53 protein-coding genes (1 of these 53 only partly in view) are annotated in these 55,947 nt (G+C 68.2%); 34 read left to right on the top strand and 19 right to left on the bottom strand.

Features of this window, described 5'->3' with window-relative positions; genetic code table 11:
• From ACSR87_RS17260 to ACSR87_RS17235, 6 genes are all read right to left on the bottom strand, one after another.
• On the bottom strand, window positions 1–417 hold the 5' portion of the coding sequence (locus tag ACSR87_RS17260; protein ID WP_498531447.1) for an ABC transporter ATP-binding protein. Its footprint begins 288 nt before the window's first position; 417 of the gene's 705 nt are visible here — the first part of the coding sequence; the start codon lies at window positions 415–417; the stop codon falls past the left edge of the window.
• Entirely contained in the window at window positions 410–1,252 is an 843-nt protein-coding gene (locus ACSR87_RS17255) for an ABC transporter ATP-binding protein (protein ID WP_498531446.1), read from the bottom strand. The genes ACSR87_RS17260 and ACSR87_RS17255 overlap by 8 nt, the downstream gene beginning before the upstream one ends.
• Window positions 1,252–2,328: a branched-chain amino acid ABC transporter permease gene (locus ACSR87_RS17250; RefSeq protein WP_405311818.1), complete on the bottom strand. Its 1,077-nt coding sequence runs from the start codon at window positions 2,326–2,328 to the stop codon at window positions 1,252–1,254. The genes ACSR87_RS17255 and ACSR87_RS17250 overlap by 1 nt, the downstream gene beginning before the upstream one ends.
• On the bottom strand, window positions 2,325–3,290 hold the full coding sequence (locus ACSR87_RS17245; RefSeq protein ID WP_498531445.1) for a branched-chain amino acid ABC transporter permease: 966 nt from the start codon (window positions 3,288–3,290) through the stop codon (window positions 2,325–2,327). Before ACSR87_RS17245 ends, ACSR87_RS17250 begins: the two co-directional genes overlap by 4 nt.
• A gap of 94 nt (window positions 3,291–3,384) precedes the next feature.
• A complete protein-coding gene (locus ACSR87_RS17240; RefSeq protein ID WP_498531444.1) occupies window positions 3,385–4,704 on the bottom strand; it encodes an ABC transporter substrate-binding protein in 1,320 nt (439 codons plus the stop codon).
• A gap of 204 nt (window positions 4,705–4,908) precedes the next feature.
• Window positions 4,909–6,342 (bottom strand): FAD-dependent oxidoreductase, encoded by a 1,434-nt coding sequence (locus ACSR87_RS17235; RefSeq protein ID WP_498531443.1) that lies wholly within the window; start codon window positions 6,340–6,342, stop codon window positions 4,909–4,911.
• A gap of 231 nt (window positions 6,343–6,573) precedes the next feature.
• On the opposite strand from ACSR87_RS17235, the gene ACSR87_RS17230 reads away from it, so the two are divergent.
• The 8 genes from ACSR87_RS17230 (at window position 6,574) to ACSR87_RS17195 (ending at window position 14,272) form a co-directional block, all read left to right on the top strand.
• Window positions 6,574–6,975, top strand: a complete 402-nt coding sequence (locus tag ACSR87_RS17230; protein ID WP_498531442.1) for a nuclear transport factor 2 family protein — start codon at window positions 6,574–6,576, stop codon at window positions 6,973–6,975.
• The gene (locus tag ACSR87_RS17225) at window positions 6,972–7,949 is read left to right on the top strand and encodes an LLM class flavin-dependent oxidoreductase (RefSeq protein ID WP_498531441.1); all 978 of its coding nucleotides are present in this window, start codon (window positions 6,972–6,974) and stop codon (window positions 7,947–7,949) included. Before ACSR87_RS17230 ends, ACSR87_RS17225 begins: the two co-directional genes overlap by 4 nt.
• A 66-nt stretch (window positions 7,950–8,015) precedes the next feature.
• On the top strand, window positions 8,016–8,675 hold the full coding sequence (locus ACSR87_RS17220) for an isochorismatase family protein (protein ID WP_498531440.1): 660 nt from the start codon (window positions 8,016–8,018) through the stop codon (window positions 8,673–8,675).
• Window positions 8,672–10,078 carry a dihydroorotase gene (locus ACSR87_RS17215; RefSeq protein ID WP_498531439.1) on the top strand — a complete coding sequence of 469 codons (1,407 nt, stop codon included), beginning with the start codon at window positions 8,672–8,674 and terminating at the stop codon, window positions 10,076–10,078. The genes ACSR87_RS17220 and ACSR87_RS17215 overlap by 4 nt, the downstream gene beginning before the upstream one ends.
• A 187-nt stretch (window positions 10,079–10,265) precedes the next feature.
• A complete protein-coding gene (locus ACSR87_RS17210; protein WP_498531438.1) occupies window positions 10,266–11,471 on the top strand; it encodes a CaiB/BaiF CoA transferase family protein in 1,206 nt (401 codons plus the stop codon).
• The gene (locus tag ACSR87_RS17205) at window positions 11,468–12,427 is read left to right on the top strand and encodes a hydroxymethylglutaryl-CoA lyase (protein ID WP_498531437.1); all 960 of its coding nucleotides are present in this window, start codon (window positions 11,468–11,470) and stop codon (window positions 12,425–12,427) included. Before ACSR87_RS17210 ends, ACSR87_RS17205 begins: the two co-directional genes overlap by 4 nt.
• A gap of 1 nt (window position 12,428) precedes the next feature.
• On the top strand, window positions 12,429–13,742 hold the full coding sequence (locus tag ACSR87_RS17200; protein ID WP_498531436.1) for a 3-isopropylmalate dehydratase large subunit: 1,314 nt from the start codon (window positions 12,429–12,431) through the stop codon (window positions 13,740–13,742).
• Window positions 13,739–14,272, top strand: coding sequence for a 3-isopropylmalate dehydratase small subunit (locus ACSR87_RS17195; protein WP_498531435.1), 534 nt, complete (start codon window positions 13,739–13,741; stop codon window positions 14,270–14,272). Before ACSR87_RS17200 ends, ACSR87_RS17195 begins: the two co-directional genes overlap by 4 nt.
• 113 nt (window positions 14,273–14,385) lie before the next feature.
• On the opposite strand, the gene ACSR87_RS17190 is transcribed toward ACSR87_RS17195, so the two are convergent.
• Window positions 14,386–15,519: an MFS transporter gene (locus tag ACSR87_RS17190; RefSeq protein WP_498531684.1), complete on the bottom strand. Its 1,134-nt coding sequence runs from the start codon at window positions 15,517–15,519 to the stop codon at window positions 14,386–14,388.
• Between the two features lie 368 nt (window positions 15,520–15,887).
• Here ACSR87_RS17190 and ACSR87_RS17185 point away from each other — a divergent pair, with 368 nt between their 5' ends.
• A complete protein-coding gene (locus tag ACSR87_RS17185; RefSeq protein ID WP_498531683.1) occupies window positions 15,888–16,289 on the top strand; it encodes a VOC family protein in 402 nt (133 codons plus the stop codon).
• Window positions 16,290–16,292: 3 nt separating this feature from the next.
• Here the strand turns inward: ACSR87_RS17185 and ACSR87_RS17180 are convergent, their stop codons facing one another.
• On the bottom strand, window positions 16,293–16,943 hold the full coding sequence (locus tag ACSR87_RS17180; protein ID WP_498531434.1) for a helix-turn-helix domain-containing protein: 651 nt from the start codon (window positions 16,941–16,943) through the stop codon (window positions 16,293–16,295).
• Window positions 16,944–17,031: 88 nt separating this feature from the next.
• On the opposite strand from ACSR87_RS17180, the gene hutU reads away from it, so the two are divergent.
• From hutU to hutH, 4 genes are read left to right on the top strand one after another with little or no spacing between them, the layout of a single operon-like run.
• On the top strand, window positions 17,032–18,828 hold the full coding sequence (gene hutU / locus ACSR87_RS17175; protein WP_498531433.1) for a urocanate hydratase: 1,797 nt from the start codon (window positions 17,032–17,034) through the stop codon (window positions 18,826–18,828).
• Window positions 18,825–19,775 carry a formimidoylglutamase gene (hutG, locus tag ACSR87_RS17170; protein WP_498531432.1) on the top strand — a complete coding sequence of 317 codons (951 nt, stop codon included), beginning with the start codon at window positions 18,825–18,827 and terminating at the stop codon, window positions 19,773–19,775. Before hutU ends, hutG begins: the two co-directional genes overlap by 4 nt.
• Window positions 19,768–21,006 (top strand): imidazolonepropionase, encoded by a 1,239-nt coding sequence (gene hutI / locus ACSR87_RS17165; RefSeq protein ID WP_498531431.1) that lies wholly within the window; start codon window positions 19,768–19,770, stop codon window positions 21,004–21,006. The genes hutG and hutI overlap by 8 nt, the downstream gene beginning before the upstream one ends.
• Entirely contained in the window at window positions 20,999–22,585 is a 1,587-nt protein-coding gene (hutH, locus tag ACSR87_RS17160; protein WP_498531430.1) for a histidine ammonia-lyase, read from the top strand. The genes hutI and hutH overlap by 8 nt, the downstream gene beginning before the upstream one ends.
• Before the next feature lie 63 nt (window positions 22,586–22,648).
• Here hutH and ACSR87_RS17155 read toward each other — a convergent pair whose 3' ends face one another.
• On the bottom strand, window positions 22,649–23,884 hold the full coding sequence (locus tag ACSR87_RS17155; protein ID WP_498531429.1) for an ABC transporter substrate-binding protein: 1,236 nt from the start codon (window positions 23,882–23,884) through the stop codon (window positions 22,649–22,651).
• Between the two features lie 94 nt (window positions 23,885–23,978).
• Between ACSR87_RS17155 and ACSR87_RS17150 the strand changes: the two genes are divergently transcribed.
• Window positions 23,979–25,226 carry an ABC transporter substrate-binding protein gene (locus ACSR87_RS17150; RefSeq protein WP_498531428.1) on the top strand — a complete coding sequence of 416 codons (1,248 nt, stop codon included), beginning with the start codon at window positions 23,979–23,981 and terminating at the stop codon, window positions 25,224–25,226.
• A 57-nt stretch (window positions 25,227–25,283) separates the two neighbouring features.
• Here the strand turns inward: ACSR87_RS17150 and ACSR87_RS17145 are convergent, their stop codons facing one another.
• From ACSR87_RS17145 to ACSR87_RS17135, 3 genes are all read right to left on the bottom strand, one after another.
• The gene (locus ACSR87_RS17145) at window positions 25,284–25,427 is read right to left on the bottom strand and encodes an HVO_A0556 family zinc finger protein (RefSeq protein WP_008572224.1); all 144 of its coding nucleotides are present in this window, start codon (window positions 25,425–25,427) and stop codon (window positions 25,284–25,286) included.
• Between the two features lie 316 nt (window positions 25,428–25,743).
• Window positions 25,744–26,400 carry a lactate utilization protein gene (locus tag ACSR87_RS17140; protein WP_498531427.1) on the bottom strand — a complete coding sequence of 219 codons (657 nt, stop codon included), beginning with the start codon at window positions 26,398–26,400 and terminating at the stop codon, window positions 25,744–25,746.
• A 128-nt stretch (window positions 26,401–26,528) separates the two neighbouring features.
• Window positions 26,529–28,079 carry a cobyric acid synthase gene (locus ACSR87_RS17135; RefSeq protein WP_498531426.1) on the bottom strand — a complete coding sequence of 517 codons (1,551 nt, stop codon included), beginning with the start codon at window positions 28,077–28,079 and terminating at the stop codon, window positions 26,529–26,531.
• A gap of 193 nt (window positions 28,080–28,272) precedes the next feature.
• Between ACSR87_RS17135 and ACSR87_RS17130 the strand changes: the two genes are divergently transcribed.
• The 7 genes from ACSR87_RS17130 (at window position 28,273) to ACSR87_RS17100 (ending at window position 36,483) form a co-directional block, all read left to right on the top strand.
• Window positions 28,273–29,889 (top strand): long-chain-fatty-acid--CoA ligase, encoded by a 1,617-nt coding sequence (locus ACSR87_RS17130; RefSeq protein ID WP_498531425.1) that lies wholly within the window; start codon window positions 28,273–28,275, stop codon window positions 29,887–29,889.
• 122 nt (window positions 29,890–30,011) lie between these two features.
• On the top strand, window positions 30,012–32,717 hold the full coding sequence (locus tag ACSR87_RS17125) for a PAS domain-containing sensor histidine kinase (RefSeq protein ID WP_498531424.1): 2,706 nt from the start codon (window positions 30,012–30,014) through the stop codon (window positions 32,715–32,717).
• A 168-nt stretch (window positions 32,718–32,885) separates the two neighbouring features.
• Window positions 32,886–33,473, top strand: a complete 588-nt coding sequence (locus tag ACSR87_RS17120; protein WP_498531423.1) for a nitrous oxide reductase accessory protein NosL — start codon at window positions 32,886–32,888, stop codon at window positions 33,471–33,473.
• Between the two features lie 144 nt (window positions 33,474–33,617).
• Window positions 33,618–34,106 carry a TQO small subunit DoxD gene (locus ACSR87_RS17115; protein ID WP_498531682.1) on the top strand — a complete coding sequence of 163 codons (489 nt, stop codon included), beginning with the start codon at window positions 33,618–33,620 and terminating at the stop codon, window positions 34,104–34,106.
• Window positions 34,107–34,371: 265 nt separating this feature from the next.
• Window positions 34,372–35,622, top strand: coding sequence for a hypothetical protein (locus ACSR87_RS17110; protein ID WP_498531422.1), 1,251 nt, complete (start codon window positions 34,372–34,374; stop codon window positions 35,620–35,622).
• A gap of 196 nt (window positions 35,623–35,818) precedes the next feature.
• On the top strand, window positions 35,819–36,160 hold the full coding sequence (locus ACSR87_RS17105; RefSeq protein ID WP_008572212.1) for a winged helix-turn-helix domain-containing protein: 342 nt from the start codon (window positions 35,819–35,821) through the stop codon (window positions 36,158–36,160).
• Entirely contained in the window at window positions 36,160–36,483 is a 324-nt protein-coding gene (locus ACSR87_RS17100) for a DUF7521 family protein (RefSeq protein ID WP_008572211.1), read from the top strand. Before ACSR87_RS17105 ends, ACSR87_RS17100 begins: the two co-directional genes overlap by 1 nt.
• Before the next feature lie 31 nt (window positions 36,484–36,514).
• On the opposite strand, the gene ACSR87_RS17095 is transcribed toward ACSR87_RS17100, so the two are convergent.
• Window positions 36,515–37,489, bottom strand: a complete 975-nt coding sequence (locus ACSR87_RS17095) for a DUF1028 domain-containing protein (RefSeq protein WP_498531421.1) — start codon at window positions 37,487–37,489, stop codon at window positions 36,515–36,517.
• Window positions 37,490–37,615: 126 nt separating this feature from the next.
• Here ACSR87_RS17095 and ACSR87_RS17090 point away from each other — a divergent pair, with 126 nt between their 5' ends.
• On the top strand, window positions 37,616–38,371 hold the full coding sequence (locus ACSR87_RS17090) for an SDR family NAD(P)-dependent oxidoreductase (protein ID WP_498531420.1): 756 nt from the start codon (window positions 37,616–37,618) through the stop codon (window positions 38,369–38,371).
• A gap of 40 nt (window positions 38,372–38,411) precedes the next feature.
• On the opposite strand, the gene ACSR87_RS17085 is transcribed toward ACSR87_RS17090, so the two are convergent.
• Together ACSR87_RS17085 and ACSR87_RS17080 are read right to left on the bottom strand one after the other, a co-directional pair.
• Window positions 38,412–39,011, bottom strand: a complete 600-nt coding sequence (locus ACSR87_RS17085) for a TetR/AcrR family transcriptional regulator (protein WP_498531419.1) — start codon at window positions 39,009–39,011, stop codon at window positions 38,412–38,414.
• A gap of 77 nt (window positions 39,012–39,088) precedes the next feature.
• Window positions 39,089–39,295 carry a hypothetical protein gene (locus ACSR87_RS17080; RefSeq protein WP_498531418.1) on the bottom strand — a complete coding sequence of 69 codons (207 nt, stop codon included), beginning with the start codon at window positions 39,293–39,295 and terminating at the stop codon, window positions 39,089–39,091.
• Between the two features lie 109 nt (window positions 39,296–39,404).
• On the opposite strand from ACSR87_RS17080, the gene ACSR87_RS17075 reads away from it, so the two are divergent.
• Window positions 39,405–39,836: a DUF7575 domain-containing protein gene (locus ACSR87_RS17075; protein ID WP_498531417.1), complete on the top strand. Its 432-nt coding sequence runs from the start codon at window positions 39,405–39,407 to the stop codon at window positions 39,834–39,836.
• Window positions 39,833–40,663 (top strand): hypothetical protein, encoded by an 831-nt coding sequence (locus ACSR87_RS17070; RefSeq protein WP_498531416.1) that lies wholly within the window; start codon window positions 39,833–39,835, stop codon window positions 40,661–40,663. Before ACSR87_RS17075 ends, ACSR87_RS17070 begins: the two co-directional genes overlap by 4 nt.
• A gap of 32 nt (window positions 40,664–40,695) precedes the next feature.
• On the opposite strand, the gene ACSR87_RS17065 is transcribed toward ACSR87_RS17070, so the two are convergent.
• Genes ACSR87_RS17065 through ACSR87_RS17055 form a run of 3 tightly spaced genes read right to left on the bottom strand, consistent with a single transcriptional unit; the run spans window position 40,696 to window position 43,881 of the window.
• Window positions 40,696–41,205: a DUF7519 family protein gene (locus tag ACSR87_RS17065; RefSeq protein ID WP_498531415.1), complete on the bottom strand. Its 510-nt coding sequence runs from the start codon at window positions 41,203–41,205 to the stop codon at window positions 40,696–40,698.
• Entirely contained in the window at window positions 41,174–43,162 is a 1,989-nt protein-coding gene (locus ACSR87_RS17060) for a DUF58 domain-containing protein (RefSeq protein WP_498531681.1), read from the bottom strand. The genes ACSR87_RS17065 and ACSR87_RS17060 overlap by 32 nt, the downstream gene beginning before the upstream one ends.
• Before the next feature lie 20 nt (window positions 43,163–43,182).
• Entirely contained in the window at window positions 43,183–43,881 is a 699-nt protein-coding gene (locus ACSR87_RS17055) for a DUF4129 domain-containing protein (protein WP_498531414.1), read from the bottom strand.
• Window positions 43,882–44,112: 231 nt separating this feature from the next.
• On the opposite strand from ACSR87_RS17055, the gene ACSR87_RS17050 reads away from it, so the two are divergent.
• The 6 genes from ACSR87_RS17050 (at window position 44,113) to ACSR87_RS17025 (ending at window position 52,333) form a co-directional block, all read left to right on the top strand.
• Entirely contained in the window at window positions 44,113–45,384 is a 1,272-nt protein-coding gene (locus ACSR87_RS17050; protein WP_498531413.1) for an ABC transporter substrate-binding protein, read from the top strand.
• A gap of 169 nt (window positions 45,385–45,553) precedes the next feature.
• A complete protein-coding gene (locus ACSR87_RS17045) occupies window positions 45,554–46,657 on the top strand; it encodes a PAS domain-containing protein (RefSeq protein ID WP_498531412.1) in 1,104 nt (367 codons plus the stop codon).
• Window positions 46,658–46,760: 103 nt separating this feature from the next.
• Window positions 46,761–47,306, top strand: a complete 546-nt coding sequence (locus tag ACSR87_RS17040; protein WP_498531411.1) for a ribbon-helix-helix protein, CopG family — start codon at window positions 46,761–46,763, stop codon at window positions 47,304–47,306.
• A 190-nt stretch (window positions 47,307–47,496) separates the two neighbouring features.
• Window positions 47,497–48,714 carry an Nramp family divalent metal transporter gene (locus ACSR87_RS17035; RefSeq protein ID WP_498531410.1) on the top strand — a complete coding sequence of 406 codons (1,218 nt, stop codon included), beginning with the start codon at window positions 47,497–47,499 and terminating at the stop codon, window positions 48,712–48,714.
• Window positions 48,714–50,729: a hydantoinase/oxoprolinase family protein gene (locus ACSR87_RS17030; protein WP_498531409.1), complete on the top strand. Its 2,016-nt coding sequence runs from the start codon at window positions 48,714–48,716 to the stop codon at window positions 50,727–50,729. The genes ACSR87_RS17035 and ACSR87_RS17030 overlap by 1 nt, the downstream gene beginning before the upstream one ends.
• Entirely contained in the window at window positions 50,726–52,333 is a 1,608-nt protein-coding gene (locus tag ACSR87_RS17025; RefSeq protein ID WP_498531408.1) for a hydantoinase B/oxoprolinase family protein, read from the top strand. The genes ACSR87_RS17030 and ACSR87_RS17025 overlap by 4 nt, the downstream gene beginning before the upstream one ends.
• A gap of 221 nt (window positions 52,334–52,554) precedes the next feature.
• On the opposite strand, the gene ACSR87_RS17020 is transcribed toward ACSR87_RS17025, so the two are convergent.
• On the bottom strand, window positions 52,555–53,805 hold the full coding sequence (locus ACSR87_RS17020; protein WP_498531680.1) for a M24 family metallopeptidase: 1,251 nt from the start codon (window positions 53,803–53,805) through the stop codon (window positions 52,555–52,557).
• A gap of 124 nt (window positions 53,806–53,929) precedes the next feature.
• On the opposite strand from ACSR87_RS17020, the gene ACSR87_RS17015 reads away from it, so the two are divergent.
• The 4 genes from ACSR87_RS17015 to ACSR87_RS17000 form a co-directional block, all read left to right on the top strand.
• Window positions 53,930–54,655, top strand: a complete 726-nt coding sequence (locus ACSR87_RS17015) for an EthD domain-containing protein (RefSeq protein ID WP_498531407.1) — start codon at window positions 53,930–53,932, stop codon at window positions 54,653–54,655.
• 3 nt (window positions 54,656–54,658) lie between these two features.
• A complete protein-coding gene (locus ACSR87_RS17010; protein WP_498531406.1) occupies window positions 54,659–55,249 on the top strand; it encodes an HD domain-containing protein in 591 nt (196 codons plus the stop codon).
• A 65-nt stretch (window positions 55,250–55,314) separates the two neighbouring features.
• Window positions 55,315–55,683, top strand: a complete 369-nt coding sequence (locus tag ACSR87_RS17005; RefSeq protein WP_498531405.1) for a cupin domain-containing protein — start codon at window positions 55,315–55,317, stop codon at window positions 55,681–55,683.
• Window positions 55,684–55,761: 78 nt separating this feature from the next.
• A partial coding sequence (locus tag ACSR87_RS17000) for a DUF8027 family protein (RefSeq protein ID WP_498531404.1) occupies window positions 55,762–55,947 on the top strand: 186 nt, incomplete at its 3' end.

The following is a 55,947-nucleotide window of genomic DNA, read 5'->3' as shown; positions in this document are numbered from 1 at the left end:
TTCTCCGCCGGACATCGTGCCGGCGCGCTGGTTTTTGCGCTCCGCGAGCCGGGGGAACAGCTCCAGCATCTCGTCGAGGTTCTCCTCGCGGTTCGCCTTCGCCTCCTCGGTCTGCGCGCCGAGAAGCAGGTTGTCGATGACGGTCATGTTGGTGAACAGGTCGCGGTTCTCCGGGACCTGCACGATGCCGCGCTCGACGATTTCGTGGGACGCCTTCGAGTGAATCGCCTCGTCGCGGTAGGTTATCTCGCCGCGGCTCGGCGAGAGGATGCCGCAGATGGTGCGCATCGTCGTGGTCTTGCCCGCGCCGTTCGAGCCGATGAGCGCGACGATTTCGCCCTCGTCGACGTGCATATCGACGCCGTGGAGCACCTCGATGTCGTCGTAGCCGGCGCGGACGCCGTTCAGTTCAAGCATCGACGTCGAACCCCCCGATGTAGGCCTCGATGACGCGGTCGTCTTCGACCACCGTCTCCGGCGCGCCGAAGGCGATTCCCTTCCCCTGGTCAAGCACTTTCACGTAGTCCGAGATGTTCATGATGGCTTTCATGTCGTGTTCGATGACGAGCAGGCTCGTCCCGCGCTCGCGCAGTTGGCGGAACAGGTCGAGCATCTGGTTCGACTCCGACGGGGTGAGCCCCGCCATAATCTCGTCGAGAAGCAGGATTTCCGGCCGCGTCGAGACGGCCCGGGCGAGTTCGAGGCGCTTCTGTGCGCCCACGGTGAGTTCGCCCGCCTCCTCGTCGGCCTTGTCCGCGAGCCCGACGAATTCGAGGTTCTCCATGGCGATTTCGCGCGCCTCGCTCCGGCGGCGCGTGTGGATGTGCGCGCCGACCATCGCGTTTTCGACGACGGTCAGCTCCTCCAGCGGGCGCGTGATTTGGAACGTCCGCGCCAGCCCCGCCCGCGCGATTTTGTGCGCCGGGAGGCCGGAGATGACCTCGCCGTCGAGTCTGACGGTCCCGCTCGTCGGCGGGAACGCCCCGCTGATGCAGTTGAACAGCGTTGTCTTGCCCGCGCCGTTCGGCCCGATGAGGCCGATAATCTCGCCGCGGTTGACGGTCATGTCCACGTCGTCGAGCGCTTGCAGGCCGGAGAAGCGCTTGCCGACGCCTTCGACCGACAGAATCCGCTCGCCGTCGCGGTCGATGTCGGCGTCGGCGTCGGGCGAGTCGCTCCGCGGCGCGTCGGCGTCCGGCACGTCCGCGGATTCCGCGTCGGCGTCGGGCGCGTTCGTCTCGTCTGCCGACATCACTCGCTCACCTCCTCGTCGCCGCGGACGCGGTTCCAGAGGGCGCGCGCCTGACTCGGCCAGCTCACGACGCCGCGCGGCGAGTAGATGACGATAGCCACGAGGAACGCGCCGTAGATGATGCGGTCGAGGCCGTTGATGTCGGAGAACGTCGTCCGCGCGATTTCGCTGACCGGCGTGACGATGAACGAGCCGACGATGGGCCCCAGAAGCGTCCCCGGCCCGCCGACGACGGCGGGCAGGAGCAGTTCGACGTTCTTGAACAGCGCGAACACGGTGTCGGGGCGGATGGTGTTGAAGTACATCGACCAGTAGGCACCGCCGAGGGCGGTGAAGAAGGCGCTGACGGCGACGCCGATGAGCTTGTACCGGAAGCTCGGCACGCCGACGCTGGCGGCGGCCCGCTCGTCCTCGCGGATGGCGAAGAAGTACAGCCCGACCCACGAGTTCTTGATGAGCCACGAGACGAGCGTCACGACGAGCAGGAAGCCGACGATGAGGTAGTAGTACGGCAGGTCGTTCTGGAACTGGAAGGCGACGAGGCCGTACTCCGCGCCGTAGTCGCGCGGGAACGGCTTGAAGTAGCCGTTGGCCCCGCGTAGCTCCGACATGTTGGTGACGACGAAGCGGAGCAGTTCCGCGAACGCCAGCGTCGCCAGCGCGAAGTAGTGGCCCTGGAGGTTGAAGCGGAACGACAGCGCGCCGATGACGAGGCCGTACCCCGCCGCGAGCACGCCGCCGACGAGCATGCCGACCCACGGGTTCACCGCGAAATCGACGACGAGCGCCTGGGTGGCGTACGCGCCGACGCCGAAGAACGCCGCGTGCCCGAACGAGAACTGCCCGGTGTAGCCGGACATGATGTTCCACGCCTGCGCCGTGTAGGCGTAGATGACCGTGAGGATGAGCACTTTCAGGCTCAACAGCGCCGCGATTTCCATCCCGGCGACGTCGATTTCGATGAGCGTCGGGAGCGCCGCGAGCAGGCCGAACAGCGCGACGCCCTTCACGAGCGGGGCGTACCGCCGGTCGTCGAACGTCCGGTAGCGGTCGCGGACGGACTCGATTGCGCTCACGCCTCAGCACCTCCGAAGAGTCCCTCGGGCTTGACGAGGAGCGTCCCGATGAAAAGCAGGAAGATGAGCACTTGCGCGGTGGTCCCGGGGAGGTAGTAGCCGCCGAACACCTGAATCAGCCCGACGATGAGGCCGCCGACGAACGCGCCGGGGAACGAGCCGAGGCCGCCGAGGATGACGATGACGAAGGCGTTGATGAGGTACGTCTCGCCCGTGAAGGGGTCGAACCGCTGGAACAGCGCGATGGAGCCGCCGGCGACGCCGGCCAGCGCCGCGCCGATACCGAAGGTGAGGTAGTTGATGCGGCGGACGTTGATGCCGACGTAGCGCGCGCCGTCGCGGTTGTCGGCCGTGCCGCGGATTTTCCGGCCGAGGTCGGTCCGGTTCAGGAACGCCCGCACGGCGAGCATCGTCCCGAGCGCGATGACGAGCGCGTAGAACTGTCCGAGCGGGATGAACACGTCGCCGACCTGCACCGACCCGAGCGACAGTTCGACCTGCTGGGGGTCGGGCGTGAACACGATTTCGATGGCCGACTGGATGATGAAGAGGACGCCCAGCGTGGCGATGAGCTGGTTCTGCTGGGGGGCCTCGATGATGGGCTCGACCGTGAGTATGTGCACGACCACCCCGAGGGCGAACAGCACCGCGGCGGCGATGGGTATCCCGAGAAACGGGCTGATGCCGGCCGTCTCGGAGACCAACCACACCGAGTACATCCCGACGACGAGGAAGATGCCGTGGGCGAAGTTGATGACGTCCATCACGCCGAATATCATCGTCAGCCCCAGCGCCGTCAGCGCGTAGACGCCCCCGAGCAGGAGGCCGAACGCGAGCAGCTGCAGGAGGACGGGCTCCAGATTGGTGATGTCGGTCAGGAACTGTACGAACGGGTCGATGAATCGGCCGAGGCCACCGCCCTGGAGCGGCAGGGGCGCGACCGATGTGACTAGGTGTCCCATGCGGTTTCTACGCTCGGGAATTGTTGGCAACCCCCATAAAAGGTGGCTATCTTTCGAGACGGTTCGTTGACGTGACGGCGGTCGCGGGTAGCGGTTAGACCTGCGGGTCGGCCTCCGCGTACTCCTCGGGGTAGACGACCTTGACCGAGAGGTCCTGGACCTGGTTCACCGGCCCGAGCGCGTTGACGTTCTCGCCTTGGTCGTCGAATTCGATTGCGCCCATCGCGGAGATGTGGTCCTCGTAGCTGAGGCCCTTGAGCGCCTCGTTGATGTCGTCGGGGTCGACGCTGCCGGCCTCCTCGACCGCCTGGATGATGACCTCCGCCGCGGTGTAGGCCATCCCGACCGACGCCGAGAACTCCTGGTCGTAGTTGTCGAGGAACTGCGAGCGGACCTCGGCGGTCTTGTCGACCGTCGGGTTCAGCGCGTAGTTGTTGTCCAGCACGCCGTTCGCGAACTCGCCGATGTCGCTGACGGCGTCGTCGTCGGTGAACGTCGCGGACGCCGAGGCGGTCAGGTACGGCGGCCGGTAGTCCTGGTCCTGCAACGCCTGGGCGAGCAGGACGCCGCCGGCGACGTAGGTCGTGGCGATGATGGTGTCGGGGTCGGCGCTCCGGAGCCGCGACACCTGCGTGTTGGCGTTCGACGCGCCGAACTCGATGGCCGTCTCCTCGACGATTTCGACGTTCTGCTCGGGGAGGAACTCGCGGAGGCTGTCGCGAATCGCCTGCCCGTAGCTGTTGTTGATGTAGAACAGCCCCGCCGTGTCGATGGTGCCGCCCCCGTCGCGGATGACCGAGGGCACGAGGTCCGCGTAGTCGCTCGCCAGCCGGCGCGCCGGGGGCTGGGGTCGGTAGACGTAGTTGAAGTCGCGGCCTTGCAGGATGTTGTCCGCCGCCGCGATTGAGATGACGAACGGGACGCCCTGTCGCTCCGCGACCTGCGTCGCCGCCGTCGTCACCGGCGAGGAGTAACAGCCGGTGAGGACGTCCGCGCCCTCGCTGAGCAGTTCCTCGCTGACCTGTCCGCCGAGCTCCTGTGCGCCCTGGTTGTCGCCCTCGATGACGGTCACTTCCGCGCCGTCGAGCGATTCGATGCCGCCCTCCTCGTTTTTCCGCATCGCGGCGAGTTTGATGGCGTTGCTCATCCCGACGCCCGTCGCGGCGAGACTGCCCGAAAGCGGGTGGTTCGACCCGATGACGACCTCGTCGACGGACTGCTCGGGCGTTCCCGTCGTGGTGCCCGTGTCGCCGCCGGACCCGCCCGAGTCACCGCCGGAGTCGCCGCCCGACCCGCCGCCGTTTCCGGCGTCGTCGCTCGCACAGCCGGCCAGTGTCAGTGCCGCGACGCTCGCGCCCGTTGCTTTGAGGAAGCGTCGCCTGTTGCTCGTCGAAGACTTGAGAGTCTTACCCATGGCAATCGGTATCGAGGTTAGTGCCTACTGTAATAAATCCTCCCGTACTCGTGTTGTCACGTTCTGCGGATATTCCTGCAACGAATCGAGTACGGGTCGGGAAATTGAGTCGAAAACGAGTCGTTTCTGCCGTGCGTTTCGTTCGGTCTCCCTGCGGTCTCAGCCGCGCCAGCCGCGCCAGCCACGTCAGCCGTACTCCCCGCGTCAGTCGAGCGATTCGCGGGCGTGGATGCCGGCGAGGCGGCCGTAGCCGAGCGCGGTCGTCAGTCCGTTGCCGGAGAGATAGCCGCCCGCGCCGTGACCGCTGATGCCGCAGGCGGTGCCGCCCCCGGCGTAGAGGTTCTCCACCGTGCTCCCGTCGGTTCGGAGGACGCGTCCGTGTTCGTCGACGACGAGGCCGCCCTGCGTGTGGAAGAGCGCGCCGGTAACTTTGGCCCCGTAGAAGGGCGCTTCCAGCGGGTTCGCGCCGTCGACCCGACCGACTTCGTCCGGCTCGCTCGCCGCGGCCGCCTCGTTGTAGGCGGCGACCGTCTCCGCGGCGGCCTCGCCGTCGGCACCGAGTCGCTCCGCGAGGGCCGCGACGGAGTCGGCGGTGTGGTAGGTCCCCTGCTCGATGGCCTCGTCGAAGTCCTCGAACTGGCCGCGGAGTCGTTCGAAGATGCGCTCGTCGAACAGTTGAATCGCCTGCCCGCCGGGCTGTTTGAGCACCGAGATGGCGAACTCGCTGTACCCCGCGGACTCGTCGCCGAACCGCTCGCCGTCCTGATTCACGAGAATGCCCCCGTTCATCGTGACCGCGTAGGTCGAGAGCATCCCCGTCTGGCTCGCTACCGTCGCGTGGCCCTGATAGGCGTCCATGGAGGCGAGCTCGCCGCCGAGTTCCGCGCCGAAGCGGACGCCGTCGCCGGTGTTGCCGTCAGCGCCGAAGTACAGCGCCCGCTCGATGTCCTCCTCGCAGTAGTCGGTGACCATCTCGCGGTTGCCGGCGAAACCGTCGGTGGCGAGGATGACCTTCTCGGCCTCGATTGCCTCGTCGTGGCCGAGGCCGGCGACGACGCCCCGAACCGCGCCGTCCTCCGCGACCAGTCGCTTCACGGGCGCGTTCGTCAGGAGTTCGATGTTCGGCGTCGATTCGACGCGCTCGACCAGTTCGGCGACGAGGTTCTCGCCGTTTCGGCCCTCAGGCGCGTGCATCCGGTACTCGGAGTGTTTGGGGTACTTGAAGTCGTCCACGATGTGGAGCGTGATATCCCAGTCGTCGACGAGCCAGTGGATGAGGTTCGCGCTCTCCTCGCAGAGGTACCGGACGCGCTCCTCGTCGGCCTCGTAGTCGTTTTTCTCCAAGATGTCGCGGGCCATGTCCGCGGGCGTCTCTTCGATGCCGGCCTCGCGCTGGAGGCGCGTCCCCGCCGCGGGGACCATCCCCGTCGAAAGCGACGTGTTGCCGCCGCACTCGGGCGCTTTCTCCAGCACCGTCACGCGAACGTCGGGGTTCTCGCTGGCCGCGAGCGCGGCGACGAGGCCGGTGCCGCCGCCCCCCGCGACGAGCACGTCCGTGTCGATGTCCCACTCGATGTCGTCGATCGAGACGACTTCGGTGACGCCGTCGCTCGGCGTCCGCCGGGCTAGTTCGTCCATGCAGTCTGCTAGGTAGACTCTATCGTAAAACTACCGCCTCCGGCGGCGGTGGTGTCGCCGTTTCTCACCCTGCGTCGCCGCCGAGTCCGCCGGTTTTCTCGGTCGCGCGCGTGAGAACAATCCCCCGTCTCCTGCGGCGTTTGCCGTCGCGCCGACTCGAACGGTCAGGAACGGCAGACAGTCAGCAATCCCGGAGTGAAAAACTATGTGTGTCGAGAACACCCATACCGCATGGACTCGCCACGAGACATCGTCGAGGAGTTCTTCGACCGCATGGCAGACGACCGCCGGAACACCGTCGGCGACCTGTTCGCCGAGGACGCCGTCATCTCCCTGCCGGGTGCGACCTTCGAGGGACCGACCGCGGCCTACGACTTCCTCGCGCACCTCGAACCGCGGTACGAGTGGGCGGCAAAGGAGTTCGACCGCTGGATAGAGGCGGGTGACACCGTCGTGAGCACCGGGTCGCTCTACGGCGTCGCCAACGGCGGCGCGGAGTTCTCGGACGTTCGCTACGTCGATATCTACGTCGTCCGCCGGGGGCTCATCGAGCGCCTCGACATCTGGAACGACCTCGCGGTCGACGGTGTCGTTCCGGTCGAGGACGCACCCACGGTCCCAGCGGAGGAATGAGCGACCGAACCGCGGTTCTGTTCGCGCTCCGCGACGACCCCTCGCTCGTCGTCCGCGCCGAGGAACTCGGCTACGAGTCGGCGTGGGCCGCCGAGGGACAGGGAAAAACCGCCTTCGGAAAGCTCGAACGCTGGGCCGTCAACACCGAGGAAATCGGCCTCGCGACCGGCATCGTCAACGTCTTTTCGCGGACGCCGGCGGCGCTCGCAGCGGCCGCGGCGACCCTCGACGACCACTCCGACGGCCGCGCGATTCTCGGCCTCGGCGTCGCCCACCCCGGCGTCGTCGAGACGTTCCACGGCGTCGACTTCGACCGCCCGCTGTCGCGGCTCCACGAGTACGTCGACCTCGTCCGGCGCTACCTCCGCGGCGAGGCCGACTCCTTCGACGGCGAGTTCTTCTCGCCCGAGCGCACGAGTTTCTGGGACGCCTTCGACCCCGTCCGCGAGGAGATACCCATCTACAACGGCGCGCTCGGCCCGGCGAACGTCCGACTCACCGGGCAGGTCGCCGACGGCTGGCTTCCGAACCTCTACCCCCGCCCGCAGTTCGAGGCGGCGCTGGAGTGGCTCGACACCGGGGCCGCCCGCGCCGGGCGCGACCGGAGCGACGTGGACGTAGCGATGTACGTCCTCACGGCCGTCCACGACGACCCCGACGAGGCGCGGCGGGCGGCGGCCGAACACGTCGCCTACTACCTGCGCGACGTGCCGGGCTACTACGACCGCGCGGCCGAGCAGGCCGGCTTTGCCGACGAGGTCGAGGCGGTCCGCGCCGCGCCGACGACCGAGGCGGGGGCGCGCGAACTCTCGGCCGACTTCCTCGACCTCGTGGCGCTGGTCGGCACGCCCGACGACGTGCGGGGGCGACTCGTCGAACTCCGCGAGATGGGCGTCGACCTCCCGGTCGTCCGCGCGCCCGCCGGCGTCGACCGCGAGTGGGTGGCGCGGACGCTGGAGGTGTTCGCTCCGTAACATGACCACGCCGGACCGTGCCGTACTTTTATGCTGGATGCCACCGCATCTCAGGCGAAGCGAGTCATGACAGACCGTATCTGGGAGGACCTGCTATCCGAACAGGATAAACAGGTCATCACGAAGGCTGGTTACGACAAGGAGGGCGCCTCGTCGTGGGAGTCCCGCGGCATGGGCGAGAACCCGATGGTTCTCGTCATCGACATGCAACGACTCATCGTCGGCGAGAACGTTCCCATCCTCGACGCTATCGAGGAGTACCGCACCGCGATGGGCGACATCGCGTGGGACGCCATCGAGCACATCGACCCGTTCCTCGATTTCGCGCGGGAGCAGGGGCTTCCGGTGACGTACACGCGGGTCGTCCCGTCGAGCTACGACGACCCCGACCACCCCAACCTAGACATCGTCGACCCGGTCGCGCCCGAGGAGGGCGACGCCGTCGTCGACAAGTCCTACGCGTCGGCGTTCTACGGGACCGACCTGCTCTCGCGGCTCGTCCGCGGCGGCCACGACTCGGTCATCATCGTCGGCAACTCCACGAGCGGGTGCGTCCGGGCCACCGCGGTCGACGCCAAGCAGAACGGCCTCAGCGTCGTCCTGCCGCAGGAGTGCATCTTCGACCGCATCGAGGCGTCGCACAAAATCGGCCTCCTCGACCTGTGGATGAAGTACGCCGAGGTGCTGGAGACCGAGGCGGTCGAGGAGTGGGTCGAGACGCTATGACCCACGACCACGACCTCGTCATCTCGAGCGGCACCGTCGTCACCCCCGAACACGGCACCTTCGAGGCCGACGTGGCGGCCGACGGCGAGACCATCTCCGCTATCGCCGCGCCCGGCACGCTCGCAGGCGAGACGGAAATCGACGCGACGGGCAAGCACGTGCTCCCGGGCGCAATCGACCCGCACACCCACCACGGCATCTACCGCGGGCTGGAGGCGGACGCCGAGTCCGAGTCCAAGTCCGACCTCGTCGGCGGCGTGACCACCATCGGGAACTACTTCCGCCGGGCCGGAGCCTACGAGGACATCATGCCGGGCTACTTCGAGGAGGCGGAGCCGAACTACTACCACGATTACTTCTTCTCGCTGGGCCTGCTCTCGATGGCGCACATCGAGGAGATACCCGCTATCATCGAGGAGTTCGGCATCACGACGTTCAAGTGGTACATGAACTACAAAGACGCCGCCCGCGAGAAGTTCGGCGTCGACTGCGACATGCACGACGACTTCGGCGACGCGTTCGTCCGGAAACTCGCCGAACAGGACGTGCCGACGACGCTCGGCTACCACTCCGAGAACGTCGAAATCACGAACGCGCTCGCCGGCGGCAACGTCTACGTCACCTCCGAGTCCGACGACACCGAGGCCGACGCCGACGAGGGCTACGAGGTGATGGTCGAGGAGTTCCCCGGCTACGCCGAGACCCAGAGCATGGTCGCCGGGGCCGCGCTCGCCAAGGTCCACGGCTACGACGACCGCTTCTACGCGGTCCACATCTCCGCCGGGGGAACCGCAGACGAACTCGCCGCGCTCCACGACGCGGGCTACCGGGCGTGGGGCGAGACGTGTATCCACTACCTCGCGCTCACCACCGAGGAGTGCGACGAGCGAATGAAAGTCAACCCCCCGGTTCGGTCGAAAGCGGACCAAGAGACGCTCTGGGAGCGCCTCGCGGACGGCACTATCTCCACTATCGGGACCGACCACTGCGCCAACCTCGCGGAGAACAAGTTCGGCGAGGGCATCCGCGACAGCCTGCTCGGCTTCCCCTCGACGCCGGTGATGCTCCCGCTTATCCTCTCGGAGGGCGTCAACGAGGGCCGCATCTCGCTCGAACGCGCCGTCGAGGTGACGAGCACCAACGCGGCGAAGGCGTTCAATCTCTATCCGAAGAAGGGAACCGTCAGGGTCGGCAGCGACGCCGACCTCGCCGTCGTCGACCTCGACGAGACGAAGACGGTCACGCCGGAACTGTTACACAGCGTCAGCGGCTACTCCCCCTACGAGGGCCGGGAGGTCACCGGCTGGCCCACCCAGACCGTCGTGAAGGGCGAACTCGCCTACGACGACGGCGACATCGTCGGCACGAAAGGGCACGGAACTCACATCGACCGGCCGGTGTGACCCCGTCGGACGGCCGGAGCCACCACCCGACCGACTCGACCGACCCACCCCACCGACGACGCGGACTGACCGGCCACGCGGAACCGGGCACACCGACGACCGGCCGCCCGCGACCGGGCACGCGGACGCGAACACGCACCACCAGACGACCACCACACGCGACACAGAACGAGAAGACACACACGACATGACGAACGACACGAACGGACCACTCGACGGCCTCGTCGTCCTCGAAGCCGGGTCGATGATATCCGGCCCGACCGTCGGCCGCTTCCTGGCCGACTTCGGGGCGACGGTCATCAAAATCGAACATCCGGCGTTCGGCGACCATATCCGCCGCTTCGGTCCACAGAAAGACGGCGTCGGCCTCTGGCACAAGTACCTCTCGCGGAACAAGCAGTCTATCACCCTGAACATCTCCACCGACGAGGGCGCGGCGGTGTTCGAAGACCTCGTGGGCGAGGCCGACCTCCTCATCGAGAACTTCCGACCCGGCACGCTCGAACGCTGGAACGTCGGCTGGGAGCGACTCTCCGAGGTCAACGACGACCTCGTGATGCTCCGGATGTCCGGTTTCGGTCAGACCGGCCCGTACTCCGAGCGCCCCGGATTCGGGACGCTCGCGGAGGCCATGTCCGGCTTCGCCTACCTCAACGGCTTCCCCGACTCGCCCCCGCTGCTCCCGCCGACCGGCCTCGCGGACAACATCGCGGCGCTGTTTTCGACGTTCGCGGTGATGTTCGCGCTCTACCACCGCGACGTTCACGGCGGCGGCGGCCAGTACATCGACACGAGCCTCATCGAACCCATCTTCGGCCTGCTCGGGCCGCAACCGCTCCGCTACGACCAACTCGGTGAAATCGAGTCGCGGTCGGGCAACCGCTCGACCTCGTCGGCTCCGCGGAACGTCTACCGGACGGGCGACGACCGCTGGGTCGCCATCTCCGCGAGCGCGCAACCCCTCGCGGAGCGGACCTTCGACGCCATCGGCCGCCCCGACCTGAAGGACGACCCGCGGTTCGAGACCAACGAGGACCGACTGGAACACGTCGACGAACTCGACGCCATCATCCAAGACTGGATGGACGACCACAGCCGCGAGGAGGTCCTCGCGGCGTTCGAAGAGGCCGACGCGACGCTCGCGCCCGTCTACAACGTCGAAGACATCCTCAACGACGAACACTACGCGGCGCGCGAGGCGTTCCTGACGGTCGACGACCCGGACCTCGGCGAGGCGGTCGTCCAGAACGCCTTCCCGAAGTTCTCGGAGACGCCGGGGCGGGTCGACCACCTCGGGCCGTCGCTCGGTGAACACAACGACGCGGTCTACCGCGACCGACTCGGCTACGACGAGTCGGTGCTTTCGGACCTCGAAGCGGAGGACGTGATATGAGCCTCCTCGACTCGCTCCCCGAGCGCGTCCACGTCGTCGAGATGCTGCCCCGCGACGGGTTCCAGCGCCTCGACGAGTTCGTCCCGACCGACGAGAAAGTCGAGATAATCGACGCCCTCTCGGACACCGGCGTGGACGAAATCGAGCTCTCGTCGTTCACCCACCCGAAGGCCGTCCCGACCCTGCGGGATGCAGACGAGGTGGCGAAGCGCATCACCCGCCGCGACGACGTGACCTACCGGGCGCTCGTCCCCAACCTCCGGGGCATGGAGCGCGCCGTCGAGGCCGAGGTGGACAAGGTGAACGCGCTCGTCACGGTGAGCGAGACGTACACGAGGAAAAACCAGAACCGCACCCGCGAGGAGGTGCTCGCGGAGATGGACGACATCGTCGACCTCGCCCACGACCACGGCATCGAGGTCGAAGCCGGGATGGGAACGAGTTTCTACTGCCCCTACGAGGGCGCAATCGACCCGGCGGAGACGCTCGCGGTCGTCGACAGCGTCGTCGACTCCGGCGTCGACGAGGTGACGCTGGCGACGACGATGGGCCTCGCCAACCCCGTCGAAATCACGGAGCGGTTCACCGCCGCGTTCGAGGCCCACCCCGGCCTCGACATGGGTCTGCACCTCCACGACACGAACGGGATGAGCCTCGCCAACACGCTGGCCGCGATGGCCGTCGGCGTCGACCGCTTCGACGCCTCGGTCTGCGGCCTCGGCGGCGGCGTCGTCCTCCCGGGCGATATGTCCGGCGTCGGCAACACGCCGACCGAGGACCTCGTCCAGATGCTCGACCGCATGGGCGTCGGCCACGGCGTCGATTTCGACCGCATCGAGGCGGCCGCCCACGACGTGTCCGACCGACTGGGTCTCGGCCTGACGAGCCACGTCCTCGCGGGCGGCACCGTCGAGGGCGTCCTCGACACCGTCGCGGCCGACGGGGAGGCGGGCTGAGATGGCCGGCAAGACCCTCGCGGAGAAGTTGCTGTCGGAAAAATCGGGTACCGACGCCCGCGCCGGCGACTACGTCGAGGCCGACGTGGACGTGGCGATGGCCCACGACATCACCGGGCCGCTCGCGTTCCAGACGTTCGACGAGGTGACGGGCGACGACGGCGAGTTGTTCGCGCCCGACCGCACCGTCTTTACCATCGACCACCACGCCCCCGCCGACGGGGTGCAGGCCGCGAACAACCACAACGCGGTCCGCGAGTTCGCGGCGGAACACGGCGCACACCAGTTCGACGTTGGTGACGGCATCTGCCACGCCGTCCTCGTCGAGGAGGGCTTCGTCGGTCCCGGCGACCTCGTCATCGGCGCGGACTCTCACTCGACGACCTACGGCGGCATCGGCGCGTTCGGGACCGGCGTCGGCTCGACCGACCTCGGGACCGCGCTCGCGACGGGCGAACTCTGGTTCCGCGTCCCGAAGACGCTCCGCTTCGAGGTCGACGGCGACCTCGGAGACGGCGTCTACGCGAAGGACCTCATCCTTCGGTTCATCGGCGACGTGGGCTTCGACGGCTGTACCTACATGGCCGCCGAATACGCCGGCAGCACTATCGAGTCGCTGCCGATTCACGAGCGCCTCGTCCTCTCGAACATGGCAATCGAGATGGGCGGCAAGGCCGGCCTCGTCGCGCCCGACGAGCGAACCGAGTCGTACCTCGAACGCCAGACGGGGAACGAAATCGACCTCGGGGACGCGTTCGTCTCCGACGACGACGCCGACTACGAGGCGGTCCACAGCTACGACGCGGCCGACCTCGCCCCGCAGGTCTCGAAGCCGTCGAACCCCGAGAACGCGGTTGACGTGACCGAGGTCGCGGGCACCGAGGTCGACCAGCTGTTCGTCGGCACCTGCACGAACGGCCGGTACGAGGACATCAAAATCGTCGCGGACATCCTCGCGGGCGAGACCATCGCCCCGAACGTCCGGATGGTCGTCGTCCCCGCCTCGAAGTCCGTCTACCAGCACATGCTCGGGACGGGCGTCTTCCAGACGCTCACCGACGCGGGCGCGGTCATCCAGAGCGCCGGCTGCGGTCCCTGCGCGGGCTACCATCAGGGCGTCCTCGGCGACGGTGACGTCTGTCTCGCCACGGCGAACCGGAACTTCCCCGGCCGTGAGGGGTCGATGGAGTCGTCGGTCTACCTGTCGAGTCCGGCGACCGTCGGCGCGAGCGCGCTGTACGGCGAAATCACCGACCCTCGCGAGGTCGAGACGAAACGCTACGACGACACGGTGTTCGCGGAGGTGCTGCCATGACGGGAGCCGCCGACGGCGCGGACGGCGGCCGTCCCGACCCCGCCGAACCCGGCCGCGCGTGGGTGTTCGGCGACAACATCGACACCGACCAGATAACCCCGTCGCGCTTCATCGTCTCGTCGGACCCCGACGAACTCGCCACCCACGCCTTCGAGGACCTCAGACCCGACTTCTCCGAGTCGGTCGAGACGGGCGACTTCGTCGTCGCCGGCGAGAACTTCGGGAGCGGGTCGTCACGGGAGCACTCGCCGCTGTCGCTCGTCGGCGCGGGCGTTTCGGCCGTGGTCGCGCAGTCCTTCGCGCGCATCTTCTTCCGCAACGCCATCAACCTCGGCCTGCCGGTGCTCATCTGCCCCGGCGCGGACGCCGTCGAGGACGGCGACGAGATTCACGTCGACCTCGACGCGGGCGTCGTGACGAACCACACGCGAGACGAAACCTACGAGGCGGAGGCGCTCCCCCAGTTCCTCCAGTCGCTCGTCGAACAAGGGGGATTGAAACCCTACACGAAGGCGAAACTCGACGGCTGAGCGGGTATTCGGCTCACGGCACGGGCTTGACGCATCGACTGACGACCGTACAGAGGCACCCGCGAACGCCATTCTGCGACGTTTGTTTTCCGCTTTCTCACCCCTCCGACCGCTCACCGTTTGCGCGCGTCCCAGTAGAGGAGTCCGGCGGCGACGACGAGACAGACCGCGAGCCCCGCGAACGCGGCGACGTAGCTCGCGTAGGTGGCGACGATGCCGACGTAGGCCGGCCCCATCGCGTTCGCGCCGAGGAACAGCGCCCGCGCGGCCCCGAGGTCGGCCCCGCGGTCGGCGTCGGGCGCGTTGTCCATGATGATGGCGTCCGCGAGCGGGAACTCCGTCTTGTAGCCGGCCGCGAGCGCGACGACGGAGACGTAGATGAGCGGGCGCGCCGCCACGGCCGAGAGGACGGCGAGCGCCCCCGCGGCCGCGAGCATCCCGACGACGGCGATTGACTCGCGGCGGAACCGGTCGCTCAGGCCGCCGGCGACGGGTTTGATGGTGATGCCGACGGCGAAGACGATGGCGAACGTCGCGCTCGCCAACTGCTGGTCGAACCCCTTCGCCTCGATGAGGTAGGTCGGAAAGAAGTTGATGAAGCCGCCGACCATGAAGTAAAACAGCCCGAACGCGAGGAGCGTCCGGCGCTGTTCCGCGCTGGCGAAGAGGCGTCGGAGCGTCCCCGAGACGTGGAGTTCGGGCGACCCCACGGCGTAGCCGTCTCTCGACCAGAGCGCGTAGAGGACGGTGAGTCCCGCGAGGACGACGGCGACCGGCAGGAACGGCGTCCGCCACGTCGCGTAGGTCAGCGCGAGGATGGCGAGCCCCGACGAGACGAGGCCGCCGAGGTCGGTGCCGGCGGCGTAGAGACCGAGCGCCCGGCCGCGGCGTTCGACGAACAGGTCAGAGAGGAGCGCCCGCGAGGGGATGGCGAACAGCCCCTTCCCGAGTCCCGTGACGACCGCGGCGGCGACGAAGCCCGCGAGGCCGCCGGCGAGACCGAACGTGAGGAAGCCGAGGACGAGGATACCCAGTCCGGGGACGATGAGCGTCGCCCGCGTCCAGCGGTCGGAGTACTCGCCGCCGGGGTACTGGGTGACGGCGTAGACGCCCTGAAACAGCGCCAGCGCGATGCCGGCGGTCGCCTCCGTTATCTGTAACTCCTCGATAATCGTCGGCAGCAGCGGCGACAAGAGAAACCGACCCGTCTGGAGGACCGCCCACGCCAGCGACACGGTGACTAACATCCGACCCGGGTAGCCCGCAAGCAAGCGCTCGTCGGATGTCGGCTGTTGGTTCACACCCACGGTACACCGACCTGCTACCAATGGGTTACGATTGCGGAACGCCGGTTCCGGTTGTCGGCGTCGCGGTTCCCCCGAGGGACTGATCGTCTTATAAACAATATGCAGTTTATTCAAAAATCCGTTATCGGGTAATCAGTGCGTAACTGTGTTTCTAACCCGCTCTAAACGGAACAATTTCTACAAATTCTACAATTTCTAAAAACTTCACAGTTTTAAACTTAACTTGATTTATTTTCTCGGTTCAGAGCCCCCCGTCCCCGATGGCCGCCGCACAAATTTTTACCACCCGCGGCCGCGACGGTGCGGGCATGGACGCGACGGCAATCGACCACGTGAATCTCCGCATCCCCGCCGACGGTCTCGACGCCGCTGTCGGGTTCTACCGCGACGCGCTCGGCTTCGACATCGAGAACCGCGACCTGTACGAATCGGGCGACAAGCCCTTCTTCTCCGTGCGACTCACCCCGGCGAGCGTCATCCACCTCCGGCCGGCCGAGAACTTCGAACTGCCGGCTGAAACCGCCTTCGACCACGTCGCCATCGAGTTCGCCCACGGCATCGACGAACTCCGCGACCGGCTCGACGCCGCGGGCGTCGAAATCGACCGCCAGCTCGAACCCCTCGGGGCGACGGGCGTCGCGCCAGCGGTGTACGTCACCGACCCGTTCGGCTACACGCTGGAGCTGAAAGCCGCACCCGACGACGGCTGAGCCTTACAGCACGTACTGCGCGACCGAGTCCATCACTTTCCGCTCCGCCCGGCGCAGGTGTTCCTCGGCGGTGCGCCGCGAGACGCCCATCTCGTCGGCGATGGTCGCGGTCTCGATGCCGCGCGGGAGGTCGTAGTAGCCGCCGGCGTGGGCCAGTCGAAGCGCCTCGCGCTGGCGGCCGGTGAGCGCGGGCATCGCGTCGGCGGGGGCCAAAAGCGGGCCGCTCCCGCTGGCGAACGACACCGCGCGCTTGGACTCGACGCTCACGTCGAAGCCGCTGTCCACGAGGTCGCGGAAGCACGCCGTCAGGTCGTCGGCCGAGACGGCGAGCAGACGGCACACTTTGGCCCCGCCGCGGTAGCGAAGCGGCGGCACGAGGAGGAGGCCGTGGTTCCGCACGTAGCCCTCGATGTGGTCTATCTCGTGGTCGCGGAGGCAGTCGGCGGTGACGACGACCAACTCGTCGCCGCGCTCGACCGACGCCGCCACGCCGACGGTGTCGCGGACGCGGTCGAGCACGTCGCTTCCGGCCTCGCCGCTGACGTGGAGCATATCGCAGTGCTCATTGCACCACAACTCGACGCTCGCGGCGTTGCCCGCCGTCGCCGCCGCGTAGGCGCTGTCGTCTCTGATTCGGAGGCTCGCCTCGTACATACGCGGACCGTTGGTCCGGCGATAATATATAAACACCACACCGCACGGTGGGTGAATTGCTACCCGTGTCGCGCCCGAACTCTGCGGTATGCACGACCAGCAATCGTCGGCAACCCGGGACCGACTCGGTGACCCGAGCGACGAGTGGCGCGCGTACCAGGGCGCGCCCACCGGGACGGACATCGAGTGCAAGGGGTGGCGACAGGAGGCGGCGCTCCGGATGCTCAACAACAACCTCGACCCCGAGGTGGCCGAGCGCCCCGAGGACCTCGTCGTTTACGGCGGGACCGGCCGCGCCGCCCGCTCGTGGGACGCCTACGACGCGATTCTCACCGAACTCCGCGACCTCGACGACGACGAGACGCTCCTCGTCCAGTCGGGCAAGCCGGTCGGGACGTTCCCGACCCACGAGCGCGCCCCGCGCGTCCTCATCGCCAACTCCAACCTCGTCGGCCGCTGGGACGACTGGGAGCACTTCCACGAACTGGAGGCCGAGGGGAAAATCATGTACGGCCAGATGACCGCCGGGTCGTGGGCGTACATCGGCACGCAGGGCATCATCCAAGGCACCTACGAGACGCTGGCCGAACTCGCCCGCCAGCACTACGACGCCGACCTCCGGGGGAAGCTCGTCGTCACCGGCGGCCTCGGCGGCATGAGCGGCGCACAGCCCCTCGCGGTGACGATGAACCGCGGGGTCTGTATCGCCGCCGAGGTGCAGGCCGACCGCATCGAGCGCCGGGTCGAGACGGACTACCTGATGGAGTTCGCTGACTCGCTGGACGAGGCGCTCGAAAACGCGAAGGCGGCCATCGACGCAGGTGAACCTTACAGCGTGGGCGTCCAGATGAACGCCGCCGACATGCTCGAAGAACTGCTCGCGCGCGACGAGATTCCCGACGTGGTCACCGACCAGACCAGCGCCCACGACGAACTCGAAGGCTACTATCCGAGCGGTTACACCGTCGAGGAAGCCGACCGGCTCCGCGAGGACGACCCCGAGAAGTACGTCGAAGCGAGCCTCGACACGATGGAGCGCCACGTGCAGGCCATCCTCGACTTGCAGGACGCGGGCGCAATCGCCTTCGAGTACGGCAACAACATCCGCGGGCAGGTCCAAGACCACCGCGGGATGACGACCGCGTTCGACTTCCCCGGGTTCGTCCCGGCGTACATCCGCCCGATGTTCTGTCGCGGGCGCGGGCCGTTCCGGTGGGCCGCGCTCTCCGGCGACCCCGCCGACATCCACCGCACCGACGAGGCGATTCGAGAACTGTTCCCCGACCACGAGTCGCTCATGCGCTGGATAGACCTCGCACAGGAGCAGGTGTCGTTTCAGGGACTTCCCTCGCGGGTGTGTTGGCTCGGCTACGCCACCGACGACGACGGACTCACGGAGCGCGCCCGCTTCGCGTTGAAAATCAACGACCTCGTCGCGTCGGGCGAGGTGTCCGCACCGGTCGTCGTCACCCGCGACCACCTCGACGCCGGGTCGGTCGCCAGCCCGTACCGCGAGACCGAGGCGATGCGCGACGGCACCGACGCGGTCGCCGACTGGCCCATCCTGAACGCGCTTCTCAACACCGCCGCGGGCGCGGACATCGTGAGCGTCCACGACGGCGGCGGCGTCGGCATCGGCAACTCGCTGCACACGAACAACCACGTCGTCCTCGACGGCTCCGACCTCGCGGCGAAGAAGGCCCGCGCCGTCTTCACGACTGACCCCGGCATGGGCGTCGTCCGCCACGCCGACGCCGGCTACGAGGACGCGCTCGACGAGGCGACCCGGTCGAACGTCCGAATTCCGATGCGCGACCACGACGCAGCCGAGCGCGCCGGCCGCGCGGCCGAAGATGTCGAATCCGCCGGCCGAGGTGACGAATGACTCTCACTGACGCACCCGCGTGGGAGGGCCCCTCGTCGGACCCGAACGACGAGCAGTTCGGCCACGTCGTCTCCCCGACCGACATCGAGGACGCGGGCGACTTCCGCGCCGTCCTCGTGGGCGAACCCTACGACGGAGCCGTCATCGGCCGGCGCGGTGCCCGCGAGGGCCCCGCCGCGATTCGGCGCGCCCTCGCCGGCGTCAAGACCCACCACTTCGACGAGGGGGCGGTCGCCGGCGTCGCCGACCTCGGTGACCTCCCAATCGAGGCGTACAACGACGGGGACGACCCCGAGAACCACGTCGCGGACGTACAGGCCGTCGTCACTGACGAGGCCGCGGCCGTCTACGAGCGCGGCGCGCTCCCGGTGTTCCTCGGCGGCGACAACTCCCTGACCGTCGGGAACGTCACGCCGCTTCTCGGCGGCGACGACTCGGTCGGGGTCGTGAGCTTCGACGCCCACCTCGACTGCCGAGACCCCGCCGACGGCCCGACGAGCGGGACGCCCTACCGCCAACTGTTCGACGCCGGACTCGACCGCCTCGCCGTCGTCGGCGCGCGACACTTCGAGACTTCGACCGCCTACGCCGACTTCCTGCGCGACTCGGGCGGCACTATCCTCACCGCCGACGAGGTCGGCCGCGGCCCCGTCGAGACGGCCGACTTCGCCCTCGACGCCGTCGCCGCCTGCGACCGCGTCTTCGTCAGCCTCGACGTGGACGTGCTGGACCAGACGGCCGCGCCGGGCGCGAGCGCGCCGACCCCCGGCGGCGTCACCACCCGCGAACTGTTCTCGATGCTCCGCCGCGTCGCGGCCGACCCCCGCGTCGTCGGCTTCGAGGTCGTGGAGTGCGCGCCGCCGCTGGACGACGAAGACGGACGGACCGTCGCCGCGGCCGCCCGTGCAGTCGCCCACTTCCTCGCGGGGGTGACGTCGCGTGACTGACGTAGGTTCCACGGCCGGCCTCACGGTCGTCCACGACGCGGCCGAACTGGTCGTCGGCCCCGACGAGGGAACCGGCGTCGTCGTCCTCGAAGACGCCGCGTTCGCCGCGCTCGACGGCGAAGTCGTCGCCGTCGGGTCGACAGACGAAGTGCTCGCGGACTACCCCGTCGCGGACGCCGACACCGCCGTCGACGCGACCGGCAAGACGGTCCTGCCGGGCTTCGTCGACCCGCACACTCACGCGCTGTTCGCCGGCGACCGCTCCGACGAGTTCGTGGCGAAGTTACGGGGCGCGACCTACGAGGAGATTCTCGCCGACGGCGGCGGCATCCTCCGCACCGTCGATGCGGTCCGCGAGGCCTCCGACGAGGAGTTGGCGGCGAATCTCACCGAGCACCTCGACGCGATGCTCGCCCACGGGACGACCACGGTCGAGGTGAAGACCGGCTACGGCCTCGACACCGAAACCGAACTGCGGATGCTCTCGGCTATCGACGCGGCCGGGTCGGGCCACCCGGTGGACGTGATTCCGACGTTCATGGGCGCGCACGCCGTCCCGCGCGGTGTGGACACCGAGGAGTACACCAAGTCGGTCGTGGCCGACCAACTCCCGGCGGTCGCTGAACAGGACATCGCCGAGTTCTGCGACGTGTTCTGCGAGCGCGGTGTGTTCACCGCCGAGCAGTCCCGTCGGATTCTGGAGGCGGGCCGCGACCACGGCCTCACGCCAAAGATTCACGCCGACGAGTTCGCCGCCATCGGCGGCACCGACGTTGCGGCCGCGGTCGGCGCGGCCAGCGCGGACCACCTGCTCCACACCGACGACGGGGGCCGCGAGACGCTGGTCGAAGCCGGCGTCACACCGGTCATGCTCCCGGGCACGGCGTTCGGCCTCGGTGCCGACTACGCCGACGCCCGCGCTTTCCTCGACGCGGGCCACGAGGTCGCGCTCGCCACCGATTTCAACCCGAACTGCTTCTCCCGAAGCATGGGATTCGTCGCCACGCTCGCCAGCGTCGGCATGCGGATGACGCCGCACGAAGCGATTCGCGGAATCACGAGCGCCGCCGCGGGCGCGCTCGACCGCGACGACGGCACGGGCACGCTCCGCGCCGGCGCTCCCGCCGACGCCGTCGTGCTCGACGTGCCGACCGCGTCGCACCTCTCGTACCGGTTCGACACGAACCCCGTTTCGACCGTGCTGAAATCGGGGGTGGTCGTCTATGAGTGACCGCTCACGCCTCCCCGACTCGGTCGTCCTCGACGGCGAGTCGCTGACGCCGGAGGACGTGGCCGCCGTCTCACGCCACGACGCCCCAGTCGAACTCGCCGCCGAGTCGCGCGAGCGGATGCGCGAGTCGCGCGAGCGCGTCGAGTCCGTCCTCGACTCCGGCGAACCGGTGTACGGCGTCAACACCGGCTTCGGTCACCTCGTCGAGACGCACATCGACCGCGAGGACATCGAGCGCCTCCAGACGAACCTCGTCCGCAGCCACGCCGCCGGCGCGGGCCGCGAACTCACCCGCGAGGAGGTCCGGTCGATGATGGTCAGTCGGGCCAACACGCTCGCCAAGGGCTTTTCGGGCATCCGACCCTCGGTCGTCGACCTGCTCGTCTCGATGCTCAACGAGGGCGTCCAGCCGGTCGTCCGCTCCCGCGGGAGCCTCGGCGCGAGCGGCGACCTCGCGCCCCTCGCGCACATGGCGCTCGTCCTCATCGGGGAGGGCGAAGCCCGCGTCGACGGCGAGCGACTCCCGGGCGACGAAGCCCTGCGAGCAGTCGGCTTGGAGCCGGTGACGCTCGCTTCCAAGGAGGGCCTCGCGCTCATCAACGGGACGCAACTCACCGTCGGTCTCGCCGCGCTGTTCGTCGTCGACGCCGAGCGAACTGTCGAGGCGGCCGACGCCGCTGGCGCGCTCGCGACCGAAGTCACGATGGGTACCACGGCGAACTGCGACCCCGCCATCCACGACGTTCGTCCCCACCCCGGCCAGCAAGAGAGCGCGGCGGCGATTCGCCGCCTCACCGCCGGTTCGACCGTCCTCGAATCGCACAAGGACTGCGAGCGAGTGCAGGACGCCTACTCGATTCGCTGTCTCCCGCAGGTCCACGGCGCGGTCAGAGACGCCGTCTCGCACCTCCGCGAGGCCGTCGAAGTCGAACTCAACAGCGTCACCGACAACCCGCTCGTCTTCCCGGCGGGCGCGGTTGACGAGCGCGCGCCCGGCACCGACGTGGCCGCCGTCGTTTCCGCCGGCAACTTCCACGGCGAACCGCTGGCGCTCCGCCTCGACTACGCCGCGGGCGCGCTGACCGAACTCGCGGCCATCTCCGAGCGCCGGACCGACCGGATGCTCAACCCGGACGTACAGGAGTCGTACCTCCCGCCGTTCCTGACCGAACGCAGCGGGCTCCGGTCGGGTTACATGATTGCGCAGTACACCGCCGCGGCGCTGCTCAACGAGTGTCGGTCGCTCGGTCGCCCCTCCATCGACTCGACGCCCGTCAGCGGCGGGCAGGAAGACCACGTGAGCATGAGCGGCCAGAGCGCCCTCAACGCCCGCACGGTCGCCGAGAACGTCGCGACCATCGTCGGCGTCGAACTCCTCTGTGGGTCGCAAGCCGCGGAGTTCCTCGACGAGGGCCTCGAACTCGGGACCGGTACGGGGGCCGTCCGCGACGCGATTCGGTCCGTGGTTCCGCCGCTCGACGAGGACCGCCGCCTCGACGGCGAACTGGAGACCGCGGCCGACCTCGTCCGGTTCGGCGCGATTCGCGCGGCTCTCGCGGACGCCGACCTCGCCGGCTGAGCGAGCGCGCCGGCAGTTCCCCCGCTGCCGGCTGCTTTCCCTTCCCCTCCCGCTTTCGCCGCCTCAGAGGTCGCCGTTGATGACGTCGGCGACGCGCTGTCGGTCGAACAACCGCTCGTCTTCGGGAATTTCGGGATACGCACCGCCGTCGTACGCCGGCCACGCGCCGAAGCGGTCGGGATAGAGCTGCTTGGCGGTCATCTCCAACTGGAACAGATTGAGAATCGGCCCCTGATACCGGCCGGCCTGCGCGTAGACGCGCTCGTTCTTCACGGCCGAAATCTCGGCTCCGACGGGGTCGTCGCGGAGGCCCGAGCGGATGTCGGGCATACTCGTGTCCGGGTGCATCCCGCCGAGCGTGAGAATCACGTCGGGGTCGGCTTCGAGGAGCGTTTCGAAGTCGACGGTCGACCCGGACTCGACGTCGTCTCCGAACGCGCTGACCGGCTTCAACGGACGGGTGTGGGCGGTCAGGAATCCGGGCGTGCTCAGGTTGTAGGCGTAGATGGACTCCAGGTCGCTCGGGCCGAGAAGCACGGCGGTCGGCCGGTCTTCTTCCGCGGGGAGGTCCGCCGCAATCGTCGCGAGCAGCTCCTCGCGGACCGCCGCGAGCGCCTCGTACTTCGCCTCCGCTTGGAGCACCTGTGCGACCTTGGCGAATATCTCCCAGAGGCCGTAGTATTCGTAGGCGTCGGCCCACTCGGTCGGCGGCGCTTGATGCCGCGCGCTGAAGCTGTTGCCGAACCACGGACTGATGTTCTCCTCGATTTCGTCGAGGTCGGCCTGACTCCAACTGCCGAGCGCGGAGACGCTGGCGGGGTCGGCCAGATGCACGTCGCTGTCGAGTTCGTAGAGCCGCTCTTTCGACGGCTCCCACGACGAGTACAGGCCGGTCCAGTCGAGTTCGACGCCGGGGAGACGCGGCGTGAACTGGTTCCACAGCGCGTCGTAGTAGTCGGGTGCGTGCATCGCGTTGACGGCGTCGCCGTGGCCGAGCGCGAACGCCATCCCCGCGTGGTGAGTCAGCCGCGTGAAGATGCTCTCGGGGACGCCTTCGAACGTCACGTCGCCCATCGGTGCCATCGACACCGTGTACGAACTGCCGTCGGCCGTCGACTCCGCGGTCGAGTCGCTCGTCGCCGTCGCGTCGGCGGTCGCGGTGGTGTCCGTCGCGGCCGCGTCCGTCGCCGTCGCGTCCGACTCGGACGAACCGGTACAGCCGGCGAGCAGTCCGGCGGCGGCGACCGAACCGCCGTAGGTCAAGAACTTCCTGCGCGTTGGTCCGTCGCTGTCTGTCATCGTGCTTTTAGGGCGACCTAATACATATAGACGTACCGATTTAGGCACGCCGAAATTCCGAAACGGATTTATCCGTCTAGGATTGCCCAAACGCATGGATCAGGACCTCACCGACCGGGCGACGCCCACGCGCCGCGCGTGCCTCAAGGGCGGCGGCGCACTGCTCTCGGGCGGTCTGTTAGCCGGCTGTGCCGGGCAGAACGACGCGGAGTCGTCGCCGGACGCGACCGAGACGTCCGCGGCGACGACCACGACCGACGCGGAGACGGCCGCCGACGGCGACGCCGCCGGCTACACGGTGTCGATGTCGCCGGCCGGCGACGTGACGTTCGAGTCGGTCCCGGTGGACGTGATGGTGTACAACCTCGTGTACGCCGACGCCGCGGTCGCTTTCGGCCACGGCGACGCGGTGAACTCCCTCGGCTTCGACAGCGACGCCGGCGGCCGGACGCTCGACGCCTACTACGAGCGCCTCGACGGCGTCTCGTTCGACCGGAGCGACCTCGCGCAGCTCAACTCGGGGTCGGGGAACGTCAACATCGACAAGGAACTCGTCTACGAACTCGACTCTGACCTGCACCTCGTCGACCCGGCGCTCGTGGCCAGCTTCGACGGCTGGGACCAGTCGGACGTCGAGGAGATTCGCGAGCAGGTCGCGCCGTGGTTCGGTAACGCTTACAGTCGCACGCACGCCCAACCGCCCGAGCCGTACGCCGACGACTACGAGTACTACACGCTCTGGGAAATCGTCGAGAACGTCGGGCAGGTGTTCCGGGAGGAAGACCGCTACGCGGCGCTCGAATCGGTCCACAGCGACCTCCTCGACACGATTCGGTCGGACCTCCCGCCCGAGTCGGAGCGCCCGACCGTCGGCGTCGTCATCTACATGGACGAGACGTTCTACCCGACGAAAATCGACGCACCCGGCTTCGCAACCTCGCACATCCGCCCGCTCGGCGTCACCGACGCGTTCGCGGCCGGCGACGTGACGTTCGAGACTTCCTACGACTTCGAGGCGATGCTGGAAATCGACCCCGACGTGCTGCTCCACAGCTACGGTATCGACTCGTACTACGACGTGGCGTCGATTCGCGAGACCCTCGAAAACCACCCCGTCGGGGGCGAACTCAGCGCGGTCCGAAACGACCGCGTCTACCCCTCGGGAACCCCGGTGCAGGGGCCGATTATGAACCTGTTCCAGTTGGAGATGACCGCCAAGCAGCTCTATCCCGACCGCTTCGGCGCGTGGCCGGCGTACGACGGCGGTGCGTATCCCGAGATTCCCGAAGACGAACGGCTGTTCGACCGCGAGCGCGTCGCCGGCATCGTCACCGGCGACTGAGGCGACCGCCTTCGCCGCCGGACGGCGACGGCCGACTCGCTCGTCCTCGTTTGGGGCTTACCAGAGTTGGACCGCCGGCGTGCCGCAGTCGTCGCAGACGATGGCCTCGTTGTCTTTGTAGCTTCCCGTCACGAGGTCGCCGTCGCAGTAGGTGCAGTCTTCTTCGTCGAACGTACCGAGCAGGTGTGCGGATTCGGCCATACACGACGATGCGGCTCCAGTCCCAAGAACATTTCTACGGTTCGATATATCGTAGTCCGTGACACTCCCGAGACCTCCGCGGTTCGGGTTGTTTCGTCGTCCCTCGTCGTCTCTAGATGCCTTTCGTCGCCTCTGGTCGACCCTCGTTGACGACAGTCGCCACTCGTGTGTGGGACGCAGAACGCGCAAAACGGTGGGTCCGGGGCAGTGGTGGTGGGGGACCCGGTGAAGCGGTGGTGATGGGTCGTCCGGAGCGGCGGCGAAGCCGCCCCGGAGGAGCGCGGGGACGCGTCGAGGGGGACGGGGGCGTCCGACGTTAGTAGCCCAGTTGCTCGCGGATGAGGACGACGGTGGTGCGTCCCTCTTCGACTTCCTGCCGGAAGATGAGCTGCTTCGCAATCATCGACTCGACGCCGTAGGCCTCCTTCGCGCGCTCGTTTTCGAGGGGGTACGCGACGGATTCGAGGCGGTCGAGCGCGTCGTCGAGCGTCGGGACGATTTTGTTGATACCGCTGACGATGACGACGTTGCTGGCGGCGAAGGGGTACGCGCCGATGCGGCTCCCCGAGAGGTCCGCGGCGACGAGTTCGCCCGTCTGGGCGATGGCGTTGATGCCGCCGAGGAAGTAGTCGGCGGTCTGGGAGTCGCGGCGGGCGGCCTGTCGCTCCGCGTCGTCGTCGATGCCCCAAATCTGGTCCGGCAGGCTCTCCCAGTCGTGGTCGCCCTCGCTGAGGTAGTCGTCGAACCCGATTTCTTCGAGGGTGGTCGAGTGGCCGTTCATCACGGAGACGCCCGCGGGGATGTGCGACTGCACGGTTTCGAGCGCCTCGTCGGCCGTGTCGACGACGACGACGTCGAACCCGCTCGCTTCGAGGTTCTCGACGGTCGCTTCGACTGTCTCGTCGTCGGGGAGTTGGTCGAGGTCGGCGTCGATGTCGGCGTCGTCTACGTAGTCGGATTTCTGTTGAGACATATGTGAGTGTGGTGGTGGAGTCGGTGGGTGCTCCGACGACAACGTGTAGCGCCTATCGGATGTTAAACGCTCGCTGACGGCGATGTCAGGTGGTTACGGACGTGTCACCGGCCTCGTCGGAGACGGGTTTACGTGTCGCCGCGTTGGCGACTCCGCCACTCTAACCCGAGCGAGTCACAGAGCACCGCCACGTCGAGGTTATCGGCGACGAGCGCGGCGGCGCGGTCGTAGGGGTCGCCCGACGCGCCGGCGTCCGCGTCGGCTTCGGCCGACTCCGACGCCGGCCGGTCGCGCCCGGCCGACTCGTACACGGCGTCCACGAATGCGTTCCGCGGCGAGTCGTTGGCGAACAGGTCGTGGATGTACGTCCCCGCGACGCTCCCGAGCGCCGCGCCGTCGCCCGAAACGGGGGTCGCGCCGCCGACGATGCGGCTGTCGCCCATGTGTATCTCGTAGCCGTCGACGATTCCCGTCGCGCCGGCCAAGGGTCCCGCGCCCTCGAACTCGACGGCGACGGGTTCGACCCGCTTGTCGCGGGAAAAGCGCGTGACTATCGGTAGGAGACCGAGTCCCGCGACCGTCTCGTCGCCTCCCGACCCCTCGATGTCGGCGTTTTCGATACGCTCGCCGAGCAGTTGGTAGCCGCCGCAGATGCCGACGACCGGGCCGTCGAAGCCGGCGAGTTCGTCGTCGAAACCGGCGTCGCGGAGCGCGAGCAGGTCGTCGACCGTGTTCTTGCTTCCGGGGAGAACCACCCCGTCGATGCCGTCGAGCGTCGCATCGAGCGGGAGGTAGGCGACCCGGACGCCCGGCGTCTCGGACAGCGGGCCGAAGTCCGTCGCGTTCGAGATGCGCGGGAGTCGCGGCACGCCGATAGTAACCGCGTGTTCGGCCGCGACGCCGTCGTCGTCGCCGACGGTGGCGCGCTCGCCTGCCGCGGGGAGCGCGAGGCTGTCTTCCTCCGGGAGGCCGGGGTCGTCGTAGGGGAGGACGCCGAGGACGGGCACGCCGGTCCGCTCTTCGATTTCGTCGAGTCCCGGTTCGAGGAGGCTCGGGTCGCCGCGGAACTTCGTGATGACCGCGCCGACGACGCGGTCGCGCACGTCCTCGGGGAGGAGTTCGAGCGTTCCCAGCAGGCTGGCGAAGACGCCGCCGCGCTCGATGTCGGCCGCGAGGAGGATGTCCGCGTCGGCGAAGCGGGCGGTCTCGATGTTCGCCAAATCGCGGTCGTGGAGGTTTATCTCGGCGATGGAGCCGGCCCCCTCGGCGACGACCACGTCCGCGTCGGCCGCTATCCGACGGTGTGATTCGACCGCCGCCTTGCGGGCGTCCTCCCAGTGGGTCGCGTAGTAGTCGCTCGCGGTGTTGAGGCCGGCCGCCCGGCCGTGGACGACCAGTTGCGACGCCCCGTCGCCGTGGGGCTTGAGCAAGACGGGGTTGTGGTCGGTCGTCGGCGCGACCCGCGCGGCCCGGGCCTGCACGTACTGCGAGACGCCGATTTCCCCGAAGCCGTCGCCGTCGGCGGTCGCCACCGCTCGGGCGTTGTTGCTCATGTTCTGCGCCTTGAACGGCGCGACCGACAGGCCGCGGTCGTCGAACAGGCGACAGAGCCCGGCGGCGACGGTGCTTTTGCCCACGTGGCTCGCGGTCCCCGCGACGAGGAGGGTCGGCGTCGTCATCTGCCGGGAGTCAGGGCCGCGCGGTTCAAAGGTGTTCGTTTCGCCGTCGGCTGGGCGCGCCCCCGCCGCGTCCGGGCGGCGCGTTCGACCCCCTCAACGACGTTCCCCGTCATACTGTGGTAGTCACGTCGGCCCTGTGAAATGTTGCCGGAAGTGGTGCGTTTAGTTCACTCGCCCGCCCGGTCTATCATGAATGAAGAAACAGTTACTCGTAACGGACTTCCTCGACCGGGCCCGGACGTACTACGGCGATTACGAGGCGGTCGTCGGCGTCGACGGCGAGCGCTTCACCTACGCGGAGTTCGGTGAGCGGGTGGACAGATTTTCGGCGGCGCTGCAATCCCGCGGCGTCGAGAAAGGCGACCGGGTCGCGGTGCTCGACCCCAATACGCACTACCACCTCGAAGCGGCCTTCGGCGCGATGCAGTGCGGCGCGCTCCACGTCCCGCTGAACTACCGCCTCACGACCGAGGATTACGAGTACCTGCTGTCGGATTCCGGCGCGACCGTGGTGTACGCCGACTACCAGTACGCGGGGAAAATCGAGGCCGTCCGCGACGACGTGCCCGCCGAGGTGTTCGTGACGAACGACCCCGCCGCCGTCGACGGCGACTGGCTCGACTTCGAGGCGTTCCTCGACGGGGCCGACGCCGACGACTACGAGCGCCCCGAGATGTCCGAGGACGAACTCATCACCATCAACTACACCTCGGGGACGACCGGCGACCCGAAAGGCGTCTGCCGCACCCACCGCACCGAGTCGCTCCACGCCCAACTGGTGACGATTCACCACCACATCGCGGACGACGACGTGTACCTGTGGACGCTCCCGATGTTCCACGTCAACGGCTGGGGCCACATCTACGCCGTCACCGGCCGCGGGGCGAAGCACGTCTGCACTCGTGGGGTCGACGCCGAGCAGGTGTTCGACGCCATCACCGAGGAAGACGTGTCCTTTTTCTGCTGCGCGCCGACCGTGCTGTCGATTCTGCGCGAGTACGCCGAGGAACACGACCCGGCGTACGCCGGCGACAACCCGGTTCGCGTGACCGCCGCCGGGAGCGCCGCGCCGAGCGCGACGATTCGCCACACCGAGTCCGAGTTCGGCTGGGAGTTCACCCAACTGTACGGCGCGACCGAGACCGGCCCGCTCATCGCCACCTCGGACGCGAACCGACTCATCCCCGACGAGGGCGGCCTGCGCTTCTCGCTCAAACAGCGGCAGGGCGTCGCCCCCCTCGGGACCGACCTACGCGTCGTCGACGACGATGGAGAACAGGTCCCGCGCGATGACGCCACTATCGGTGAGGTGGTCGTCCGCGGCAATCAGGTGATGGAGAAGTACTGGAACAAGCCCGACGAGACCCACGACGCGTTCAACGACCGCCTCGAAGGCTGGTACCACACCGGCGACCTCGCGGTCATCAACGAAGACGGGATGATAGCGATTCAGGACCGCAAGAAGGACATCATCATCTCCGGCGGCGAGAACATCTCCTCGGTCGAACTGGAGGACGCGCTGTTCGACCACGACGCCGTCGGGGACGTGGCGGTCATCCCCGCGCCGTCAGAGAAATGGGGCGAGACGCCCAAGGCGTTCGTCGTCCCCGCGAACGGCGACGTGGAGAACCCCGGCGTCACCGCCGAGGAACTGACCGAGTACACCCGCGACCGCCTCGCCGGCTACAAGGCCATCCGCGAGTTCGAGTTCGTCGCGGAGATTCCCAAGACGGCGACCGGCAAGATTCAGAAGTACGAACTCCGCAAGCGCGAGTGGGACGACGAAGAGCGGATGGTCGGGCAGGGATAACTGCTGACGGCGACTCTGCGATTCGACGACCCGACGCCCGTCTCGTCCCATCGCCGTCTCCTCCGGCGGTCCGGCCGCTTCGCCCGCAAGATTATTGCCTCTCTGCATATCTCGTCTCTAACATGTTTCCCCCGAGTGCTGGGGGCACCTCCGTCGGCGCGATTCTCTACGTCGCGGCCGACGGCGTTGTCTCCGGTCCGGTCGTCTCGACGCTCCGGGACGCCTTCGAGCGCCCGGTCGAGCGCGCCGAGAGCGCCGCGGCCGCGCGCTCGGCACTCGCTGAGCGCACCGTCTCCTGTCTCGTCGCCGCCGCCGACCTCCCCGACGGTCTCGACCTCGACGCGCTCGTCACCGCCGCCGCCGACGCTCGCGTCGGGCCTCCGGTGGTCGTCTACGCCGCCGCCGGCGACGAGGCGCTCGCCGCCCGCGCCGTCTCGCTCGGTGTCGACGACTACCTGGTCCGCGACGAGACCGACGACTCTCACGCGGCCCTCGTCGAGTCGGTCCGGGGGGTCTTAGGCCGGGACGCCGACGACCGCCCCATCGAGACGCGGAGCTACCGCGTCATCGTCGAGGCGATGGAAGACGGCGCGTTCGTCCTCGACGAGGACTGCCGCGTCGAGTACGTGAATCCCCGAATCGAGGCGATAACGGGGCGCGCGTCCGAGGCGCTCCGAGGCGAGCGGTTCGAGTCGCTCGTCGACGCCGGACTGTTCCCCGCCGACGAGTACGAGCGCTACCGCGACGCCGTCTCGCGAGTCCTCTCGGAGGGCGTCACCGAACGCCTCGACATTCGATTCGTCGACGCCGACGGCGTCTCGCGGCTGTTCGAACTCTCCCTTTCGCCGGCGGGCGACGGCGAGGCGGTGACCGGCGTCGTCGGCATCCCGCGGGACGTGACCGACCGCGAGGTCGCCACCACCCAGCGGGGCGAACTGCTCGAACGCATGACTGACGCCTTCTTCGCGCTCGACACCGACTGGCGGTTCGTCTACCTCAACGACCGCGCGCGAGACATCTTCAGCGAGGTCAGAGAGCCCGAACTCGGCGAGCGAATCTGGGACCTCGTTCCGTCGCCCGACAGCGCCGAACTGTACGAGAAGTACCACGAGGCGATGCGGACCCAGGAGTCGGTGACGTTCGAGACGTACTCCGAGCCGTACGACGGCTGGTTCGAAGTCCGCGCGTACCCCTCGCCGTCGGGGCTGTCGGTCTACTTCCGCGACGTGACGACGCGGAAGCGCTACTTGCAGGCCCTCGAATCGACCAACCAGCGCCTCGAAACGGTGTTGCAGAACCTCCCGGTTATCCTCTCGGCGTTCGACGCCGAGGGCGTGTTCACCATGTCCGAAGGGGCCGGACTGGAGTCGCTCGGCCGCGAGCCCGGCGAGGTCGTCGGTCGCTCCGCGTTCGACCTCTACGACGACACACCCGCGGCCACCGACGCCATCGCCCGCGGCCTGTCGGGCGAGGCGGTCGACACCCGAATCGAGTACCGCGGCGCGGTGTACGACGCGTGGTACCGGCCCGTCTTCGACGACGACGGCGAGGTGTCGAGGCTCCTCGGCGTCGCCATCGACGTCACAAACCGCGCGCGACTCGAAGACGGCCTCCGGACCCTGCAAGCGGTCACGCAGGACCTCATCCTCACCGAGAGCGTCGAGGAGGTCGCGGCGCTCGCGGTCGATATCGTCCCCGAACTCGTGCCCGACGCCGCGGCCGCCGTCTGGCTCGCCGACGACCGCGGTGCCCTGTCGCCGGCCGCCTCGACCGCGGAGCAGTTCGACCCGGAGACGCCAATCGAGACCGCCCCCGGCGGCTTCGAGTCCGACGCCGTTAGCCGGGTCGACGCGGCCGACGTCGACGACCGGCTTCTCCCCCCCGAGTCGGACGGGAAGTCGGTCCTGCGCGTCCCGCTCGGGGGCCACGGCCTGCTCATCGTTTCGACCGACGACGACGGCGCGTTCCTCGACGTCGACGAGGACCTGCTCGAACTCCTCGGTTCGACGGTCACCTCCGCGCTCTCGGGGACCGTCCGCGAACAGGAGCTTCGGAACCGCGAGGCCGACCTCGCGGCGGCCAACGAGCGGCTCGACGACTTCGTCTCCATCGTCGCCCACGACCTCCGTAACCCGCTCGCGGTCGCCACCGGCTACCTCGACCTCGGGATGGAGTCGGGCGAGCGGGCGCACCTCGAACGCGCCGCCAACGCGGTCGACCGGATGTCCGAACTCGTCGAGGAGGTGCTCGACCTCGCCCGCCAGCGGACGCCCGTCGTCGACGCTAAACCCGTCGACCTCGCGCGCGTTGTCGACCACGCGTGGCGCTTCGTCGACACCGGTGACGCGACGCTTGTCCGCGAGGAACTGTTCGTCGTCGAGGGCGACGACGGCCGCCTGCTCAGGCTCTTCGAGAACCTGTTTCGAAACTCGGTCGAGCACGGCTCGACGGGCGGTCGGTCTTCATCCGACGACGCCGTAGAACACGGTTCCACAGGCAGTCGGGAGTCTCCCGACCACGCCGTGGAACACCCCGAGCAGCCCGACGACCCGCTCGCCGTCCGCGTCGGCGCGCTCGATGACCGCGCCGGCTTCTACGTCGCGGACAACGGCGTCGGCGTCCCCGAGACGCGCCGCGAGCAGGTCTTCGACCACGGCTACACCACGATGCCGCAGGGCACCGGCTACGGTCTCGCAATCGTCCGCGACATCGCCGACGCCCACGGCTGGTCCGTCTCGCTCACCGAGTCGGCTGAGGGCGGCGCGCGGTTCGAGTTCGTGACGCGGTCGGCGGACCGAACGACGACCGATTCGGCGGGCTCCGACTGACGTACGCGCGACTCGTCGCCGGGGGCGCGGACCGCGGACCCCGTGGCGACTGTGCCGAGTCACGGCGCTCTCGGCTCGGCCGGAACGTGGCGGGCTGACCACACGCCCGGCGCTTGGTTCGGTTCCCGCACCAATTGCCCTTTCAGCGCCCATCGGCTAGCGTCGCGTATGTGCAACCACTGCGACCGGGAACTCGCTCGTCGGGCCGTGTTGTCTGCCGTCGGTGTCGCGGGCGTCGCCGCCACCGCAGGGTGTCTGGGCGGTCTCGGAACCGACGGCGGTGGCGACGCTCCCGAGGCAGTCGCACTGACCGGCGGCGAACAGTGCGACGCCTGCGGGATGGTCATCGACCAACACCCCGGCCCCGCCGGGCAACTGTTCTACGCCGACCACAGCCCCGAGGGTCACGACAACCCGGCGCGATTTTGTAGCGCCTGGGAGACGTTCTCCTACGCGCTCGACCGCGAGGACGACGGGTGGAATCGCGCCGGCGGCTACCTCACGGATTACAGCACTGTCGAGTACGACCTGTTCGACGACGGCGGCCGGACGTTCATCTCCGCGCACCTCGACGCCGACGCGTTCGCGCCGATGGACGACCTCGTCTACGTCGTCGGAACCGATGTCAACGGGTCGATGGGTCCCGACTTCGTCCCCTTTTCCGACGACGGCGACGCCGAGGCGTTCGCCGACGCGCACGACGGAGCCGTCTACGAGCGCGCCGATATCTCGCGCGACCTCATCGCCCGGCGCTGAATGTTAGACGCTCTCTTTCGGTCGTTCTCGATTCCTTAGATTCGAAAATCACGACCCCTTTATATGCTCTCGACGGCCGTTCGTTCATTTGTTAGGTGAAAGACAATGGCCGCTAACTCACAAATCGAGATGCTGGGGAACAGGATGGACTTCGACTACTCGCAGGGCGTCACGGGCTACGTGCTCGTGTTGACCCGCCTCATCACCGGCTACTGGTTCCTCCACGCCGGTGTGACGAAAATCGTCGGCGAGCCGTTCAGCGCCGCGGGCTACCTCGCGAACGCCCCCGCAGCCTCGCCGCTCCAGGGCTTCTTCGCGTGGGCCGCCGCGACCCCGTGGCTCCTCGACCTCACGAACGTCATGATTCCGTGGGGTGAGGCTCTCATCGGTCTCGGGCTCATCGTGGGCGCACTCGTCCGGCTCGCCGCCTTCTTCGGCGGCGTCCTGATGGTGTTCTTCTACCTCGGGAACGCCGAGTGGGGCCACGGCGTGGTCAACGGCGACCTGTTCGGGCTGATGATGTTCGTCATCGTCGGGACGCTCGCGGCGGGCCGCATCCTCGGCCTCGACGCCATCATCGAGAAGATGGAGTTCGTCCAGCAGCGCCCCGTACTCAAGTACCTCCTCGGCTGAGCGGGACATCCTTCCCCCGCGCGGCCGTGTCGGTGCGCCGCGGTGACCCACCAACTCTACCGCACTCGGCGCGCTTCGACGGATGAAATACACTCCGACCGACGAGACTGATTTTCGCGGTGTTACTACTTCCCCTGCGCCGACGACGGTACCGGAACGAGCGTTCGAACGTCCGAACGTCCACTTATAGCTGTCGTCGAGTTGCGCCCGTCCGCACTCGATAGCTCGGTTATATGCTCCTGTCGCCCGCCGGTCACATTGCCCCATGTCCCCCGACGACTCTCGGCCCTCCACAGGCTCGACGCGACGACAGTTCCTCGCCACTGGAACCGCCGTCGCGGCCGCGTCGCTCTCCGCGCTGACCGCCGGTTGCCTCTCGGACCTTCCCCCGCTCGGCGGTGCTCAGCGCTACGGCCGCCTTGAGGTCCCCCCGACGTCCGCCCCGGCGTATCGGCGCTGGCTCCCCGCCCCGTCGAGCCTCGAGCGACCGCCAGACCGGTACTACTTCAGTTCGTCTCGGAAGCCGGGGATTCGGTCCGACGCGCCGCGGCTGTTCGTCGCCCGACAGGCGTACTCCAGGGCAGAACTGGACTACTTCGGCATCGGCTTCGACCGCTACGACCACCTCGTGGACTCGGTCTTCGGAAGCGTAATCGAGGCGTCTTTCGAGCGTTCGTCCGTCGGTCGGACGCTCACCGAAAGCGGGTACGAGCGGGTCGGCACGTACCGCGGCTACGACGTGTTCGCCCGCGACGACGGGCCTCGCCGGGTCGCGGTCGGCGACGACACCATCGTGTTCACGAGCGCGGATCTCCACGGCGAACCGAATCTGGAGGCGCTCGTCGACACCGGCGCGGGCGAGCGCCCCCGGTACCACGAGGTCGATTCCGACTTCGAGCAGTTGACCGCGGCGGCCGGCGAGCCGTCCCACGTCGGCATCAACACGAGCCTCCGCGACCCCACGGACCACCCGGCGATGCTCGCCGACGGCTTCCGGTTCGACCGCGACAACGCCTACCAAATCGTCCACTACCGGTACACGACCGACCGCGTTCCGACGAAAGAGGCACTCGAATCGGCGCTCAGGGACGATTCCTATCGCTTCGCCGAGGCCGCCGACACCTTCGACGTGTACGTCGACGGCCGACTCGCCACGGTCGAGACGCGCGTGCCGCTCCGTCCCGACGGCGAAATCGACCCGCGGTACCGGCTTCCGCAGGTGACGTGGGGGGTGGCCTACGACGAGGCGGCCGACCGCGTTACGGTGCGCCACGAGGCAGGCGAGACCGTCCCCGCTGACCGACTCTTCTACGACCTCTCTCTTCCCGAAGCCCCCGGGCGCGTCGAGAAAAAGCCGCTCTGGCCGGGAGCCGAGACGGTCGCGCCCGGCGCGGAGGCGACCATCGACCTCGGTGACTCTCCCGGTGTCGACCATGTGAGCGTCGTGTACTCGATAGGAGGCACGCACTTCACCATCCTCTTCGGCCGCGAACTCGGCGGTGAGACCGATGCGTGACGCTGTCTCGTGCGCCCGGGTCGGCCGCCCTCGACACCCGTATCCCTCCCCGTGCCAGCCTTCTGTTCCCCCCCACCGGCCTCGCCTCCCGCCGCGCCCGGCGTTTTCCCCGTGCGGCGGTACGACTAGCTTCGATTTCCACACCGACGATGAGACACAGCACCTATGGACGAGTCGGATGACCCGTAGAGACGAGATGTCGGATGTCGACCTGGCGACCGTCGTCGAACTCCTCGACGACGAGCACGTGCGGTCGATTCTGGTCGCGACGAGCGAGTCGCCGCGGTCGGCGAAGGAACTCAGCGAGCGCTGCGGGCTTTCGACCTCGTCTATCTACCGCCGTCTCGACCGACTCGTCGACGCGGACCTCGTCGCCGAGCGGACGCGACCCCGGGCCGACGGTCACCACGAGACGGCGTACGTCTCCCAACTGGGTCGGTTCGAGGTGACGGTCCGCGACGGCGACCTCTCGTGGGAACTCGACCGCCGGAGCGACGACGTGGCCGACCAACTGACGCGCCTGTGGGGGAAGTTCTGATGGCGCTTCCCGGCTTCGGCACTCCCCTCGGGCTGCTCGCCGGCGGCGCGGCGACGCTCTCCGCACTCGTCGGCCTCTACATCGGCTATCAGGCCTACCGCGGCCTCCGGCGAAACGACGAGCGGTCGATGCGGTGGCTCTCGGTCGGCATGATTCTCCTGTTCGGCGTCGCCTACACGCTCGCGGTCGCGGGGCAGGGCCTCGTCGCGTTCCGCCTCGTTCCCATCCACTTCCAAGGGGTCTTCCGGCTGCTCGTCAGACTGACGCAGCTCGCCGGACTGGGCTGTATCGCCTACTCGCTCCGTATCGCAACGGGCCGGTAGGCGTCGGTTTCTCTCCGCGTCTCGGAATCGACTACTTCCTGTCGAGCCTGCTGAGGCCCTGCCAAATCGCCTCGATGAGCCGCGCTTCCCCGTCGAATTCGTCCTCGTGTGTCGCGCCGTCGCCAGCCGCCGTCTCGTCCTCGGTTTCGACCTCATCCCAGCCGCGGGCGATGGCGTCTTCGAGGACCGAAAGCGAGTGGTTCTCGAAGTTGTTCATGCCCCGGAACGATTCGAGCGCCTCGACGGCCTCGTCGTCGAACTCGCCGCTCGGCGTCCCGTCGTAGAAGCCGAGTTCGGAGAGCGTTTCGAGGACCGCCTCGGCGGTCTCGTCCGACAGCGACACGGTCTCCGCGGGCGCTTCGCGCTCCAAGAGCGTGATGTCGTACAGTTTGAACACGCGTTCGAGTTCGGCTATCGGGTGGTCGTGGTCGTCGACGCGCACGTCGACCCAGCGGTCGTTGCCGCCGTCGTAACCGCCCTCGGGCTTGGCGATATACATCGCTGCGGACTGCTCGCCGCGCTTGTCGCCGCCGGCGTCGTTGCCGGCGTGAAGCGCCGCGAGCAGGCGTTCCGGGAGGCCGCCGTCGGTCGTCTCGAACGCCTCGGCCATCGCGTCGAGCGTCGCCTCGTTTTCGAGGATGTTCCCCTGAACGGTGTAGTAGTCGCCCTGGATGTCGCCGGCCACGTCGAAACACTCGTCGCCGGTGAAGGCCGCGACGCTCCCGTCGGCTCCGACGACGCCGACCTGCCTGCTCGGGGCCTCGTCGTCGGCGTCGGTCAGTTCGGAAACGACTTCCTCGGCCGAGTGCCCCTCGCGCAGGAGGTCCAGTCCGTCGGGGCCGTAGGCGACGTTCGCGAAGCTCTGGGTGGCGACTGCGCCGGCGTCCGCGCTGACGAACGGGACGACGGAGCCGACGCTCACGAACTTCGACTGGACGGCCACGCCGATGGCGTCCTGTTCGGGGTCGCGGGCGACGATTGAGAAGGTCGACGGTCGCGGTGTCATGGTCGGAACCGACGGACGCCGGGCGAATAAGGGTTCACCTCTCGGCGGAACGGACGGCGACGAGCGATTCTCGAACGCCGTTCTCGAACCCCATAGGTTATATATTGACAAAATATTCAACAGCGTATGGCAGACCGATTAGACGGCAAGACTGCGGTCGTGACCGGCGCGAGCAGCGGTATCGGGCGGGCGAGCGCTACGCGGCTCGCCGCCGAGGGTGCGAACGTGGTGCTCGGTGACATCGACGCCGAGCGCGGGCGCGAGGTCGTCTCCGAAATCGAGGCCGACGGCGGCGACGCGACGTTCGTCGCGGTCGACGTCACCGACGCCGACGACGCGCGGTCGATGGTCGAGACGGCCCGCGAGACGTACGGCGGCCTCGATATCGCGCACAACAACGCGGGCATCGAGGGCGACAACGACCCGCTTCCGGAGCAGTCGCGGGAGAACTGGGACCGAGTGCTCGGAATCAATCTCACCGGCGTCTGGCTCGCCATGAAACACGAGCTTCCGGCGCTGATGGAGAGCGACGGCGGCGCGATTATCAACACCTCGTCAATCGCCGGACTCGCTGCCGACGGGAGCGAACCCTACGTCGCGAGCAAACACGGCGTGGTCGGATTGACGAAGTCTGCGGCCGTGCGGTACGCCGAGGAGGGCGTCCGCGTCAACGCGGTGTGTCCGGGCGTCGTCCGAACCCCGATGGTCGAGCGGTCGCTCGAAGCGAACCCCGGCGCGGTCGAGGCCATCACCGCGGAACAGCCGCTCGGACGGATGGCGGAACCGGAGGAGATTGCGAGCGCCGTCGCGTGGTTGGCCTCCGAAGATGCGTCGTTCATCAACGGCCACGCGCTCCCCGTCGACGGCGGTAAACTGGCCTGAACCGGCGCGACCGCGACCCGGGCGGCCGACTCGGCGGCGACTACGCCGAGATGCGGTCGATGTGCGACCGGATGGCCGCTCGGAGCGGCTCGATTGACTCGTCGGGTTTGAACACCGTCAGCCGGCGGGCGCGCGTCCCAGTTAGAATCGAGAGAAACAGTTCGGCCTCGGCCTCTGGGTCGTCGACGTCGAACTCGCCCGCCTCGACGCCGCGGACGAGGATGTCCCGCAGCAGCTCCGTGAGCTCGGCGTCGACGTGGCGGTACTCCTCGCGACAGCCCTCGTCGTGCGGGGCGTTCACCCGGAGTTCGAACATGGACAGTTGGAGCCGGTAGGCCTCCTCTGAGAGCGTCTCGGGGAGGAGCGTGTCGACGAGGGTTTCGAGTTCTTCTTTGGGCGTGCGGTCCCCTCGAGGGAGGCTGTTCAGAAACTGCGCGAGGACGTAGTCGAGGAAGTCGACCAGCAGCTCGTCTTTCCCGTCGTAATGGTAGTACAGGAGCGTCTTGCTGTTCTCGAACTCGTCGGCGATGTGTTGTATCGTCAGGTTGCCGTAGCCGTGTTTCTGTAGCGCCCTGTACGTCGCCTCCATGATGCGTCGCTTCGCCGGCTCCAACTCCTCGGCGCGGCCGTCCTGCGTCATATCCGGCGGTTCGCGTTCGACGGAAGTGTCGCTTTCGGGTCGTCGCGGACAGCGGGATGACTCGCCGCCGACCGCGGTCAGAGCCGAATCAGGTAGGCCACCCAGAACAGCACCGAGAGCGAGCCCACTCCGGCTAGCAGATAGCTGTAGATGTTCTTCGTGTGTCTGTGTACTTTGTAGCCGGTGTAGACCGAGACGAACCCCGCGATAGGGAGGACGAAAAGCGAGAGCACCGCGCTCAGTCCGCCAATCGCGAGATATCTCCGCGTCGTTGTGTCGTTCATCGTGTTCCCACGACGCTGTTGAATATTAATTCAATATTTAAATTACCGGTAGCGGTACCGCGGTTCGGTGACCCGAACCGCTATACGTGGTTGAACAGAAATTCAATATATGAATCAACGTACAGTCAAACGCCCGCTTCTCGCCGCGCTCCTCTCGTCGCTCGTCGCGGGGCTCGGACAGTTGTATCTCCGCCGTTGGAAGCGCGCGTTCGCGTGGGCCGCCGTCTTCCTCGGCGTCGGCTCTCTGAGCGGTCCCGACGCGGTTGCGATGTACTTGCAGGGCGCGGGCGACTTCTGGAGCGCCGCGCCGCTGTTCGTCGTTACCCTCCTCGCCACTCTCGACGCGTACGTGGTCGCGCGCGTCCAGAACCGCGCGTCGAAGCGGTCCGAGAGCCGCGACGGCCGGGTCTGTCCGAACTGTCGCCGCGCCGCCGACCCGTCGCTTGAGTTCTGTCAGTGGTGTGCGACCGAACTCGGTTCGGTCCCCGGTTCCGAGGCCGAAGTCGATGTTGACGCCGCCGAAGGGGGGACTCGAACGTGACTGACACGACCGACGCGACCGACGCGACCGACGCGGCGGGTCGCTCGTCTGACCTCGATTCCGCCGTCGAATCCCGGGTCCGGTCGCTCTTCGCCGGTTTGGACGAGTCGGCGGCGGCGACCGCTCGCGAGGTCGTCGAAGAGTCTGAGACGCGCTGGTACGCCGACCTCCTCGCCGACACGGTTGACGCCGCCGCCGAGACCGACGACGCCGTCGACGCTCGCTCCGTGCACGCCGCGGGGTCGGCGGTCGAGCTCCTGTGGGGGTACTACCGTCTTCGAGGCCGGCTACTCGTTCAACTCTCGGACGCTCGCACCCACTCGCTCACGATGGACTCGACGACGGCGCTCCTCGCCGGCGACTATCTCCACGCGGCCGCCTACTCCTCGATTAGCTCGGTCCCCTCGTCGCACCTCGGCGCGTGTGTCGAACGGCTCAACGAGTCGGCTCGGGGACTCGTCGGCACGTTCCGCTCTGCGGAGCGGGCCTCGCTTCGGACCGAGGCGGAGGTGGTCTCGTACTGCGAGGACACGGCCGGTCGGCTCGGCGAGACCGCGTCCGTTCTCGGCTCACTGCTCGCCGACGCAGACGAGGCTCAGCGCCGACTGCTCGGCCGCGTCGGTCGCGAGGCTAGCGTCGCGCATCAACTCCGTCGCATCTGCGAGTCCGACCCCGCCGCGACCGCGATTTCCCCGCCCGAGTGCGACGAATCGCTTCTCCGGGAGCGGGCAGCGCGGCGGCAGGAGGACGCGCTCGCGGCTCTGCGGGCGCTTCCCGGGTCTGTCGACCGGTCCGTGTTACGCGCGTCCGTCGGTCGGACGGCGTGACTGGGCTCCGCCCTCGACCCCGCCTTTCTCTCTCACGTCCGTAACGCGAACAGGAGCGTCACGGCCCCGACGAGGAGTGCGAGAAGCGCGACGACCGACCGTCCGCCGGTGACGCCGGCGTATATCGCGTAGCCGAGCGTCGCACCGGCCGCATACACGAGCGCGCTGCTCAGTCCGTGGACGGCCTCGATTCGGAGCGTCGAGGGCTCCCGCCCGACCTCTCGCGCGATGCCGAACCCGTGTTTCCCCACGTCCCACGCGAGGAGTACGAGGTACGCGGCCGCGAGCAGGAACGGCGGTGTCAGACCCAGAACGCCCGCGAGCACGACTGACCCCGCGAGGAGCGCGATGCCCGGCGTGTAGGCCGATTCGACGCCGAACGTGAGGGCACCGGCGAGCGAGAGCAGCCCCAGCGCGCCCATCGCGAGCGCGGGCACCGAGACCGCGGTCATGACGGCGGCACCCGTCGCTGCCGCGAGCGCACTCCAGCTACTCCGGAGCGGCGGGGCGCTATCCGGACGTTGTGGCACGGCTTCGGCCATCTCGCATCACCTCCCGTAGCGGTTCGGACGGGTTCCAATCGCTCGCCGGGATACCGGCCGCTCGAAGCCGCCGAAGCCGGCGTTCCCTCGTGAGTGACGCGTATCCGGACTCGTAGCCACGACTGCGCGTCCGAGCCGTCGGGTCCGGGCTGAGCACCGAAACTGGGTGCCCGTGCGCGTCGAACCGCCGCGCGGCGACTACGCTCGCGTCGTCTGAGAGCGGCGAGACGAAGATGACTCGCGTGTCCGCCCGTACTCGTCGGTGAATCTCGTGCACTGCCGCGGACGCGTCCACCTCGCCGTCCGGGGCCTCCCACCCGAACGCGGGATGGCTCGCCAGCGTCTCGCGAATTCGGCGGTGGTGGTCGCCGCCGCGACCGGGTGGGTGCCAACAGGACCGCGGAGAGAGCGCCGCGAGACCCACCGGAACGCCCGCAGAGCGGAAGCGAGAGACGAGGGCGTCGGCCGCGGCGACGCCCCGTTGGACGACCGGCTCACCGTCGCCGCCCCCATCGCTTCCGCCGCTCCCATCGGCTTCGTCACCCCATGCGACGTAGGCCTCCGTCCGCGCGTCGACGACGACCAGCACTCGCTGGCGTCGGTGTTCGTGAAACGCCACCGTCGAGAACTCCCCCGTCTTGGCCTTCCGCCGCCAGTCGATTCGGGACGGGGGGTCGCCCGGCCGGTACTCTCTGACCGAGTGGAACTCGACGCCCGGCCCCGGGGCGTCCGACCGTGACCGACCCGCTCGCGTCGTCGTTCTCGCGGTGGCACGACCGGAACGCGGTTTCGCCGGCGGACGACACGAAGCCGTCGTCTCGGCGTCGACGAGCGTTTCCCGCTTGCGTACCCCGAGGGCGTCGCGCGTGACGACGAGCGCAGGGTCGAACGCGTGGTCGCCGCGGACGGCTTCGACCGTGTACGTGACGCTCGCACGCTTTCCCGGTCGGAGCGCAGTCGCGAACTTCGGCGACCCGTCGACGACGGCGAGGCCCGGCGGAACCCCGTCGACGAACCGGAGGTCCGCGAGCGTCGCGTCGCCGACGTTCCGAACCGAGAGGGTCACCTCGACCTCGTCACCGACCGCGGGCTCGGAGTCGCTGACGACTCTCTCGACCGTTACCGCCCGCGATGGGGCCGAGACCGCGCGGGCGTACCCCGAGACGGTGATTCCGAACAGTGCGAGGAGGAGCAGTCCCGGTCGCAACGTGACGATTCCGAGCCCGCCGACCGCGAGCGCTGCGGCGGTCACTCCGCGGACCCGGTCAGTCGTTGATTCGCGTTCGCGGCTCGGGAGGTATCGACTCGTTCGCACGGCGGGTTCGTCTTCGAACGCCGTCCGAAGGTCGGCCGACGGGGCCGGCGTCACGTCGTCCGCTCCGGACCGCTTCGACAGCGCGGCGACGGCGCGACGCGCCCGGCGCGCGAACGGCGGCTCGCCGCGGACCAGCGCGCGGACGTATCCCGAGGGCGACAGCGACGGGACGAGGTCGCCGGCGAAGAACGCCGACGCGACCGGGTCGTCCGTCCAACTCCCGTCGTCTAGTCGCGTTTCGACCTCGCTCGGGCTCGCCCCGTCAGCCCGCGAGAGCGCGCTCGCCGCCACGTCGCGGAGGTCGCCGCGGAGTTCCCGGCGGTTCGCCGGCTCCGCGTCGCGCCGGTCGGTCCACCCGATTGCGTCCACTCGCCGGGCGAACTCCGTCCCCGGCGGGTCGTAGCGCGGACGACGCTCCGGCGAGGGGAACGCACCTGCGGTGGCTGTCCTTCCCTCGCCGTCGTCCGGGGCGTCGTCTCCGAGACCGTTCAACAGCGAGCGGGCGGCGAGGACGGCGGTGGCGACGCCGACGACGGCGACGGGCGCGGTTCGGGCGGCTCCCGTGAGTGAGACGCCACGGACGATGCCCGGGGAGGCGACGAACAGTACACCGCCGAGGCCCGACACGAGACCGACGACCAACAGTCCGCGGCGAGTGCGGCTCACGGCTCGCGCCCGTTCGGCCAGTTCTCGTCTCGCCGCAGCGCGTCGAGCGCGTCTTCGGCCCGTCGCTCGCGCTCGTCGGTCGGCCGCTTTCCGCCGTACCGAACTGTGCGGAACAGCTCGGTGAGCGATTCGACCGTGCCCGCGGGCAGGCCGGCATCGACCGCTGTCCGGGCGAGTTCGGCCGGCGTCTGTCGCGGGGTGGCCGCCGAGCCGAGCGCGGACACCATCGTAAACCACGCGTGGGAGACGCCGTTCGCCGGCGGGCCGCCCCATCCGGACGGGTCCGGCGCGCGCCGGTCCGACGGTTTGCGGTCAGCGCCGCCCCGCTCTTTCGTCGTCTCGGGCGCTCGTGAGTCGTCGTCGGTGAGTCGGCGGAAGACGAGCATCACCGCACCGACGACGACTGCGACCCCGACGGCGAGGCGCGAGCGCAGTCCGCCGTCCGGCGACGACTGCGCTCCGAAACTGTCGAGTACGCCGTCTTCCGGGAGCACCAGCTGGCCGACTGCGGGTCGGTTCGGACGGTCGGATTGCTCGCTCGCCCCCGACTGCTCGCGAAGCGGTATCGACTCGTCGGCCGAATCCGAGACGGTCGGTTCGTCCGGCTGCGCGGCGTCGAGCGACCCGGCAGCGAGTCCAAGCGTGGCGAGCGCGAACACGGTGACAGCGAGAGCGAAGACGTGTGAGGTTCGCATGGTGTGCAGACGCGTCCGATTGTCACCGCCTCGCGACGCGTCCGACGGGGAAGGCCGCGAGGAACCGCTCGATACTGTTCGTCGAGACGCAGGGGAGGGAATCCGTAACGGGGAACACGCTCAATACGTCTCAACTCATTGTTAAAATATCCACGACTCCTCGCTCGCGAGCGAAGTATTTAGGCGTGCCTAAAACGAAGCAGTTTTATTTCTTTAGGCTGCCCTAAAAATATGGCAGACAACGATGACTGTCGGTCCGGGCCGACTCGCCGGGACTACGTGAAATTCGGCGGGACAGTCCTCGGCGGGGGACTCCTCGCGGGTTGTGCGGGCGGGGGTTCCGACGCGACGACCACCACTTCTGACGCCGTCTCGACGACTGAGACGGATACCGAAGAAGCGACTGAGACGCCGGACACTGAGACGAGCGACGGGTCGTACTCGGTGTCGATGGCCCCGGTCGGTGAGGTCGAGTTCGACGCCGTGCCGGAACGCGCTCTGACCTACTACCCGGTCTCGGCCGACGCGGCGGTCGCCTTCGGCCACGGCGACGCTATCACCGGCATCGGTTACGACAAGGAACTGTTCGGCAACACTGTCGACTACTACTACGACGCGCTCGACGGCGTGGAGTTCGAGTGGGAAGCGCTCGGCCGCGTTACGCCGGCGTCGAACCCGAACGCCCTCGACAGAGAGCTGTTTTACGAACTGGACAGCGACGTGCACTTCCTCGACCCGTGTCTGCTTCGGAGTCCCTCGTTCGACTGGACCGAAGACGAGGTGGCGTCAATCGCGGCCGACGTGGGTCCGTGGTTCGGCAACTATTACAGCCGGACGAACGCCGACCCGCCGGAACCCTGCCGCGACCGCTACGAGCACTACACGCTCTGGGAGTACCTCGGCCACATCGCGGCGGTGTTCCGAGAGGAAGAGCGCTACCGGGCGTTCAAGTCCCTCCGGGACGACCTCGTCGCCCGGATACGGGCCGACCTCCCACCGGCGTCCGAGCGCCCGTCGCTCGCGGTCGTCGCTGACACCGGCGGGACGTTCTGGCCGTACGACTTCACGGGGGACGGCTACCTCTGGGCGCACCTCCGCCCGTTCGGGATGCAGAACGCGTTTGCGGCGACGGACGCCCAGACCGGGTCGGACGGTTCGTACGATTACGAGGCGATGGTCGAGACTGCGCCCGACGTGGTCCTCCGGTACTGGGGGACCGCGCTCGGAGACTCCTTCCGCTCGAACCGCGAAGAGGTGCTTTCGAACCCCCTCGCGGACGAGGTGCCCGCGTTCCGCGACGGCCGGTACTACCCGTCCGGAAACGGGATGCAGGGCCCGATTATGAACCTGTTCCAGTTGGAGATGACCGCCAAACAGCTCTTCCCCGAGCGGTTCGGCGCGTGGCCCGGCTACGGCGACGGCGAGTCGTACCCCGAGATTCCCGAGGCTGAACGGCTGTTCGACCGCGAGCGCGTCGCCGACATCGTCGCCGGCGAGTTCTGACGGGCGGCCGAGCGAGACCCGGTCGGACTCGGTCGCGTCCAACTCGGTCGCCTCCGTCGCGCCGTCATTCTCGTTATTAGATTCGAAACCGCCCCGTGTTTTCTCCGGTCCCTAATCGTAGCGGTCGAACTTATGTGCCACCGCGAGAGTTACTCTTCGGTACCTACTGATGACGACCTCGGAATTCCCTCATATCGTCTACGTCGACGACGATGCGGCGCTCTTGGACCTCGGAGAGACGTACCTTCGAAAGCTCTCTTCGTTCGAGGTGACGACGTGCTCGGACCCGAGTGTCGCGCTCGATATCGTTCGTGATTCCGATATCGACTGCGTGGTCAGCGACTACGACATGCCGGCGATGACCGGGGTCGAACTCCTCGAAACGGTTCGCGAGGACCACGGTTCGCTTCCCTTCATCCTCTTTACCGGCAAGGGGAGCGAGGAAGTCGCGAGCGACACCATCTCCGCGGGCGTCACCGACTACCTCCAGAAACAGCCCTCCTCCGAGCAGTACGAACTGCTCGTCAACCGCATCGAAAACAGCGTCTCCGAACACCGGGCGACCCGCCGGGCGGAGCGCTACGAAACCGTTCTCGAAGCGCTCGGCTACCCGGTGTACGTCGTCGACGAGCGCGGCCGCTTCACCTACGTGAACGACGCCTTCGCGGACCTCTCGGGCTACGCCGTCGACGAGATTCTCGGGAGCGGCCCGGAGCTCGTGAAAGACGACGCGGACGTGCGGCTGGCGGCCGACGAACTCGGGGGAATTCTCTCGTCGAGCGGCCCGGACACGACCCAGTTCGAAATCGAACTCCGGACCGCCGACGGCGAGGTAGTCCCGTGCCGCGACCACATGGGCTATCTCCCCTACGAGGGCGAGACGTTCCGCGGCTCGGTCGGCATCCTCCGGGACATCTCCGGCGAGCAGGCCCGCCGGGACGAACTCGCGCGCGACGAGCACGTCATCCGCGCCGCGGGCGACCCGGTTTACTCCCTCGACGCCGACGACCGCTTCGAGTACGTCAACGACGCGTTCGTCGACCTCGTCGGCCACGACCGCGACCGCGTCCTCGGCTCGCACCTCCCGTCGTACCTCTCCGACGCGGACTACGAGACCTACGAGTCGCTGCGGGCGTCGCTCGGCGACGGCGCGGAGACCGACCGACTCACCTTCGAGACGCAACTTCTCGCGGCGGACCGCGACGACCGCGAGACCGTCCGCCCAGCGACAGCGGAGCGACGACTGACCCGTCGCCATCGTCTCAATTTCTAAAATTTTCACACATTGTAAGTGGCCGGCTGCCGTTCGTCACGCGTTCGCGACTCGCGGCGGTCGTCTACACACCCTTAAGAACCCCACCGAGAGTTAGACACGCATGGTCACGAATCGCGTCACGGTGTCGCTCGACGAGGACGCTCAGTCGGCGCTCGACGGACTCGCCGGTCGGACCGACAAGGCTCAAAGCGAACTCGTCCGCGAGGCGCTCGTCTTCTACGCGGCCAACTTCGAGGCGGCGACGACCGACGCCGGGCCGAACCTCGAAGCCTACCACCGGATGCTGTCGAGCGGCGAGCACGTCCTTCTCGACGTGGACTTCCTGCACACCTTTCTCGACTACGTGGAGGGCGACGACGGCGAGCCTGCCCCCGAGTTTCTCGACGCCGTCGACCGGGTCGCGGCGTTCCACGCCCACGAGTATCGCGACCGGTTCGAGTCGCTGGCTGAACTCCTCGACTGGCTGTCGTTCTGCGGCTTTCTCACGGTCCGCGCCTCCGAGGGCGACACCTTCCACGTCGTCTTTCCCACCGAGTCTGTCAAGTGGTTTATGTCGCGGTTCATCGCGCTCAGCACCGAGCAGTCCCCGTTCGATATCGAGGTCGAAGAGGGCGTCTCGAAGGTGCTTCTCACCGAGGTCCGGTGAGGGGCACGTCCGGCGCGGACCCGGCCCGACTCGGACGCTGGTTTCCGGACTCGGTTATCGGTCCACGCCCGCCGCTAGCTTCATACTCGTTCATACTCCTTCATACGCGCTCTTCGCGCCGTACTCGGCGTTCTCAACCGGGATTTATCAACCAGAGTTTGATACGTCAATCCACCTCACAGGTAGAACCATGAACTTAATCGAACGTCTGAAATCTATCGGTCCGGGCGCGATGGTCGCCGCTGCGTTCATCGGTCCCGGAACGGTCACGACCGCGAGCGTGACGGGCGCGCGATTCGGCTACGCGCTCGTCTGGACGATTGCCTTCTCGATAGTCGCCACTATCGTGCTGCAGGAGATGAGCGCCCGACTCGGCCTCGTCTCCCGCGAGGGCCTCGGGGAGGCGCTCCGGGGGCAGTTCGACAGCCCCGCGCTGTCGGGACTGAGCATCGCCCTCGTCGTGAGCGCCATCGGCGTCGGCACGGCCGCCTACGAGACCGGAAACATCCTCGGCGGCGCGGCCGGACTGGAGGGGCTGACCGGCATCAGCGCCAACCTCTGGGGGCCCGCGATGGGTCTCGTCGCCGGCGTCCTCCTGTGGTCCGGCAAGTACAAACTCATCGAGAAAGCGCTGGTCGGCCTCGTCTCCATCATGGCCGTCTCCTTCCTCATCGACGCCATCCTCATCGGCCCCGACCTCGGCGCGCTCGCCCGCGGATTCGTCCCGAGCGTCCCGGAGGGTTCGGCGTTCCTCATCACCGGCCTCATCGGAACGACCGTCGTCGGCTACAACCTCTTTCTCCACGCCGGGAGCGTCCAAGAGCGGTGGGCCGGCCCCGAGGAGTTGAACGAGTCGCGGGCCGACACGATTCTGTCTATCGTCCTCGGCGGCTTCATCACCATCTCGATTCTCGTCACCGCCGCGGCGGCGTTCCCCGTCGGGACGAACATCCAGAACGTGAGCACGATGGCCGAACAGCTCGAACCCCTCGTCGGTACGCAGGCGAAGGTGTTCTTCGGCATCGGGCTGTTCGCCGCGGGCTTCACCAGCGCGACGACCGCCCCGCTGGCCGGCGCGTACGCGACTGCGGGGGCGCTCGGCTGGGACACCGACCTCAAGTCCACGAAATTCCGCGCCGTCTGGGGCTCGATTCTGCTCGTCGGTATCGTCTTCTCCGCGGTCGGATACAGCCCCGTGCAAGCCATCGTCTTCGCGCAGGTCGCCAACGGCGTCCTCCTGCCCATCGTCGCCGTCTTCCTCATCTACGTGATGAACGACCGCGACATCCTCGGGTCGTACGCCAACTCCACGCTCCAGAACGTCGTCGGCGGGCTGGTGACGCTCGTCGTCGTCTGGCTCGGCCTCCGAACGCTCTATACGGTCGCGACCGATATGGGGGTGTTCTGATGGACGCAGCAACCCGCATCGGCGTCGACGTCGGCGGCACCTTCACCGACGTGGCGCTGTTGACTCCCGAAGGCCGCCTCGTCACCGCGAAGGTCCCGAGCACGGACGACCAGAGCGTCGGCGTCGTGCACGGCATCGAGAAGGCCTGCGACGACGCCGGCGTGGACCCGGCCGACATCGACTCGTTCACCCACGCGATGACCGTCTCGGTCAACGCGCTCCTCGAAGACGACGGCGCGAAGACCGCGCTCGTCACCACCGAGGGGTTCCGCGACGTGCTCGAAATCGGCCGACAGGCACGCCCCGACCTCTACGACGTGACCGCCGACAAGCCCGACCCGCTCGTCCCGCGCCGCCGCCGGTTCGAGGTGACGGAGCGGGCGACCGTCGAAGGCGTCCAGACCGAAGTCGACGAGTCGGAGGTCCGGGCGCTGGCCGACGACATCCGCGACTGCGGCGCGGAGAGCGTCGCCGTCTCGCTCCTGCACGCCTACCAGCACCCCGAAAACGAGCGCGTCGTCGCCGACGTGCTCCGCGAGGAACTCGACGCGCCGGTCTCCGCCTCCCACGAGGTGCTCGCCGAGTTCCGCGAGTTCGAGCGTACCTCGACCACCGCGGTCGACGCCTACGTGACGCCGGCCATCGACAGCTACCTCGGCCGCCTCGAATCCCGCGCGGCCGACCTCGGCGTCCCGGTTCCCGAAATCATGCAGGCTAACGGCGGCATCGCCCCGGCCTCGACCGTGCGCGAACACGCCGTGACGACCACGATGTCCGGGCCGGCCGCGGGCGTCGTCGGCGCGGCGGAGACTGCAACAGGCTCCGGCGACGACCTCGCCGGCCTCGTCACTTTCGACATGGGCGGCACCTCCAGCGACGTGAGCCTCGTCCGCGACGGCGAGGTCGAGCGGACCACCGACGCCGAAATCAACGGCCGGCCCATCAAGACGCCGATGGTTGACGTGAACACCGTCGGCGCGGGCGGCGGCTCTATCGCGTGGGTCGACTCGGGCGACGCGCTTCGGGTCGGGCCGCGCTCGTCGGGCGCGAACCCCGGCCCGGCCTGCTACGGACGCGGCGGCACCGACCCGACCGTGACCGACGCGAACGTCGTCCTCGGCTACATCGGCGGCAGTTCCGCCCTCGGCGGCGAACTCTCGCTCGACGTGGACGCCGCCCGCGACGCGCTCTCCGGCCTCGCCGCCGACGCCGGACTGGACGACGCGCTCGCGGCCGCTCGCGGCGTCTACCGCGTCGCCAACGCCAACATGACGCGGGCGATTCGCGCCGTGACGGTCGAGCGCGGCCACGACCCGCGGCAGTTCGGCCTCGTCGCCTTCGGCGGTGCCGGCCCGATGCACGCCGCCGCCCTCGCCGAGAGCCTCGACATCGAGACCGTGGTGGTTCCGCGGGCCTGCGGCGTCCTCTCGGCGTACGGCCTGCTCGCGGCCGACCAGAAACACGACTCGGTGCGGACGCTCCGCCGACCCCTTTCCGGCCTCGACGCGGAGGCGGTCGACGCCGCCTACGCCGACCTCGAAGCCGACACGCTCGACGACGTGACCGACCCCGACGACGCGGCGGTCCGGCGCGCCGCCGACCTCCGGTACGTCGGGCAGAGCTTCGAACTGACCGTCCCCGTCGGCGAGGCGTTCGACGCCGAGGCGGTCGAAGCGCGGTTCCACGAGGCTCACGAGAGCGCCTACGGCTACCGCCTCGACGACCCGGTCGAACTCGTCAACGTCCGGGCGACCGCCGTGGTCGAACGCGACTCCCTCGACGTGACCTACCGCGGCGGCGGCGACGCCCGCAAGGACACCCGCGAGGCCTTCTTCGACGGCGCGTTCCGCGAGACGCCCGTCTACGACCGCGACGGCCTCGGCGCGGGGGCGACCGTCGAGGGGCCGGCCATCCTCGAACAGCACGAGAGCACCGTCGTCGTGCCGCCGGCGTGGGGCGGGACGGTCGGGGCCGACGGGACGCTCGTCCTCACCAGCGGGGGTGACGGCGAATGAGCGACCGCGAGGTCGACCCCGTGACGCTCGAAATCATGCGCAACCAGTTAGAGAGCGTCGCCGAGGAGATGGGACAGGTGCTCATCACCTCGTCGTACTCGCCGAACATCAAGGAGCGCCGCGACTGCTCGACGGCGCTGTTCGACGCCGACGGCCGCCTCGTCGCGCAGGCCGAACACATCCCGGTCCACCTCGGCGCGATGCCCGAGGCCGTGGACACGGTCCTCAACTACGACCCGGAACCCGGCGACGTGTTCGTCCTCAACGACCCCTTCGAGGGCGGGACGCACCTCCCCGACGTGACGATGGTGTCGCCGCTTTCGGTCGACGGCGAGGTGCTCGGCTACGCCGTCTCGCGGGCGCACCACGCCGACGTGGGCGGAATGACGCCCGGCAGCATGCCCGCCGGCGCACGCGAAATCTATCAGGAGGGGCTCAGACTCCCCCCGGTCAGACTCGTCGCCGGCGGCGAGACCAACGACGACGTGTTGTCGCTCCTCTTGGCCAACGTCCGCAACCCCGGCGAGCGCCGCGCCGACATCCGCGCGCAAATCGCGGCGAACGAGCGAGCCGAGGAGCGACTGGCCGACCTCGTCTCGGAACACGGCCGCGACCGCGTTCTCGCGGCGTTCGACGCCGTGATGGACTACTCCCGGAACCGCGTCACCGCGGAACTGCGCGACCTGCCCGACGGCGAGTACCGCGCCAGCGACGTGCTCGAAGGCGACGGCGTGACCGACGAGGACATCCCCATCGAGGTGACCGCGACGGTCGACGGCGACGCCGTCGCGTTCGACTTCGCGGGCACGGCCGACCAGGTCGCCGGCAACGTCAACGCCCCGCTCGCGGTCGCGAAAAGCGCGGTGTACTTCGTCGTTCGTTGCGTCACCGACCCCGAAATACCGCCGAACCAGGGCTGTTACGACCCCATCTCGGTCGAGGTCCCCGAGGGGTCGCTTCTCAATCCCGACGCCCCCGCGGCGGTCGTCGGCGGCAACGTCGAGACGAGCCAGCGCGTGACCGACGTGGTCTTCTCGGCGCTCGCCGACGCGGCCCCCGAGCGCGTCCCCGCGCAGGGACAGGGGACGATGAACAACCTGACCATCGGCAGTCGCGCCGGCGGGTCGGACGGTTTCACCTACTACGAGACCATCGGCGGCGGCTTCGGCGGCCGCGCCGGCGGCGACGGCATGGACGGCGTGCAGGTCGGGATGACAAACACGCTCAACACGCCGGTCGAGGCGCTGGAGGCCGAGTACCCGCTTTTCGTCGAGGCGTACGGCCTCCGCGAGGGAAGCGGCGGCCGCGGCGAGTTCCGCGGCGGCCTCGGTATCGTCCGGTCGGTCACGGTCGAGGCGGACGCGACCGTCTCGCTTCTCACCGAGCGCCGGCGGGTCGCCCCCCGCGGCATCGCCGGCGGCGAGGACGGAGCGACCGGACAGAACCTCGTCGACGGCGAGGCGGTCCCGTCGAAGACGACCCGCGACGTGCCCGCCGGCACGACCGTCACGGTTCGGACGCCGGGCGGCGGCGGCTACGGCGACCCCGCCGAGCGCGACGCCGACGCACGCCGCCGGGACCGCGAGGACGGCAAGGCGGAGTAGCGTCGGTCGGTCTGCTGGGCGCTGGTTCGGGGACACAGGGAATCCTCACCCGCCGCGCCCAGCCGTTATAGGTATTCCACACTACTGACTACTCGTTCGATATACCGAGCCGTAATCTCTCCTGACGAGCTGAAGTCTGTTGAAACTGTGTTCAGACGAATGCAGGAGACAAATTCCACAATTTTCAAAATTTGTGAGCTGTTCCTTCATCGTGTCAGAAATCAGTACTCGATAGTCGTTATCTCCTCGACGGGCCACTGGCTGAGCAGTTCGACGCCGTCGTCGCGGACGACGACCATCTCCTCGACGCGGACGCCCTGTCTCCCCGCCGGCTCTTGGGTCTCGACGGCCATCGTCATCCCCGCCTCGATTTCGATGGGGTGGTCCGGCGAGAGGCCGCGCCAGATGAGCGGCACCTCGTACAGTTGGAGGCCGAGGCCGTGGGCCCAGTGGTTGGTCGTCAGCTGCCAGTGGTCGTCCGCGCCGTACCAGTCGGCGTGTTCGCCCGCCATGTCCGGGAACGCCGCCGCGATTTCGTCGGTGGTCTTCCCCGGCTCGATTTCGTCGAGGACGGCGTAGAGGTTGTCGCGGGCCGTCTCGTAGGCGTCGCGCTGCTCGTCGGTCGGTTCGCCCATCGAGAAGGTCCGGTAGTAACACGACCGGTAGCCGAGGTAGCCGACGTTGTAGAAGTCGGCGTAGACGAGGTCGCCGGGGCGAATCAGCCGGTCCGTCGTGTTCGCTTGGTGCTTCGGCCACGTGTTCGGCCCCGACGTGAGATAGCCGCCCTGCGCCATCGCGCCGTGCCGCCAGAGTTCGCGGACGGCGTCGCCCCACACCTCCGACTCCCGCGCGCCCGGCTTCGCGTTCTCCGCGATGGCCTGAAAGCCCGCCTCGCAGATGGCCGCGACCTGCCGCAGACACTCGATTTCGTCTTCGGTCTTGGTCTTTCGGGCGTCCTCCATCACCGCCGCGCACTCGGCCGGTCGGGCGTCGATGCCCTTCGATTCGAAGGCGTCGAGCAGCCCCGCGTGGCCGGCGTCGATGCCCATCGCCTCGTTCGCGAGGCCGTACTCGTCGAGGGCGTCGACGACGGTCTGGGCCATCTTGTCGAGGAGGAACGACCGGGCCGAGTCGCGGCCGGACGCCCGCGGGACGTTCCCCAGTCCGGGACAGGCGTAGCGAACGTCGGTCAGCCACGGGCAGTTGTACCGCTGGTTGCTCGCGTGGTCGGCGGTGTCCCAGTGGACGACCGTGCCGTCTTCCAGAAGCAGCGAGTAGTGGTCCGCGCCCGACCCGCCGGTCATCGCCAACCCGGTCACGTACCGGATGTTCGGGTCGTCGATGAGGAGCATACTCCCGAGACCCGCCTCGCGCATCCGCGAGAGGGCGCGGTCCTTCCGCTCCTCGCGCATCCGCTTTACGTCGATGCGCTGTTCCCAGTCGACGGCCATCGTCCCGCGGGTCCCGCTCATGAACCCCCGCTCGTGGAAAGGCATACGTCCACCACTCGTGACTATCACATTAATTTGTTGTAGATGGTCGTTGCGAACACACCTCATGATTTATTGTCTCATACGTGAATCGGCAGGTGTACGCATGTACAAGCACGTAGCCCTGCTTGTCCGCAAGGCGGGGATGAGTCACGACGAGTTCGTCACGTACTGGCAGGACAACCACACGCCCATCGCCCGCGACATCGAGGGCGTCGTCCGCTACCAGACGGTCCTCCCCGTCGACCCCGAGGCCTCCGAGTTCGACGGTCTCGCGGAACTCTACTTCGACGACCTCGGCGCGCTCCACGACGCGCTCGGCAGCGAGGGCTCGCGCGACTACGACCCGGCGAAGGGGACGGCGAGAGAAGCGAGAGCCGACGTGGACAACTTCCTCGACGTCGAGCGACGCCCCCGAATCATCGGCGAGGAGGTCGTCGAGAAAGACGAGACCGGCGGCGACACGACGGGGTGCTACAAGCACTCGGCGTTTCTCGTCCGCAAAGACGGGATGAGCCACGACGAGTTCCTCGACCACTGGGCGAACACCCACGTCCCCCTCGCCCGCGAGATTCCCGGCGTGGTCCGGTACGCCCGCGTCGTCCCGACCGACCCCGAACGCGCCGAGTTCGACGGCGTCGCAGAACTCTACTTCGAGAGCCTCGACGCGCTCCGGGCGGGCCTCGGTCACGAGTCCTCGCGCGACTACGACCCCGACCACCCGAAGGCGAACGCGCCCCGCGAAGACGTTGACAACTTCCTCTCCATCGGTGACCGCCCGCGGTTCGTCGGCCGCGAGACGGTTCAGAAAGACGCGAGCGGGGGCCGCTGAGCGATGTCGCGCGACTACCGCGCGCAGGTCGAGGCCGCCTTCCCCGAACTCACCGACATCGAGGACGCCGGCCTCCGCGAGCGAGTCGTCGAGGCGTGGTGTCTCGGTCTCGCCCGCGGCGGTTGGCGCGACATCGAAGATATCCCCTACGCGTGGAACATCCACGAGGTGACGAACGTCGAGCACGTCCGCGGCGTGACCCGCATCGCCGTCCGCGCCGCCGAGGAACAGCGGGACTTCCACGGCGCGGACCCGGACCTCGACGTGGTCCGCGCGGCCTGCCTCCTCCACGACGTGGGCAAGTGCTACGAGTACGTCGACTTCGTGGACGACGACGCGCTCGACGACCCCGACCCGGAGTACGCCAGCGGGGAGATTCCGCACTCGCTTTCGGGCTACGCCCTCGCCCACGAGGTCGGCTGCCCGCTCGCGGTCCAGCGCGCCATTCCCCACTTCATCGGTGAGATTCCGACCCGGACGCTCGAAGCCGAACTCGTCAAGAGCGCGAACTCGGCGTCCTCGAACGCCATCACGCAGGCCGCGATGGGAATCAGCTTACAGGAGTGGGTCGAAGAGTACTCCCAGACGCAGTAGCGAGACAGTAGTTCACACGGCAACCGTCACCACAGCTATTATCCCGCCCTTCGTAGCTCGCGCCGATGTACGAACACGTCAACCTCGCTGACCTCGAACCGCACGACGTGGAGAACGCCGACGCCCGAGTCAAGGCCGTCGGCTACGAGCTTCGCCCGCGGAAGATGCGCCCGTCGGTCTGGTCGTTCGACGCGGGCGGGTCGGGACCGATGCACTACCAGCGCGAACAGGAAGAGCTGTATCACGTCCTCTCCGGCGCGTTCGAACTCGCCTTCGCCGGCGACGACGGCGAGGAGACCGACGCCCTCGCCCTCGAACCGGGCGACTTCGTGGTCGTCTCGCCCGACGAGGTTCGGCAACTGCGCTGCGTCGAGGCGGGCGAGGTGTTCGTCGGCGCGCCGAACGCGAAGGACGACGGCGTCGTCGCGGAGTGAGCGGGCGGCTCGCCCTCCGAACTCGTCGGAAACGCGACGCGTGCCGTGTTATAAGGGCGCTCGCGACAATTCGGTGATATGGTCATTCCCGGTTACGACCCGGACGACCTCGACGACAGACTCGAGGAACTGCTCACAGAACGCGACCTCGCGGACTATCTCACGCCCGCCGAGCGCGAGCGCTACGACTCGGGCGAGAGCCTCGTCGACCTGCTGTCGCCCGACGATATCCGCGACCTGCTGGACGGTCCCGAGACCGAGAGT

This window comes from Haloferax sp. SDI50 (assembly GCF_059802635.1).
This window is presented reverse-complemented; position numbering and strand designations above follow the sequence as displayed.

What these genes read in the sequence shown, in the direction of transcription:
- ACSR87_RS17110 (WP_498531422.1), top strand. Translation starts at nt 34,372, where the DNA reads ATGTCCCCCGACGACTCTCGGCCCTCCACAGGCTCGACGCGACGACAG.
- ACSR87_RS17095 (WP_498531421.1), bottom strand. Translation starts at nt 37,489, where the DNA reads ATGACACCGCGACCGTCGACCTTCTCAATCGTCGCCCGCGACCCCGAA.
- ACSR87_RS17100 (WP_008572211.1), top strand. Translation starts at nt 36,160, where the DNA reads ATGGCGCTTCCCGGCTTCGGCACTCCCCTCGGGCTGCTCGCCGGCGGC.
- ACSR87_RS17145 (WP_008572224.1), bottom strand. Translation starts at nt 25,427, where the DNA reads ATGGCCGAATCCGCACACCTGCTCGGTACGTTCGACGAAGAAGACTGC.
- ACSR87_RS17210 (WP_498531438.1), top strand. Translation starts at nt 10,266, where the DNA reads ATGACGAACGACACGAACGGACCACTCGACGGCCTCGTCGTCCTCGAA.
- hutH (WP_498531430.1), top strand. Translation starts at nt 20,999, where the DNA reads ATGAGTGACCGCTCACGCCTCCCCGACTCGGTCGTCCTCGACGGCGAG.
- ACSR87_RS17245 (WP_498531445.1), bottom strand. Translation starts at nt 3,290, where the DNA reads ATGGGACACCTAGTCACATCGGTCGCGCCCCTGCCGCTCCAGGGCGGT.
- ACSR87_RS17135 (WP_498531426.1), bottom strand. Translation starts at nt 28,079, where the DNA reads ATGACGACGCCGACCCTCCTCGTCGCGGGGACCGCGAGCCACGTGGGC.
- ACSR87_RS17140 (WP_498531427.1), bottom strand. Translation starts at nt 26,400, where the DNA reads ATGTCTCAACAGAAATCCGACTACGTAGACGACGCCGACATCGACGCC.
- ACSR87_RS17200 (WP_498531436.1), top strand. Translation starts at nt 12,429, where the DNA reads ATGGCCGGCAAGACCCTCGCGGAGAAGTTGCTGTCGGAAAAATCGGGT.
- ACSR87_RS17020 (WP_498531680.1), bottom strand. Translation starts at nt 53,805, where the DNA reads ATGAGCGGGACCCGCGGGACGATGGCCGTCGACTGGGAACAGCGCATC.
- ACSR87_RS17055 (WP_498531414.1), bottom strand. Translation starts at nt 43,881, where the DNA reads ATGCGAACCTCACACGTCTTCGCTCTCGCTGTCACCGTGTTCGCGCTC.
- ACSR87_RS17235 (WP_498531443.1), bottom strand. Translation starts at nt 6,342, where the DNA reads ATGGACGAACTAGCCCGGCGGACGCCGAGCGACGGCGTCACCGAAGTC.
- ACSR87_RS17090 (WP_498531420.1), top strand. Translation starts at nt 37,616, where the DNA reads ATGGCAGACCGATTAGACGGCAAGACTGCGGTCGTGACCGGCGCGAGC.
- ACSR87_RS17010 (WP_498531406.1), top strand. Translation starts at nt 54,659, where the DNA reads ATGTCGCGCGACTACCGCGCGCAGGTCGAGGCCGCCTTCCCCGAACTC.
- ACSR87_RS17105 (WP_008572212.1), top strand. Translation starts at nt 35,819, where the DNA reads ATGTCGGATGTCGACCTGGCGACCGTCGTCGAACTCCTCGACGACGAG.
- hutU (WP_498531433.1), top strand. Translation starts at nt 17,032, where the DNA reads ATGCACGACCAGCAATCGTCGGCAACCCGGGACCGACTCGGTGACCCG.
- ACSR87_RS17255 (WP_498531446.1), bottom strand. Translation starts at nt 1,252, where the DNA reads ATGTCGGCAGACGAGACGAACGCGCCCGACGCCGACGCGGAATCCGCG.
- ACSR87_RS17035 (WP_498531410.1), top strand. Translation starts at nt 47,497, where the DNA reads ATGAACTTAATCGAACGTCTGAAATCTATCGGTCCGGGCGCGATGGTC.
- ACSR87_RS17120 (WP_498531423.1), top strand. Translation starts at nt 32,886, where the DNA reads ATGTGCAACCACTGCGACCGGGAACTCGCTCGTCGGGCCGTGTTGTCT.
- ACSR87_RS17215 (WP_498531439.1), top strand. Translation starts at nt 8,672, where the DNA reads ATGACCCACGACCACGACCTCGTCATCTCGAGCGGCACCGTCGTCACC.
- ACSR87_RS17240 (WP_498531444.1), bottom strand. Translation starts at nt 4,704, where the DNA reads ATGGGTAAGACTCTCAAGTCTTCGACGAGCAACAGGCGACGCTTCCTC.
- ACSR87_RS17045 (WP_498531412.1), top strand. Translation starts at nt 45,554, where the DNA reads ATGACGACCTCGGAATTCCCTCATATCGTCTACGTCGACGACGATGCG.
- ACSR87_RS17130 (WP_498531425.1), top strand. Translation starts at nt 28,273, where the DNA reads ATGAAGAAACAGTTACTCGTAACGGACTTCCTCGACCGGGCCCGGACG.
- ACSR87_RS17150 (WP_498531428.1), top strand. Translation starts at nt 23,979, where the DNA reads ATGGATCAGGACCTCACCGACCGGGCGACGCCCACGCGCCGCGCGTGC.
- ACSR87_RS17030 (WP_498531409.1), top strand. Translation starts at nt 48,714, where the DNA reads ATGGACGCAGCAACCCGCATCGGCGTCGACGTCGGCGGCACCTTCACC.
- ACSR87_RS17225 (WP_498531441.1), top strand. Translation starts at nt 6,972, where the DNA reads ATGAGCGACCGAACCGCGGTTCTGTTCGCGCTCCGCGACGACCCCTCG.
- hutG (WP_498531432.1), top strand. Translation starts at nt 18,825, where the DNA reads ATGACTCTCACTGACGCACCCGCGTGGGAGGGCCCCTCGTCGGACCCG.
- ACSR87_RS17125 (WP_498531424.1), top strand. Translation starts at nt 30,012, where the DNA reads ATGTTTCCCCCGAGTGCTGGGGGCACCTCCGTCGGCGCGATTCTCTAC.
- ACSR87_RS17075 (WP_498531417.1), top strand. Translation starts at nt 39,405, where the DNA reads ATGAATCAACGTACAGTCAAACGCCCGCTTCTCGCCGCGCTCCTCTCG.
- ACSR87_RS17025 (WP_498531408.1), top strand. Translation starts at nt 50,726, where the DNA reads ATGAGCGACCGCGAGGTCGACCCCGTGACGCTCGAAATCATGCGCAAC.
- ACSR87_RS17180 (WP_498531434.1), bottom strand. Translation starts at nt 16,943, where the DNA reads ATGTACGAGGCGAGCCTCCGAATCAGAGACGACAGCGCCTACGCGGCG.
- ACSR87_RS17220 (WP_498531440.1), top strand. Translation starts at nt 8,016, where the DNA reads ATGACAGACCGTATCTGGGAGGACCTGCTATCCGAACAGGATAAACAG.
- ACSR87_RS17085 (WP_498531419.1), bottom strand. Translation starts at nt 39,011, where the DNA reads ATGACGCAGGACGGCCGCGCCGAGGAGTTGGAGCCGGCGAAGCGACGC.
- ACSR87_RS17050 (WP_498531413.1), top strand. Translation starts at nt 44,113, where the DNA reads ATGGCAGACAACGATGACTGTCGGTCCGGGCCGACTCGCCGGGACTAC.
- ACSR87_RS17230 (WP_498531442.1), top strand. Translation starts at nt 6,574, where the DNA reads ATGGACTCGCCACGAGACATCGTCGAGGAGTTCTTCGACCGCATGGCA.
- ACSR87_RS17040 (WP_498531411.1), top strand. Translation starts at nt 46,761, where the DNA reads ATGGTCACGAATCGCGTCACGGTGTCGCTCGACGAGGACGCTCAGTCG.
- ACSR87_RS17195 (WP_498531435.1), top strand. Translation starts at nt 13,739, where the DNA reads ATGACGGGAGCCGCCGACGGCGCGGACGGCGGCCGTCCCGACCCCGCC.
- ACSR87_RS17015 (WP_498531407.1), top strand. Translation starts at nt 53,930, where the DNA reads ATGTACAAGCACGTAGCCCTGCTTGTCCGCAAGGCGGGGATGAGTCAC.
- ACSR87_RS17190 (WP_498531684.1), bottom strand. Translation starts at nt 15,519, where the DNA reads ATGTTAGTCACCGTGTCGCTGGCGTGGGCGGTCCTCCAGACGGGTCGG.
- ACSR87_RS17205 (WP_498531437.1), top strand. Translation starts at nt 11,468, where the DNA reads ATGAGCCTCCTCGACTCGCTCCCCGAGCGCGTCCACGTCGTCGAGATG.
- ACSR87_RS17185 (WP_498531683.1), top strand. Translation starts at nt 15,888, where the DNA reads ATGGACGCGACGGCAATCGACCACGTGAATCTCCGCATCCCCGCCGAC.
- ACSR87_RS17065 (WP_498531415.1), bottom strand. Translation starts at nt 41,205, where the DNA reads ATGGCCGAAGCCGTGCCACAACGTCCGGATAGCGCCCCGCCGCTCCGG.
- ACSR87_RS17155 (WP_498531429.1), bottom strand. Translation starts at nt 23,884, where the DNA reads ATGACAGACAGCGACGGACCAACGCGCAGGAAGTTCTTGACCTACGGC.
- ACSR87_RS17115 (WP_498531682.1), top strand. Translation starts at nt 33,618, where the DNA reads ATGGACTTCGACTACTCGCAGGGCGTCACGGGCTACGTGCTCGTGTTG.
- ACSR87_RS17005 (WP_498531405.1), top strand. Translation starts at nt 55,315, where the DNA reads ATGTACGAACACGTCAACCTCGCTGACCTCGAACCGCACGACGTGGAG.
- ACSR87_RS17080 (WP_498531418.1), bottom strand. Translation starts at nt 39,295, where the DNA reads ATGAACGACACAACGACGCGGAGATATCTCGCGATTGGCGGACTGAGC.